The 57,671-nt window shown below is 36.5% G+C and carries 53 protein-coding genes and 1 other annotated feature (1 of these 54 running past the window's edge); of the genes, 3 read left to right on the forward strand and 50 right to left on the reverse strand.

The annotated features are described in order from the left end of the window. Nucleotides 1–332: 332 nt before the first annotated feature. Complete coding sequence (locus D8M05_RS07190; RefSeq protein WP_121130129.1) at nt 333–1,994, reverse strand: DAK2 domain-containing protein; 1,662 nt, start codon at nt 1,992–1,994, stop codon at nt 333–335. A 30-nt stretch (nt 1,995–2,024) separates the two neighbouring features. Then, nucleotides 2,025–2,387, reverse strand: coding sequence for an Asp23/Gls24 family envelope stress response protein (locus D8M05_RS07195; protein ID WP_121130131.1), 363 nt, complete (start codon nt 2,385–2,387; stop codon nt 2,025–2,027). Between the two features lie 465 nt (nt 2,388–2,852). Between D8M05_RS07195 and rpmB the strand changes: the two genes are divergently transcribed. Continuing rightward, nucleotides 2,853–3,041: a 50S ribosomal protein L28 gene (rpmB, locus tag D8M05_RS07200; protein WP_121130133.1), complete on the forward strand. Its 189-nt coding sequence runs from the start codon at nt 2,853–2,855 to the stop codon at nt 3,039–3,041. Between the two features lie 150 nt (nt 3,042–3,191). On the opposite strand, the gene spoVM is transcribed toward rpmB, so the two are convergent. From spoVM to D8M05_RS07270, 14 genes are all read right to left on the reverse strand, one after another. Then, nucleotides 3,192–3,278, reverse strand: a complete 87-nt coding sequence (gene spoVM, locus D8M05_RS07205) for a stage V sporulation protein SpoVM (protein ID WP_121130135.1) — start codon at nt 3,276–3,278, stop codon at nt 3,192–3,194. A gap of 29 nt (nt 3,279–3,307) precedes the next feature. Beyond that, a complete protein-coding gene (locus tag D8M05_RS07210; RefSeq protein ID WP_121130137.1) occupies nt 3,308–3,964 on the reverse strand; it encodes a thiamine diphosphokinase in 657 nt (218 codons plus the stop codon). A 6-nt stretch (nt 3,965–3,970) separates the two neighbouring features. Further along, nucleotides 3,971–4,627, reverse strand: a complete 657-nt coding sequence (gene rpe / locus D8M05_RS07215; RefSeq protein ID WP_121130140.1) for a ribulose-phosphate 3-epimerase — start codon at nt 4,625–4,627, stop codon at nt 3,971–3,973. 2 nt (nt 4,628–4,629) lie between these two features. Then, nucleotides 4,630–5,511, reverse strand: coding sequence for a ribosome small subunit-dependent GTPase A (rsgA, locus tag D8M05_RS07220; protein ID WP_121130142.1), 882 nt, complete (start codon nt 5,509–5,511; stop codon nt 4,630–4,632). Beyond that, nucleotides 5,512–7,587, reverse strand: a complete 2,076-nt coding sequence (gene pknB, locus D8M05_RS07225) for a Stk1 family PASTA domain-containing Ser/Thr kinase (RefSeq protein WP_425454162.1) — start codon at nt 7,585–7,587, stop codon at nt 5,512–5,514. 14 nt (nt 7,588–7,601) lie between these two features. Then, complete coding sequence (locus D8M05_RS07230) at nt 7,602–8,360, reverse strand: Stp1/IreP family PP2C-type Ser/Thr phosphatase (protein WP_121130146.1); 759 nt, start codon at nt 8,358–8,360, stop codon at nt 7,602–7,604. A 79-nt stretch (nt 8,361–8,439) separates the two neighbouring features. Then, entirely contained in the window at nt 8,440–9,789 is a 1,350-nt protein-coding gene (gene rsmB / locus D8M05_RS07235) for a 16S rRNA (cytosine(967)-C(5))-methyltransferase RsmB (RefSeq protein ID WP_121130148.1), read from the reverse strand. A 1-nt stretch (nt 9,790) separates the two neighbouring features. Further along, a complete protein-coding gene (gene fmt / locus D8M05_RS07240; RefSeq protein WP_121130150.1) occupies nt 9,791–10,729 on the reverse strand; it encodes a methionyl-tRNA formyltransferase in 939 nt (312 codons plus the stop codon). A 75-nt stretch (nt 10,730–10,804) separates the two neighbouring features. Continuing rightward, nucleotides 10,805–13,213 carry a primosomal protein N' gene (gene priA, locus D8M05_RS07245; protein WP_121130152.1) on the reverse strand — a complete coding sequence of 803 codons (2,409 nt, stop codon included), beginning with the start codon at nt 13,211–13,213 and terminating at the stop codon, nt 10,805–10,807. Further along, the gene (gene coaBC, locus D8M05_RS07250) at nt 13,210–14,418 is read right to left on the reverse strand and encodes a bifunctional phosphopantothenoylcysteine decarboxylase/phosphopantothenate--cysteine ligase CoaBC (RefSeq protein WP_121130154.1); all 1,209 of its coding nucleotides are present in this window, start codon (nt 14,416–14,418) and stop codon (nt 13,210–13,212) included. The genes priA and coaBC overlap by 4 nt, the downstream gene beginning before the upstream one ends. A gap of 99 nt (nt 14,419–14,517) precedes the next feature. Then, nucleotides 14,518–14,712, reverse strand: coding sequence for a DNA-directed RNA polymerase subunit omega (gene rpoZ, locus D8M05_RS07255; protein ID WP_121130157.1), 195 nt, complete (start codon nt 14,710–14,712; stop codon nt 14,518–14,520). 2 nt (nt 14,713–14,714) lie between these two features. Then, entirely contained in the window at nt 14,715–15,329 is a 615-nt protein-coding gene (gene gmk / locus D8M05_RS07260) for a guanylate kinase (protein ID WP_121130159.1), read from the reverse strand. Nucleotides 15,330–15,367: 38 nt separating this feature from the next. Beyond that, the gene (gene remA / locus D8M05_RS07265) at nt 15,368–15,631 is read right to left on the reverse strand and encodes an extracellular matrix/biofilm regulator RemA (protein WP_121130161.1); all 264 of its coding nucleotides are present in this window, start codon (nt 15,629–15,631) and stop codon (nt 15,368–15,370) included. Between the two features lie 456 nt (nt 15,632–16,087). Further along, on the reverse strand, nt 16,088–18,739 hold the full coding sequence (locus tag D8M05_RS07270; protein ID WP_121130164.1) for a calcium-translocating P-type ATPase, SERCA-type: 2,652 nt from the start codon (nt 18,737–18,739) through the stop codon (nt 16,088–16,090). Between the two features lie 111 nt (nt 18,740–18,850). Between D8M05_RS07270 and D8M05_RS07275 the strand changes: the two genes are divergently transcribed. After that, complete coding sequence (locus D8M05_RS07275; RefSeq protein ID WP_121130166.1) at nt 18,851–20,560, forward strand: Rqc2 family fibronectin-binding protein; 1,710 nt, start codon at nt 18,851–18,853, stop codon at nt 20,558–20,560. A gap of 893 nt (nt 20,561–21,453) precedes the next feature. Here the strand turns inward: D8M05_RS07275 and D8M05_RS20835 are convergent. The 4 genes from D8M05_RS20835 to D8M05_RS07300 form a co-directional block, all read right to left on the reverse strand. Beyond that, a complete protein-coding gene (locus tag D8M05_RS20835; RefSeq protein WP_379606656.1) occupies nt 21,454–22,095 on the reverse strand; it encodes a DUF2399 domain-containing protein in 642 nt (213 codons plus the stop codon). A 351-nt stretch (nt 22,096–22,446) separates the two neighbouring features. Next, nucleotides 22,447–22,758 (reverse strand): type II toxin-antitoxin system RelE/ParE family toxin, encoded by a 312-nt coding sequence (locus D8M05_RS07290; RefSeq protein ID WP_121130168.1) that lies wholly within the window; start codon nt 22,756–22,758, stop codon nt 22,447–22,449. Beyond that, nucleotides 22,739–23,014, reverse strand: a complete 276-nt coding sequence (locus D8M05_RS07295; RefSeq protein ID WP_121130170.1) for a type II toxin-antitoxin system Phd/YefM family antitoxin — start codon at nt 23,012–23,014, stop codon at nt 22,739–22,741. The genes D8M05_RS07290 and D8M05_RS07295 overlap by 20 nt, the downstream gene beginning before the upstream one ends. 156 nt (nt 23,015–23,170) lie before the next feature. Further along, nucleotides 23,171–24,031, reverse strand: a complete 861-nt coding sequence (locus D8M05_RS07300; protein ID WP_121130171.1) for a LysR family transcriptional regulator — start codon at nt 24,029–24,031, stop codon at nt 23,171–23,173. Between the two features lie 115 nt (nt 24,032–24,146). On the opposite strand from D8M05_RS07300, the gene D8M05_RS07305 reads away from it, so the two are divergent. Continuing rightward, entirely contained in the window at nt 24,147–24,917 is a 771-nt protein-coding gene (locus D8M05_RS07305; RefSeq protein ID WP_121130173.1) for a class I SAM-dependent methyltransferase, read from the forward strand. A 253-nt stretch (nt 24,918–25,170) separates the two neighbouring features. On the opposite strand, the gene pyrE is transcribed toward D8M05_RS07305, so the two are convergent. The 30 genes from pyrE to D8M05_RS07455 all read right to left on the reverse strand — a co-directional run. Continuing rightward, a complete protein-coding gene (gene pyrE / locus D8M05_RS07310) occupies nt 25,171–25,785 on the reverse strand; it encodes an orotate phosphoribosyltransferase (protein ID WP_121130175.1) in 615 nt (204 codons plus the stop codon). Further along, a complete protein-coding gene (gene pyrF, locus D8M05_RS07315) occupies nt 25,782–26,480 on the reverse strand; it encodes an orotidine-5'-phosphate decarboxylase (RefSeq protein ID WP_121130401.1) in 699 nt (232 codons plus the stop codon). The genes pyrE and pyrF overlap by 4 nt, the downstream gene beginning before the upstream one ends. After that, nucleotides 26,480–27,394 carry a dihydroorotate dehydrogenase gene (locus D8M05_RS07320; RefSeq protein WP_121130178.1) on the reverse strand — a complete coding sequence of 305 codons (915 nt, stop codon included), beginning with the start codon at nt 27,392–27,394 and terminating at the stop codon, nt 26,480–26,482. The genes pyrF and D8M05_RS07320 overlap by 1 nt, the downstream gene beginning before the upstream one ends. After that, a complete protein-coding gene (locus D8M05_RS07325; RefSeq protein ID WP_121130180.1) occupies nt 27,391–28,143 on the reverse strand; it encodes a dihydroorotate dehydrogenase electron transfer subunit in 753 nt (250 codons plus the stop codon). Before D8M05_RS07325 ends, D8M05_RS07320 begins: the two co-directional genes overlap by 4 nt. Further along, on the reverse strand, nt 28,140–31,340 hold the full coding sequence (gene carB, locus D8M05_RS07330; RefSeq protein ID WP_121130182.1) for a carbamoyl-phosphate synthase large subunit: 3,201 nt from the start codon (nt 31,338–31,340) through the stop codon (nt 28,140–28,142). The genes D8M05_RS07325 and carB overlap by 4 nt, the downstream gene beginning before the upstream one ends. Beyond that, on the reverse strand, nt 31,333–32,433 hold the full coding sequence (locus tag D8M05_RS07335; protein WP_121130184.1) for a carbamoyl phosphate synthase small subunit: 1,101 nt from the start codon (nt 32,431–32,433) through the stop codon (nt 31,333–31,335). The genes carB and D8M05_RS07335 overlap by 8 nt, the downstream gene beginning before the upstream one ends. Next, nucleotides 32,408–33,715 (reverse strand): dihydroorotase, encoded by a 1,308-nt coding sequence (locus D8M05_RS07340; protein WP_121130186.1) that lies wholly within the window; start codon nt 33,713–33,715, stop codon nt 32,408–32,410. Before D8M05_RS07340 ends, D8M05_RS07335 begins: the two co-directional genes overlap by 26 nt. Then, nucleotides 33,669–34,598 (reverse strand): aspartate carbamoyltransferase catalytic subunit, encoded by a 930-nt coding sequence (locus D8M05_RS07345; protein ID WP_121130188.1) that lies wholly within the window; start codon nt 34,596–34,598, stop codon nt 33,669–33,671. The genes D8M05_RS07340 and D8M05_RS07345 overlap by 47 nt, the downstream gene beginning before the upstream one ends. Nucleotides 34,599–34,758: 160 nt before the next feature. Beyond that, on the reverse strand, nt 34,759–35,301 hold the full coding sequence (gene pyrR / locus D8M05_RS07350; protein WP_121130190.1) for a bifunctional pyr operon transcriptional regulator/uracil phosphoribosyltransferase PyrR: 543 nt from the start codon (nt 35,299–35,301) through the stop codon (nt 34,759–34,761). A 173-nt stretch (nt 35,302–35,474) separates the two neighbouring features. Beyond that, the gene (locus D8M05_RS07355) at nt 35,475–36,386 is read right to left on the reverse strand and encodes an RluA family pseudouridine synthase (RefSeq protein WP_121130192.1); all 912 of its coding nucleotides are present in this window, start codon (nt 36,384–36,386) and stop codon (nt 35,475–35,477) included. Between the two features lie 4 nt (nt 36,387–36,390). After that, the gene (gene lspA, locus D8M05_RS07360; RefSeq protein ID WP_121130194.1) at nt 36,391–36,849 is read right to left on the reverse strand and encodes a signal peptidase II; all 459 of its coding nucleotides are present in this window, start codon (nt 36,847–36,849) and stop codon (nt 36,391–36,393) included. Between the two features lie 290 nt (nt 36,850–37,139). Next, entirely contained in the window at nt 37,140–39,896 is a 2,757-nt protein-coding gene (ileS, locus tag D8M05_RS07365; protein WP_121130195.1) for an isoleucine--tRNA ligase, read from the reverse strand. Between the two features lie 107 nt (nt 39,897–40,003). After that, nucleotides 40,004–40,235 (reverse strand) — a binding site (T-box leader). 58 nt (nt 40,236–40,293) lie between these two features. Continuing rightward, nucleotides 40,294–40,797 carry a DivIVA domain-containing protein gene (locus tag D8M05_RS07370; RefSeq protein ID WP_121130197.1) on the reverse strand — a complete coding sequence of 168 codons (504 nt, stop codon included), beginning with the start codon at nt 40,795–40,797 and terminating at the stop codon, nt 40,294–40,296. A gap of 107 nt (nt 40,798–40,904) precedes the next feature. Next, nucleotides 40,905–41,681: a YlmH family RNA-binding protein gene (locus tag D8M05_RS07375; RefSeq protein WP_121130199.1), complete on the reverse strand. Its 777-nt coding sequence runs from the start codon at nt 41,679–41,681 to the stop codon at nt 40,905–40,907. Between the two features lie 28 nt (nt 41,682–41,709). Next, nucleotides 41,710–41,976: a YggT family protein gene (locus D8M05_RS07380; RefSeq protein ID WP_121130201.1), complete on the reverse strand. Its 267-nt coding sequence runs from the start codon at nt 41,974–41,976 to the stop codon at nt 41,710–41,712. Between the two features lie 6 nt (nt 41,977–41,982). Beyond that, nucleotides 41,983–42,414, reverse strand: coding sequence for a cell division protein SepF (locus D8M05_RS07385; protein WP_121130203.1), 432 nt, complete (start codon nt 42,412–42,414; stop codon nt 41,983–41,985). A 22-nt stretch (nt 42,415–42,436) separates the two neighbouring features. After that, nucleotides 42,437–43,117, reverse strand: coding sequence for a YggS family pyridoxal phosphate-dependent enzyme (locus tag D8M05_RS07390; protein WP_121130205.1), 681 nt, complete (start codon nt 43,115–43,117; stop codon nt 42,437–42,439). Nucleotides 43,118–43,165: 48 nt separating this feature from the next. After that, nucleotides 43,166–43,975 (reverse strand): peptidoglycan editing factor PgeF, encoded by an 810-nt coding sequence (gene pgeF, locus D8M05_RS07395; RefSeq protein ID WP_121130206.1) that lies wholly within the window; start codon nt 43,973–43,975, stop codon nt 43,166–43,168. A 76-nt stretch (nt 43,976–44,051) separates the two neighbouring features. Next, nucleotides 44,052–44,312: a YlmC/YmxH family sporulation protein gene (locus tag D8M05_RS07400; protein WP_121130208.1), complete on the reverse strand. Its 261-nt coding sequence runs from the start codon at nt 44,310–44,312 to the stop codon at nt 44,052–44,054. Nucleotides 44,313–44,443: 131 nt separating this feature from the next. After that, nucleotides 44,444–45,229: an RNA polymerase sporulation sigma factor SigG gene (gene sigG, locus D8M05_RS07405; RefSeq protein WP_121130210.1), complete on the reverse strand. Its 786-nt coding sequence runs from the start codon at nt 45,227–45,229 to the stop codon at nt 44,444–44,446. 122 nt (nt 45,230–45,351) lie between these two features. Beyond that, nucleotides 45,352–46,077 (reverse strand): RNA polymerase sporulation sigma factor SigE, encoded by a 726-nt coding sequence (gene sigE, locus D8M05_RS07410; RefSeq protein WP_121130212.1) that lies wholly within the window; start codon nt 46,075–46,077, stop codon nt 45,352–45,354. Between the two features lie 15 nt (nt 46,078–46,092). Beyond that, nucleotides 46,093–47,013: a sigma-E processing peptidase SpoIIGA gene (gene spoIIGA, locus D8M05_RS07415; RefSeq protein ID WP_121130214.1), complete on the reverse strand. Its 921-nt coding sequence runs from the start codon at nt 47,011–47,013 to the stop codon at nt 46,093–46,095. Between the two features lie 886 nt (nt 47,014–47,899). Beyond that, on the reverse strand, nt 47,900–49,036 hold the full coding sequence (gene ftsZ, locus D8M05_RS07420; RefSeq protein WP_121130216.1) for a cell division protein FtsZ: 1,137 nt from the start codon (nt 49,034–49,036) through the stop codon (nt 47,900–47,902). A gap of 73 nt (nt 49,037–49,109) precedes the next feature. Beyond that, on the reverse strand, nt 49,110–50,399 hold the full coding sequence (gene ftsA, locus D8M05_RS07425) for a cell division protein FtsA (RefSeq protein WP_121130218.1): 1,290 nt from the start codon (nt 50,397–50,399) through the stop codon (nt 49,110–49,112). Between the two features lie 179 nt (nt 50,400–50,578). Continuing rightward, complete coding sequence (locus D8M05_RS07430) at nt 50,579–51,385, reverse strand: cell division protein FtsQ/DivIB (RefSeq protein ID WP_121130220.1); 807 nt, start codon at nt 51,383–51,385, stop codon at nt 50,579–50,581. Between the two features lie 186 nt (nt 51,386–51,571). Further along, nucleotides 51,572–52,684, reverse strand: a complete 1,113-nt coding sequence (gene spoVE, locus D8M05_RS07435; protein WP_121130222.1) for a stage V sporulation protein E — start codon at nt 52,682–52,684, stop codon at nt 51,572–51,574. A gap of 340 nt (nt 52,685–53,024) precedes the next feature. Further along, a complete protein-coding gene (gene murD / locus D8M05_RS07440; RefSeq protein ID WP_121130224.1) occupies nt 53,025–54,374 on the reverse strand; it encodes a UDP-N-acetylmuramoyl-L-alanine--D-glutamate ligase in 1,350 nt (449 codons plus the stop codon). Next, on the reverse strand, nt 54,371–55,357 hold the full coding sequence (gene mraY, locus D8M05_RS07445; RefSeq protein ID WP_121130226.1) for a phospho-N-acetylmuramoyl-pentapeptide-transferase: 987 nt from the start codon (nt 55,355–55,357) through the stop codon (nt 54,371–54,373). Before mraY ends, murD begins: the two co-directional genes overlap by 4 nt. Before the next feature lie 31 nt (nt 55,358–55,388). Further along, entirely contained in the window at nt 55,389–56,741 is a 1,353-nt protein-coding gene (locus D8M05_RS07450) for a UDP-N-acetylmuramoyl-tripeptide--D-alanyl-D-alanine ligase (protein ID WP_121130228.1), read from the reverse strand. Between the two features lie 2 nt (nt 56,742–56,743). Next, on the reverse strand, nt 56,744–57,671 hold the 3' portion of the coding sequence (locus D8M05_RS07455; RefSeq protein WP_121130230.1) for a UDP-N-acetylmuramoyl-L-alanyl-D-glutamate--2,6-diaminopimelate ligase. Its footprint extends 545 nt past the window's final position; 928 of the gene's 1,473 nt are visible here — the last part of the coding sequence; the start codon falls outside the window, past its right edge — the gene reads right to left on this strand; its stop codon occupies nt 56,744–56,746.

The following is a 57,671-nucleotide window of genomic DNA, read 5'->3' on the forward strand; positions in this document are numbered from 1 at the left end:
GGCAGAATGCGTAGACTCCTGCGGGAACAGCACGTGTCTGAAGACCCCACAGGAAGTGGTCTTCTTCCGAGGAGGGCTGAGGCCGTGCCCGCGGAAAGCGAAGCATTCTGCCGCAGCGAATTGCAGCACATAGCATTAATAAGTGAAAGCGAGAGCTAAACTATACTGAATTAAAGAAATCAACAGTCTATATATTTTCCGTTGTAGCTTAGAACAATTACAACAATAAAAGCAACCGAATAAATAAGAAAATCCTATAATCAGAAACATTCCTTCTCAAAGTCAAAATAAAAATTCGCCTTGTGATTCTAGGCGAATTTTTATTTTGAAGCTTATTCTACAGATAGAATATAGGAATATATCGGTTGGTCTCCGCGATGGACTTCAATTTCGATATCTTCATATGATTCTTCAATATAACTAACTAATTCATCAACTTCTTCAGATGTAACATCTTCACCATATAAAATAGTTAAGATTTCATCATCTTCTGTTATCATCTCTTTTAATAATAATTTTACAGCTTCTTGTTTCTCTGGATGTGTAGCTTTTATCTTCCCATCCTCAATACCCATAAAATTACCATTCTTAATGGTGATACCATCAATTTGTGTATCTCTTACAGCATATGTAACTTGTCCCGTTTTCACTTGCTTACGAGCCTCATCCATTGCTTGACTGTTGGTTTTAATATCTAGATCAGGGTGGAACGCGAGCATTGCACTTATTCCTTGGGGAATAGTTGTTGTCGGTACTACAGCAACATTTTCTTCCGCCAACTCCGCAGCTTGGTCAGCTGCCATTCGAATATTTTTATTATTCGGTAGCACCAAGATATTTTTTGCATTTGCTTTTTTAATAGCGTCCGTTATGTCCTGTGTACTTGGATTCATTGTCTGTCCACCTTCGATTACGACAGATGCACCAAGACTTTCTAGTAACGCTTTAATACCTTTACCCATTGCTACTGTAACAATTGCATATTCCTTCATTTCTACTGGTGTAACGTTTTTTGCTTTTTCACCAACAATTGCAGTATGTTGCTCACGCATGTTCTCTACTTTAACCTTGATTAAGCTACCATAACGATGACCTAGGTTAATACAAGTTCCAGGTGTTTCTGAATGAACATGTACTTTGACGATTTCTTCATCGGAAACAACAAGTAATGAATCACCAAGTTCGCTTAATTCATTACGAAACTCATCTTCATTATATGGTGTTTTGGCTAACTTTTCTTCATCAAAACGAACCATAAATTCCGTGCAATATCCAAACACGATTTCAGATGTATCCATAAAGTCTTGGGCTTTATGGTGCTCTGCGTTTACCATTTCTTCCATTTCAGCTTCAGTCGTTTCTGACTCAGGAAGTTCTTCACCTTTTAGAGCTGCTAGAAACCCTTCATAAATAGTTACTAATCCTTGCCCACCTGAATCAACTACACCAACTTCTTTTAAAACAGGTAATAAATCAGGCGTGCGTTTTAGTGAGGCTTTCGCTTCAGCTAATACTTTCTCCATCATGACAATAATATCTTTTTCATCTTTAGCTATTAACACCGCTTCTTTTGCAGCATCTTTCGCAACCGTCAAAATGGTCCCCTCAACAGGTTTCATTACTGCCTTATATGCAGTTTTAACCCCAGCATCAATGGCTACAGCCAAATCATCTGTTGTTACACTATCTTTCTTTTCCATTCCCTTAGCAAATCCACGGAATATTTGCGATAAAATAACACCAGAATTCCCTCTAGCGCCCATAAGTAACCCTTTAGAAAAGGCATTTGCAACATCTGAAGCATGGTTACTATTTAGTTTCTTTACTTCACTAGCACCTGAAGTCATTGATAAATTCATATTTGTTCCAGTATCTCCATCAGGAACTGGGAAAACATTTAAAGCATCTATTTTTTTGGCGTTATTTGTTAAATGATGTGCACCTGTTAAGATCATTTGCGTTAAAACAACACCATCAATTTTCTTGACCGTCACTATATTTCCTCCTCAATAACGTTAGAACGACTAATCCTTTAGAACACGTACTCCTTGAATATAAATATTTACAGAGTCGATAGATAATCCTAATGATTGACTCAATGCATATTTCACTTGTGATTGTACATTATTTGCTACTTCTGAGATCTTTGTCCCATAACTAACGATAATATACATATCGATATGTAATTTGTCTTCATCTTGTCGTACTATAATTCCACGTGAATAATTTTCTTTTTTTAGCATTTCTGCAATACCATCTCTAATTTGGCTTTTAGAGGCCATACCTACGATTCCATAACATTCAACTGCAGTTCCTCCAGCAATTGTCGCAATTACATCATTTGTAATGGTTACTTGACCGTCATTTGTATTTAACTCAATGGACATAATAATCCTCCTTGAATACCTACTGTTAATATAAGCAAATTATACTACATACTAATCATTTTTAAAAGTAACTACTTAAGAAAAGCGCAAGCCCCTTCTAACAACGTACGGACTGCCCCACATAACGTGTGGGTGGTTCGATTGTAATCAATCATTCCTACGAAAGTGAGAAAGCTTTGCCAGTCGCTCGGAAACCAGAGCTAGACAACAACTAATTAAGGGAAAATATCCCTTATTACAATGGACGATTTGCTCTAATCTGTCAAGTGATTTCGCTTTATCTAATACTTATTATGCTCAGAAAAAGCTTGCCAACACTTTCTTCATGCATACTGAACTATATGAAATTTATTCCAGAAAACTAGATTCATTAAAATAATCAATTGCTTTCTGTGCTTAATTATGGTAAATTATATAAGTATTATTGAAATATTAATGAACTTGTTAGAGTTGGGAGGGAATAACATGGCTAGAAAATGTGTTATAACTGGTCGCAAAACTCGCAGTGGTAACCAACGCTCTCATGCTATGAATTACAATAAGCGTAAATGGAAAGCTAATGTACAAAAAGTACGTATTATGGTTGACGGAAAACCTAAAAAAGTTTATGTCTCTGCACGTGCACTTAAATCAGGTAAAGTAGAGCGCGTATAAATATACCTAAGTACAGCTTACATTAGTAATGATGAAAAGCACCCATGTCATTGGGTGCTTTTTTCTTTTACTTTGGCTATTTTCTAAATACACAATAAAATACTTTTGCCAACATGGTTGACAAAAGTATACTAAATGTTTGGGTCCATTCTATTTTTCCTTTTTGTGAAATATCCCTATTACGACTTTCACCATACCACCTATAAATTTCGGGAGTTTAATAGTATAAAATTTCATAAGTGCCCCTCCTATTTATGTGATTCTAATTAAGGTAAAATCACATTACGACTCTTTACAAATAATAATATGCCTTTACTGAATGAAAAAGTACCATTATTTGAAAGAAGCTTATTTGAAATACATCGAGTGGACCCCCAAGAAATTGTTTTATTTTCCAAAGGATAGTAAAAGTTTGTAAGCGTAATTCCTTCTACCTCGCTTGAAAATGGGATAAATGAAATGTTTTCATACGATTCATCCTGTGTAAGATGGTAAGTACCAGGAAAAGTAAGTTCGATATAATTTTGTTTATCGATAATAATCCCCTGAACACCTTTTTTTCGAATCTGATATAGAAGTTGAATATTAGCAATCTCATGATCTAGTCTTCCACCAGTTACACCGAAGAAATAAATCTTAGTCGGTTCTAATTCTAACGCCTGTCGAACAGCCAATTCCAAATCTGTTTCGTTTTTTTCAGCCGGAAATTCCCGATACGAATTCGTATGTTCTTTAAGGCTTTCCTTCTCCTGCTCATCAATAGAATCAAAGTCTCCTATGGCATATTCCATCGATATTCCCTGCTCAGCAAGAACGAAAGCCCCTCGATCTGCTCCAATCCAGCAATCTATATCTTTCTGGTAAATCCTAAGATCAGGGATAGATTCAATAGGTCCATTTGCAACAATCGCAACTGAAATCACGCTTCGTCACCCCTCGGCGCCATGCCTAATTGCTTCAATTGCAGCTTTTCTATTTGCTTGATTAAAAATTGCACTACCTGCAACTAAGACATCAGCTCCTGCTCGAGCACACAACTGAGCAGTCTCTGGGTTCACACCACCATCGACCTCTATTTCAAAATCTAACCCTAATTCGCTACGCCATTTTGCAATTTTTTCGATTTTTGTTAAGGTACTTTCAATGAAAGTTTGTCCCCCAAAACCAGGATTCACAGTCATTACTAAAACTAAATCAACATCACCTAATACTGGTTGTAACATTTCTGCAGGTGTTGCTGGATTAATTACTACCCCTGCCTTTACTCCATTATCTTTAATTAGTTGGATCGTTCGATGTAAATGAACACATGCTTCCTGATGTACAGTAATGATATCTGCTCCACTTTTTGCAAAAGCCTGGATATAGTCATCTGGATTTTTAATCATTAAGTGAACATCTAATGGAAGGGATGTTACTGGTTTAATTGCATCTACAATAAGTGGCCCAATTGTTATATTCGGAACAAAGTGGCCGTCCATTACATCAACATGAATATAGTCGGCCCCACCTTGTTCTACATCTTTTATTTCTTCACCTAATTTAGCAAAATCGGCTGATAGGATTGATGGTGCTATTTTTGTCATAATTAATACCTCGGCTTTCTTGATTGTATTTCCTCTAAAAAATTAACATAATGCTCATACCGAAAGTGTTCAATCTCCTCGTTCGCTACTGCGTCCTTCACAGCACATTTAGGTTCTTTATGATGCAGGCATCCTCGGAATTTACAAGAAGATTTTCTTTCTCTCATTTCAGGGAAACAGTCAGCTAAATCCTCTGCTTCAATCTCACTAAAATCCAATGAACTAAATCCAGGAGTATCAGCGACTAGGCCCCCATTTAGCTCAACTAATTCAACATGCCTTGTTGTGTGTTTTCCCCTTCCAAGACTTTTAGATATTTCAGCAGTATCTAAAAGGAGCGAAGGATCTAAAGCATTGATCAGTGAAGATTTACCCACTCCAGATTGTCCCGCTATAACTGTTACATTACCAGTGAAATATTCCTTTATATCTGGAAAATAATTCGGATCCTTCGTTGAAAGTAATTCGACACGATACCCAATTGTCTCATAAACTTTTTTATAGTTTTCAATTTCAAGTCTTTCGGAATCATTTAATTTATCTACTTTCGTAATAAAAATTACAGGATCAACATGTTTTGCTTCGATCAGCACCAGAAAACGGTCCAATAAGTTAGGACTAAAGGAAGGCGAATGAGCAGAACTTACAAGGATTGCTTGATTTATATTTGCAATCGGTGGGCGAACGAGTTCATTTGTTCTGGATTTTATTTTCATAATATACCCTTCACCTTGCCCACTCTTATCAAACTCTACATAGTCACCAACAAGGGGGGTGATGTTCTGATTTCTAAAAACCCCCCGACCTCTACACTGGTACACTTTATCTTCCGACTTTACATAATAAAAACCACTTAAAGCTTTAATGATCATACCTTCTGCCATTTATTCACCTTCTTGCTCCTCATAATTTACTTCCTCACGTACAATTTCCTCATCGTCTCTTACTATCCGATATTCTGCACTACTACCAGGATTAATAACGACTGTGAATGTAAAGGTTGTATTTTCTGTTATCACTTCATCAATGTGTGGAACAGAAAAGTCCTTATTCGCATCTTTAATATAAATCTTCACATTCTGTTCAGCAGGTTCTTGTGGCTCCGTATCCTGATCGTCACCAGGCTCCCCGTCATCGGTTTCTTGTTCTTTTGGTTCATAAGGGACAGTATATTTAATTATTTGAGACTGTGGCCCAGGCTCTATTTCCTCTGGTCCCAATGAAATAACAATCTCAACCGTTTCCCCATCTCCTATGTTTGATCCAGTTGATGGGGACTGCCTTATCACAAGCCCTTCTGCTACTGTATCAGAATGTTCACTACTTACTTTTGGATTCAGATTTTCATCTTTTAAGTAGGCAATTGCATCTTCTTCTGTCATACCAGTTAGATCCGTTAAGCTTACAGGTTCAGGACCATTACTAATTTCAAAGATTACTTCGGTTTCCCCTGGAATAACTTCATCATCTGGATTTGGAGAAATTTGTCTAATAATTTCACCAACAGGTCGATCCGAATACTTTTCATACGTAATGATGTCATTAAAACCTTCTCTGTCAAGCAATGTTTCTACTTGACTAAAATCACGACCAACATAATCATCAAAAACGACACGTTCTTTCCCTTCACTTACGAATAAAGTAACAACCGTCTCTTCTTTAACGGTTCTACCTGGATTGGGATTCGTTCTGACAACCAACCCTTCATCAATATCCTCTGAAAAAACACTTTCTTCTTCTACTACCAAGTTAAGCTCTTCTAACATATCTGTTGCCTCATCTGATTCCATCTCGATAATATCAGGAATCGTTACATCACTTGGTTGCAAGAATCCTGGAAATATAAATAAAGCAGTTATGCCAGAAGCTAGTATGATAAAAAGAACGCTAAATATAATTAACCATTTCTTTTTGCCCTTTTTCTCTTTTTTCGGCTTCTTCTTACTCGTTTTTTTCTTACTTGTTGTATTCTTAGTTACTTTTTTTACTTTTTGTTTGTTATTTTCTTCAGGATAATTGACAGTTGTTTCATTCGGACGGAGAACCAATGTTTCTTGATCATAATTGCTTTCCAATTGCTGATCAGTAATAATCGGAATTGCCTTCGTTTCTTCGCCAACTTCAACTGGTGGCGTATATGCTTTCTCATTGATTTTATTCGGATGTAAAGCAGTCTCAATTGCATCTTCTAATTCATAAATTGATTCATAACGATGAAATGGATTTTTTGCTGTTGCTTTCAGTACAATATTTTCTACACTTTGAGGTATCTCAGGATTAAACTTCCTTACAGAAGGTGTATCACTTTGTAAATGCTTTAAAGCAATAGATACTGGTGATTGTCCTGAAAATGGCAAGCGTCCCGTTAACATTTCAAATAGCACAATTCCAAGTGAGTAAATGTCAGATTTTTTAGTAGCCATTCCACCCCTTGCCTGCTCTGGTGATAGATAATGAACAGAACCAAGAATGGAATTTGTTTGTGTTAAGGAAGTGGCGCTAAGTGCCATCGCTATACCAAAATCTGTTACCTTTGCTTGTCCTAAATTATTAATAAGTATATTTTGCGGTTTTATATCCCGGTGAACAATATCGTTAGCATGGGCATGTGTAATTGCTGATGAGATTTGCTTCATTATATCTAGTGCTTCCCCAACATCAATTGGCCCAAATCGTTGTATGTATTCTTTTAATGTCATCCCATCAACATATTCCATAACCATGTATAGCAAGTGATCTTCTTCGCCTACATCGTATATACTAACGACATTCGGATGAGATAAACTAGTTGCTGACTGGGCCTCCCGATCAAAACGGGCAATAAATTCCTGATCATTTGCATATTCCATACGTAAGGATTTAATTGCAACATCACGCTCTAGAATGATGTCCCTTGCTAAGTAAACATCAGCCATTCCTCCGGCACCAATTTTATGCTTAATCTTGTATCGTTCGTTCAAAAGGTGACCGTCCCTCATGTATCGCCACCTGCTTTCAAAGTAGAACCTTTAGATAAAATAATAAGAGAAATATTATCTTCTCCGCCCCGATCGTTAGCCATATCAATTAATCGCTGGCCAATTTCAGGTAATTCACTTCCTGAACGGATCACTTCATATAATTCATCGTCTACTATTTTGTCTGTAAGTCCATCTGTGCATAGCAATATCTTATCCCCTGTTTCAACATTAATTGTTCTAATATCTACTTCTACATTATTTTCTGAACCTAATGCACGAAGTACGACATTCTTTCTAGGATGGTATAAAGCATCATCCTTTGTGATTTGTCCAGATTGTACAAGGGCATTTACTAATGAATGGTCTTCCGTTATTTGCTTAAATCCATCCTCATTTAACATGTAACACCTACTATCACCGATATGCGCAATCGTAAGAAAATCATGAATATGAATGGTAATGACAATCGTAGTACCCATTCCTTCACATTCTTTATTTTCCGTAGCATGCAGGTAAATAGCTTCATTTATATCCTTGATCGAATCGGTTAGCCATTTTTCAATTTCATCAGGTGTTTTAAATGTATTCGTATTTTCCCACTTTTCCCGAATAAGTGAAATTGCCATTTGACTAGCGACATCCCCAGCTTGATGTCCTCCCATTCCGTCAGCAATAACTGCTAAAAACTGGTTAGATTGATTATAAAAAATCCCACCTGCGTCTTCATTATGGCTTCTAACTTTCCCCCGGTCTGTTAAGAATGTTCCTATCATTTTATCCCCCCTCGTCTATAAATGCATTACTATATTCTTTATTCCAGTATTACACAATTTTATTTATAAAAGAACAAAATTATCCATTTTTTTCAAAACGAGCAAGAAAAAATCCATCTGTCCCGAAATCCTGTGGGAATAATTGAAATCCGTACGTAGTAATTCCAGAGGCACTCTTAGCTTCATCAGGGAGCTGTTCAAAAAATTTCTCATCCAATTGATAATCTGGATGGTCTTTCAAAAATTCCTGAACTACTTTTTCATTTTCTGCTATATCTACTGTACACGTACTATATATTAATAAGCCACCTTTTTTCAGGAGAGGTGAAACACTGTGTAAGATTTCTAACTGAATCTCTGAAAGTCTCTGGATATCCGCTTCTTTTTTATGATATTTAATTTCTGGCTTACCTCTGATTACTCCAAGCCCTGAGCATGGGGCATCAACTAGAATTCGATCAAAGCTTTCGATGTCATGGAGTTCTGATAAATTCCTTGCATCACCTTGATTTGCATCAATAATCGTTAAGTCCAAGTCAGAAGCTTTCTTCTTGATTAAATTCACTTTCTTCTGATGAAGATCATAAGCGTATAGTTTACCTTTATCTTCCATTTTCTCAGCGATATGTGTTGCCTTCCCTCCTGGGGCACTACAGGCATCAAGAACACGCATATTCGGTTCTGCATGAAGCATTTCGCCAACAAGCATCGAGCTTTGATCTTGAATCGTTACATAACCATCCCGAAATAAGTCTGTAGTAAGAATGTTACCTTTTTCAATAATAATTCCTTGTGGTGAAAGATAAGAAGGCTTTACTTCAAATCCAAGTGATTTCAGTTTTATCATGACCTCTTCTCTTGTTGTTTTGAGAGGCTGTATTCTTATCGATTGCTGTTTCTTCACTAAGTTAGCATTACACATTGCTTTCGTTTTTTCAAAACCATATTCATTGATCCATCTTTTAACTAACCATTCTGGGTGACTCGTTTCAATAGAAAGTCTTTTTGCTTGGTCTTTTATGATCCCCGTATCTGGCACACCATCACGCTGTACGCTTCGCAGTATTCCATTAACAAATCCAGAAATCCCTTTGTGACCCCTTAATTTTGCTATTTCTACGGATTCATGTATCACCGCATGGTCAGGAACTTTGTCCAAATAAACCATTTGATAAATAGACATTCTAAGGAGCATTTTCACCCATGCATCCATTTTTTTCTTTGTTGATACAAAAGCTTCGATATAAAAATCTAAGGTCATTTTTCTTTGCATTGTTCCATATACGATTTCTGTTAGTAAATTTATATCTTTCGCGGAGATCCGATTAGATTTAATCTCGTTATCAATTAGCAAATGACTAAATCCTTGGTCTTTCTCAATTCGGATAAGGATGTCTAAAATTGTGTTTCTGAGTTGGTTTGGTTTCATATTATTCTCCTAGAATGGTTCCTTGTTTTATTCGATCATTGGCTCCTCTGAGATAATCCCCAACTTTCATTCTTTTTTTACCAGCTGGTTGAATCTCAGTAATCTTAATTCCCCTTTTATCCCCACAAATAACGATAAATCCATCATTCTGAACAAGCGTAATTTCTCCAGGTGTTCCTTGATACACACCTTGTTCGATTTCAGCCCACCAAATTTTCATTATTTTACCTTCGTACGTTGTAAATGCAACAGGCCATGGATGGAGGCCACGCACATGATTATATATTTCAACATTCCCTTTCGACCAATCAATCTTCTCCTGCTCACGTTTAATATTTGCAGCAAAAGTCGCCTTCGCTTCATCCTGTTTCATTGGCGTTAATTCTTCTGCAAATAATTTCGGTAATGTTTCCATTAGTAGGGTAGCACCAGCACGAGAAAGTTTGTCGTGCATCTTCCCAACATGATCATTTAAATCAATTGGAACCGTAACTTGTGTAAGGATATCACCAGCGTCTAATTTTTCGACCATATACATAATGGTAATTCCTGTTTCCTTTTTCCCTTGCAAGATTGCAGCATGGATTGGTGCCCCACCCCGCAGTTCAGGTAAGAGGGATGCATGTACATTCACACAACCATATTCAGGGAATGCCAATAGCTCATTTGGCAATAATTGACCATAAGCAGCAGTTACAATCAAATCTGGATCATAAGATAATATTTTCTTATATTCTGCACGCAACTTTTCTGGTTGGAAGACGGGAATTTGATGTTTTTCTGCTTCAACCTTCACTGGCGGAGGTGTTAGGACTCTTTTCCTGCCTTTTGGACGATCTGGCTGTGTAACAACCAATACTACTTCATAATCTGAAGCTACTAATTCTTGTAAAATAGGCACAGAAAAATCTGGTGTACCCATAAAAACAACACGTTTCATTATAAAACCTTCTTTCTAGCTACTTTTTATGTATGGAAAAGAACCGTCAAATTGTCGGTCCCTATACCTTTTACTTCACATTAAATGATATGGCTGCATATCGATAGAAATCAATAGATTTTCCTTTCGCATTTCATCAGCAAATTGTTCCTTGATTTTATTTAAATACATACGCAGTTGGGGTTCATTTCTGTATTTTATCATGCATTGATATCGATATCTATCTTTTATACGTGGGATTGGTGAAGGCGTAGGACCTAAAACGACGGTAGTTTGACTTATTTTATTCATTAATAAACCTACAATTTTCTGCGACGTTTGAATAACTTTGACCTTATTCTCATGAGAAATGGTAATTAGCGCTAAAAAATAATATGGCGGATATCGGAATTTTCTCCGCATGGCCATTTCTGTTTTGTAAAAATCACTAAAATTGTAAACACTAGCAAGTTGTATACTATAATGTTCTGGAGTATACGTCTGTACAATTACTTCTCCAGTTAGTTTATGTCTACCGGCCCTGCCACTCACCTGTGTTAATAATTGAAATGTCTTTTCACTTGACCGGAAATCTGGTAAATGTAACATCGAATCTGCTGTTAGTACACCAACTAATGTAACATTCCCAAAGTCTAGACCTTTTGCAATCATTTGTGTTCCTAATAAAATATCTGCCTTCTTTTCAGCAAACTGTTTTAGAATTTTTTCATGTGAACCTTTTTTTCTTGTTGTATCAACATCCATACGTATAACCGTAGCCTCTGGAATTATTTCGGTTAAGGCTTCTTCTACTTTTTGCGTTCCTGTTCCAAAGTAACGTATCAAGTCACTACTACATTCTGGGCAATTCACTGGTACATTTTCTTCATATGAACAATAATGGCATTTTAACCGATTGCTGTTTTTATGATATGTCAATGCAATGTCACAATGCGGACATTCATTCACATGCCCACAATCACGGCACATCACGAAGGTAGAATAACCTCGTCGATTTAATAAGAGCACGATCTGTTCATTCTTTTTCAATCGCTCTTTCATGCCTTCTACTAACTTTCTGGAAAACATCGTACGATTCCCTACATGCAATTCATTACGCATATCCACAATTTCTACATGTGGCATTGGCATATCGTTTGTTCGTTTACTTAGAGTAGCTAGTGTATACACATTTTTCGTGGCGCGAGCATAGGATTCCAATGTCGGTGTCGCACTACCTAATATGACTGGACAATTATAATTTTCCGCGCGGTGAATCGCAACGTCCCTTGCATGATATTTCGGTTGGTCTTCTTGCTTATACGTTGTTTCATGTTCTTCATCAATAATAATTATTCCAAGATTCTCAAAGGGGGCAAACACTGCCGACCTTGCTCCAACGACTACTTTCACTTCTTTCTGATGAATACGACGCCATTCATCGTACTTCTCCCCAGCAGAAAGTGCACTATGCATGACCGCAACATTGGAACCAAACCTACCTTTGAACCTTCTTACCATCATCGGTGTTAGGGATATCTCGGGTACAAGAACAATGGCTTCTTTTCCTTTATTTATTACTTCTTGTATTGCTTGAAGGTATACTTCTGTTTTCCCACTACCTGTTACACCATGCAGAAGAAATACCTCATGTTTTTCTTTTTCTATACTTTCCTTAATTGGGTTTAAAGCTCCTCGTTGTTCATCGGTTAATTCTAACGGATACGTTCGTTCAAATCTGTCATCATTATACGGATTTCTAAAAACCTCTTGCTTATACGTTTCTATTAGCCCTTTTTCTTCTAATGTCTTAAGCGTACTTGTTGTTGTTTGGAGTATTGTTAGTAACCGCTTCTGCTCAATCGGCTCTTCCTTTTGTATAAAAAAGTCTACTAATTGTTTTTGTTTCTTCGCAGCTTTTGAAAGATCAACAAGTGCTTCTTCTAATAAATGGGAATCCTTGGCAGGCTTGACCATTGTTATTTGCTTCTTCGTAATTTTCGATTTTACAAGATAGTCAATGGTAACATCTCCAGCCTGAATCACTTTCTGCAGCTTGTTATAGCTAATGTTCGATTGTTCGAACGCCTCAAATGGCACAATATCTCTACCTGCAAATAAATACTCTAACTCCACTGGTAAATCTAAATCCGTCTTTTTCACCAATTCCTTTTTGTAAGTTGATTTTAAGACTTGTGGTAGCATTGCTTGAAGTGCAATAATCGACAAACTAAGTGTTTCATTTGCCACCCACTTACCAAGTTCTAGCAACTCCTTAGTCAAAACAGGAGTTATATCTAAAACATCCACAATTTCTTTCAATTTGTCAAAAGTTGATTCTGATACGAAACCAACTACAAAACCCATGATTTTCCTTGGACCAAAAGGAACAATAACGCGCATTCCTGGTTCTAATATATCAATAAATTTATCAGGAATATAATAATCAAATGTCTGGTTTATCGAACTTGCGGGTACATCAACAATGACTTTTGCTATATTCACTGAGAACCAGCCTTCATATCTTGATCTATCATCTTAAGGATTTTTTCGGCAATCTTGTATTTTGATGCTAATGGAAGTTCTTCTTTCTCTTCTCTTTTATTCATGTATGTAACGATATTCGTGTCTCCTCCAAATCCCGCTCCTTTGGTAGAAACATCATTTATCACAATAGCATCTAAGTTTTTCTCTCGTAATTTTTTCATTCCGTATTCGATCGGATTTGTCGTTTCAGCAGCAAAGCCAACGAGAAACTGATGCTCTTTTATTGCACCCAAGGACTTAAGAATATCTTTGGTTCTTTCCATCATAATAGATAAATCACCTGCTTGTTTTTTAACCTTTTGGTCGTAAACAATTTTAGGACGATAGTCTGCAACTGCCGCGGCTTTTATAACAATATCATTAGATGAAAAATGCTGATGCATTGCCTCGTACATGTCACCGGCAGTTACAACATCAAATCGATTGATTCTTCCATTTGATAATTGTTGGTTAGAAGGACCTGCAACAAGTGTTACATCTGCACCAAAATCTGCCGCAGCTTCTGCTAGAGCAAACCCCATCTTACCTGTAGAACGGTTCGTGAAAAAGCGAATTGGATCCACACTTTCTCTTGTAGGTCCAGCAGAAATAAGTACCTTCTTACCAGAAAGGAAATGATTGATTTGCTGATGTTCCTCAATCACTTGAATAATGGTTTCTGGCTCTTCTAATCTCCCTTTCCCAACATAACCACATGCTAGATAACCTGCACCTGGTTCAATAAACCGATAACCCCATTGTTCTAATTGCTTCATATTTTTAATTACTGCTGGATGAGCATACATATGTACATTCATTGCAGGAGCGATGTATACTTCTGCTTCTGTAGCAAGAATTGTCGTCGTCATCATATCATCAGCGATTCCATTTGCGATTTTCCCAATCGTATTTGCAGTCGCTGGAGCAAGAAGGACAATATCTGCCCAGTCTGCAATATCGATGTGAGCAATTTTCTCAGGGTCTTTCTCATCAAAAGTATCGATATATACTGGGTTTCTAGATAAAGCTTGAAAGGTTAATGGTGAAACAAATTCCGTCGCACTTTTAGTCATCATTACTTTAACATTCGCACCTTTTTGCGTTAGTTTACTCGTTAATGCACATGCTTTATAGGCTGCGATTCCTCCAGTTACTCCTAGTAAAATTTTCTTTTGATATACCATTTGTATTCCCCCCTAGGTTCTACTTTATTTATATCATACATAGAGCAATTATTCTTGTTACAACAATGCCCTCGCAAATATGCGAGGGCATTTATCTGATTATTCTTCTATATACAACTTACCAGCAGTTACTTCCTCAAGTGCCATACCAACATACTTTTTAGACTTTGGTTTGTCAATTTGTAAATCTTTATTCTCCGTTAAATTTCTTGCACGTCTTGACGACAAAATAACAAGTTTATATTTTGATTCTATTTTCTCTTGTAGTTTGTCGATGGAAGGTTCTAACATCATAATTATTCAGCCTCCAATATTTTTTTATATTGTTTTGCAATTCGTTCACGTTTTAAATGTTCACTTTGAATGATTGCCTCGACTTTAGCAACTGCATGATCAACTTGATCGTTTACAACAACATAATCATAAGCATCCATCATTTCAATTTCTTTTCTTGCTTCTTTTAAACGATTTAGAACTAAATCTTCCGTTTCCGTTCCTCGGTTAACAATACGGTTTTTTAATTCATCCAAACTTGGTGGGAAAAGAAAGATAAAAACACCTTCTGGAAAATTATCTTTAACCTGCATTGCACCTTGTACTTCTATTTCCAAAAAGACATCTAAACCTTTCGCTAAGGTTTCTTCAACATACTTACGTGGTGTCCCATAATAATTATCAACATATTTGGCGTATTCTAACAGTTCATTTTGCTCAATAAGATTTTCAAATTCTTCTTTTGATTTATAAAAATAATCTACGCCATCCGTTTCACCTGGCCTCATTGCTCTCGTAGTCATTGAGATGGAATATTGTAAGTCCGTCGCTTTCTCGAAAAGTCTTTTCCTAACGGTACCTTTCCCAACTCCTGATGGTCCAGAAAGAATAAATAAAATCCCTTTCTCATCAATCAAATTACTTCCTCCTAATAATTGTAATAACCGTGAAATGATTACTCGTCGCCGATTTCCTCATTACTAATCACGCGTTGCCCAACCGTCTCAGGTTGAACAGCAGATAAGACAACATGGTCACTGTCTGTAATGATAACAGCTCTTGTTCTTCTACCATATGTAGCATCGATTAATTTATTATTATCTCTAGCCACAGTAATAATTCGCTTTATTGGAGCTGATTCTGGTGACACAATTGAAATGATTCTATTTGCAGAAACTACATTCCCAAAACCAATATTAATCAATCGTAATGTCGTCAACTTGCTTCCCCCCCAAGCTCTTAAACTTTATGTACGAACAATCTATTCCATCCTTTATTATACAATCTATAATATATACCAATTTATTATTATACAATAAATTATAAATGAATGAATAGCATTTTTTCAAATATGTGCAATTCCTAAATCACACAAACTTAGTTCATTATAACGCTAAATAGGAAAAATAGAAACTAACAGCAGAAAAAAATAAACCCAAGTAGGACGTCAAAAGCCGTCACACTTAGGTTTCTCAATTTATTTTTTTGCTGTTTCCTAATAGATTGTTGTTAATTAAGTATGGACTAATTAAATCAAAGTCATTTAGTAAAGCTCTCGCTCACCCTAATGTTCGTTATGTGCTAGAATCGCTCCGGCAGAATACTCTGCATTAAATAAGTCCACGATTTGTATCAACTACAAAGAATAAAAAGCAACAAGCATTACGAAAACATCTTATTTTTTAAATCCAAATAGGACAGTTGGTATGGCACTTAATGCTCCGATAAACAACCAATCTCTAAACGCTAATGCTGTTGTATGGAAAATTGGTTGTAGTGGTGGCCAATAAATAACGACAAGTAATAAAAGAAGAGATGATATAACAGCCAACACAAGATACATATTTTCAAATGGATTTCGATCAAACACAGAGTTTTCCGTCCGACAATCAAATACATGGATTAACTGAGCCATTACTAATGTTGTAAATGCTACTGTTTGTCCATATACAAGATTATCAGGATTATTTTGATAGGTTACCATAAACGCTATTAATGTAACCAAGCCAATTAAGATACCTCGACTTATAATCTTGTATCCTAGTCCTCTACCAAAAACGCCTTCTCTTGGATTTCTTGGTGGACGCTTCATTACATTATCTTCGGGCTTATCTAACCCCAGCGCCATTGCTGGGAGACCATCCGTAACAAGATTAACCCATAAAATCTGAACTGGTACGAGTGGTAACGGTAAGGCAAGGAGCATGGCAAATAACATCACTAAGATTTCCCCTACATTGGATGCTAGCAAGTAACGAATAAATTTCCTTATATTTTCATATATATTCCGTCCCTCTTTAATGGCGGATTTGATTGTCGCAAAATTATCATCCATTAAAACGAGGGAAGATGCTTCTTTCGTTACATCTGTACCACTAATTCCCATGCTGATACCAATATCACTTGCTTTAATTGCTGGTGCATCATTTACACCATCTCCTGTCATTGCAACAATATGGCCTTTTTCTTGAAAGGCTTTAACAATTTTTAGTTTATGTTCAGGTGTTACTCGAGCAAAAACATACGTATCATCTATAACATCTATTAATTCGTCCTGAGACATCTGACTTATCTTTGAACCTTCTAATACCAACCCATTTTCTGGTAAAAGGTTCAAATTTCTTGCGATTGCACGTGCGGTATTTACATGGTCTCCCGTAATCATAACTGTCTTAATCCCTGCTTCTCTACATTCTGCTATTGCAGATTTCACTTCTTTTCTCGGTGGGTCAATCAATCCAAATAAACCAATAAAAGTAAGATCTTTTTCTAAAAACGCTTCATCAAGAGACTCATTTTTCTTTAGGGGTCTCATTCCTATTGCAATCGTTCGTAGTGCTTTGTTTGCCATGTCATTTATTTTATTTACAATATTGTTTCTATCTTCCGTTCGTAACATCGATCTACCTTCATTACCTAGTAAATATGATGTTCGAGGTAATAGTACATCAGGTGCACCCTTTGTAATCAAATAGCGTAAACCATTTTCATCCTCAATCACAACACTCATTCTCTTCCTATCAGAATCAAACGGAATCTCTTTTATTATATTAAATCTTTCTCCATCCATTTCCTTTAATCCTAATTTCCTAGCAGCTACCAACAATGCACCGTCCGTTGGGTCACCATCAATCATATGTTTTCCTTTTTTAACAAGTAATGATGCGTTATTGCAAATCATTCCATATAAGAGCATTGTTTCTAAATTTTGATAGTCACGGTCAACTTTGTTTTTTTCTAAAAAGAAGTCACCACGTATATCATACCCATCACCAGTAACGTATAAGTTCCTCCCATTTAGATACATTTCTTTTACTGTCATTTGGTTTTCAGTCATTGTACCTGTTTTATCCGAACAAATAACAGATGCTGTACCTAGTGTTTCAACCGCAGAAAGCTTTCTTACAATTGCTTTCTTCTTGATCATACGTTGTACACCGAGTGATAATGCCACTGTTACAATTGCTGGTAAGCCTTCCGGAATAGCCGCTACCGCTAATGAAACCCCTGCTAGGAACATTTCGTATGTTGGATTTCCTTGCAGTACACCAAGTACAACTACTAATGCTGTCAAAAGTAAGGCAACAACAATTAGTATCTTTCCTAGTTCTGCTAACCTTCTTTCTAACGGGGTCATTATTTTCTTCGTATTAGCCATTAAAGAGGCGATTTGACCCATTACGGTATTCATCCCTGTACCGACAACAATACCAATTCCAGAACCTCTCGTAACTAGCGTTCCCATAAAACCCATATTAACTTGATCTTGTGCTTCTAAGTGCTCCTTTTGAATCGCGGCCTGATGCTTCATGACAGGTAAGGATTCTCCCGTAAGTGCCGACTCTTCTGTCTCCATACTGTTCGATTTTAAAATACGAATGTCTGCAGGAATCCTATCTCCACCATTAACTCTTACGATATCACCAACGACGACATCTCTCGATGAGACTTTCTCCCATTTTCCATCCCTTAGTACATTTGCTAATGGTGCGGATAGTTCTTTCAGTTTGTCTAATGACTTCTCCGCTTTTTGTTCTTGAAAATAACCAATAAATCCATTGACTAGTACAATGACCATAATTGCAATTGCGTCGATATATTCTCCGAGTAACCCTGCAATTAATGTTGCTGCAAGTAAGACAATTACCATAAAATCTTGAAACTGCGCGAGAAATATTAGCCATCTAGGTGTATGTTTTCCCGACTCCAACTCGTTTTGACCGTATTGTTTTCTACGTTCGTTAACTTGTTTGTCTGACAATCCTCTTGTTGAAGTTACATGTAACTTTTGTTCTACTTTTTCTACATCTAATTGATACCACTTCATCTGCATTCCTCCGGGATATAGATAATACAAAGCCTTAAATGTGTTCCTTTATTTGATATCTATGCATACTTGTCCTAAAAAATGCTATAATTACTCTCGAGAGGTGATTACATGCCATTTGACGGTATAGTTACTAGAGCAGTAACAGAAGATTTAAAACAAAAACTTATCCCTGGAAAAATAACTAAAATATATCAGCCAACAACAACAGAATTAGTTTTAACAGTCCGTAGTCAAGGGAAAAATCATATATTACTATTGTCCATACATCCAACATATGCACGCTTTCATTTAACAAATGATATATATAAAAATCCTGAGGTCGCTCCAATGTTTTGCATGGTTCTTAGAAAACATCTGTCTGGAGCATTTATTGAGGAAATCGACCAATATGACATGGAACGGATTGTTACCTTTAAAGTAAAGACACGAAATGAAATTGGCGACATTAGTGAAAAACTTCTTGTATTAGAATTAATGGGGAAACACAGTAATATCATGCTTGTCGATAAGGAAAATGGTCATATTATCGAAAGTATTAAGCATGTTTCAATGGCACAAAATCGCCACCGAACAATATTACCAGGTAGAGTTTATGTCCTACCACCTTCTCAAAATAAACTAAACCCGCTAGAAGCAAGTGGTGAGGATTTGATGAAGAGACTGGATTTCAATTCTGGTAAATTGGATAGACAAATCGTGGATAATTTTACTGGGTTTTCATCCTTTATCGCTAGCGAAATCGTTAGCCGTGCCAAATTAGGTTCTCTTGATACGTATGCTATGAATTTTATCGAAGTAAAAACATTACTTCTTGCTAATGATTACAAACCTGCGATTTATCGTGGTAATAAAGAAGATTTTCACGTCATCCCAATATTGTCCTTTAAAGGAGAAACCATTTATTTTCAAGATATACATGTGATGCTTGATACTTTTTATTCTGGAAAAGCAGAGCGTGATCGTGTTAAGCAACAGGCAAAAGATTTGCACCGATTTATTAAAAATGAGAAGGGTAAAAATGAGCGTAAATTAAAAAAACACATACAGACATTAAAAAAAGCAGAGGGTGCTGAAAACTACCAGCGTTTAGGAGAATTGTTAACCGCACATCTTCATCTCATTTCTAAAGGTGACAAAGAAGTAAACGTGATGGATTATTATGATCCAGAGCAAAGTGAATTGACGATTGAACTAAATCCAAATAAAACACCGAGTGAAAATGCACAAAGTTATTACAAAACCTACCAAAAGCTAAAAACTTCCAAGCAAGTAGTCAAACAAGAAATGGAAAAAACAGAAGAAGAAATTAATTACTTTGATCAATTATTACAGCAAATTGATGTTGCAGGTGTTGAAGATATTGAGGAAATCCGTGAAGAATTGCGTGAAGAAGGTTATTTGAAGAAACAGAAAAAGCAAAAAAGGAATAAGAATAAACCAACCAAGCCAATGCCAGAACATTATAGCGCAACAGATGGTACAGAGATTCTAGTTGGCAAAAACAATAAACAAAATGAATACCTCACGATGAAACTGGCTCGACGTGATGAGATTTGGCTTCATACGAAAGATATCCCTGGTTCTCATGTCATCATTCGTTCGCTGGATCCAACTGAGGAGACGTTAATGGAAGCAGCTACACTTGCTGCCTACTTTAGTAAGTCACAGGGTTCATCTTCAGTTCCAGTAGATTTCACAAAAGTCCGCCATGTAAAAAAACCAAATGGGGCAAAACCAGGATTTGTCATCTATGATAACCAGAAGACGTTATTCGTTACACCTTCGAAGGAAATCGTTGATAAACTACGGGGAAAATAGTCAGTAAAAATGGGGCTGGGACAAAACGAAAACCTTCCAATCAAAAGACGAATATTATAGCATAGGAATCTCGGAATGTTAACTTTCTACAATTGAATGTTAATTCATAGTTGATGTAAATAGTGGACTTATTTAATTCAGTATTGTGTGAAGCACGTCGTTCCGGAAACACACTTCGCTTTCCACGGGCGGCTGGTGAGCCTACTACGTGCTATCGCACTCCATAGTCTCACCTAGGCCTGTCCTCCCGTAGGAGTCTTCGTGTGTTTCCTCCACTGAGTTTAAGTTACTAACCATTATCTCCTTTGATACGGAAAGTCAAAAAGCATAGTACTACTTCACTAGTCTGGGTGAGTGTAGGGCGGTGACTCCTCGAAAATAAAGAGCCATTTTCTTCGTGCGATGTAACGCTGACGAAGCTTTCCTTGTCCTGCGGGAATAGCACGTGTCCGAAGACCCCGGAAGAAGCGTTCTGTGCTTCTGAGGAGGCTGAGGCCGTGCCCTAAGGTCCGCATCCGCCCGGAGCGATCCCAGACGGCGAGATGTGCTCCGATTTAAGATAATCTCAATTAAGTTAGTTCGAAGTTTATACAAAGTCCTCCATTAATTTGAATTTAATGGAGGACTTAAACTTATCGTTCGGTTTTTCTTTACTAAATTTCTTTTGTCCCATCCTCATTTCATAAAATAGCTTGGTTTTAAATATGAACTGGGCTAATTTTGTTATGCATTTTTACTTACAATTATTTTGCAGGTCTTCCATACCTTTTACAATGTTTCTAATTCAGCCACCATTTCATCCACAAGGGCTTCTTGATATCCTGGCTTTTTTCTCTTTCTTAATACATCTACAACTGGAGCTAATTCTGGGGATTTAATCAAATTTAATTTTTTTAGTCTTTCGGTTGTTTTTCGATATCTGCTTCCGCTTTTTGATAATGAGCAACATCCATTTTCCATGGATGAATATTGTTCGGATGTCTTTGGAGTAATTTCTCCGCCATGCTTAGCCCCTCTGGATCAAAGTCCCCTGCATAATAAAGGGTACAATCTTCTTTCACCAACAAATCAATTAATAGTAGTCCCACCAATTTAAACTGACCGTGAGTGCAGATTAAGGGTACATGTGGTAACTTATCTAAAATACTTGAATAAACACCAGAGTTCTCTACAATCCAGACGGTCTTTTTTCGTGATGCTGGATAAACGGTTGTTAATGCAATTAGCTCCCTAAGGGGAATGTTCATAACGCTATGTACGCTTGCTGCTTCCCACATCGGATGTACGCCATCCTTTGTTTCTGCTAACAAATTAGCACATGTTACATAATTAGTAATATCATCACGAAATATTTTATAATGTAGCAGTAAATCATTTATTCCTTGACTATCAGCTGGTACAGCAACTGATTCACTATTATAATAATCTACCGCTAAAAGATGAACGAGCTCGCTTATCGATAATTCACTAATGGTGTCATAGTCTCCCCAAAGCACTTGTGAGTTCATTTCTTCTGGGAAAAGAAATTCTCTCATGTTGGATATAAAAATAGCGTAAAATAGCACGATAACACCATGCCTTCTCAGTTGTTAAATATGTAGCTTCTTTCACACTTTTAAACATAAACTCACCTTTCTTAATCACTCATGAGTAGCTTTTTGTGTATTTAATATTTAGTTGGGAACAACTAGCCCAATACGGTTACTGCATTTTTATGTATAGTACTATTGTATCATTAGTGAAGGCAGAATGAGAATGGGTTATGCTTTCCAAGTTTTTACTGAGGAGAGGTTCTAAGAGGGACGTATGGGACGTGATTTGTATGGTGAATTATTATAAATAAGCCATAATGATTAAGATTCAGGTAGACAAAAAGATCCATCTACCTAAAATAATTCACGGAGATAATCTCTCCGCCCATGAAGTATCCGGTGAATGATAACTGTATCATTTGTAATTCTATAAAATATCAGATATGGATGCACAACAATAAATCTATATCCTTGCTTAACAATCGTATATTCTTCATCAGATAATACTGTTCCCATTTGTGGAAATTCTGCTAATGTGGCTATTCGATCATTTAATTTATTTAGCAACGTTTCTGCAGCTAATATTTTATCATGAGAAATATATGAAAAAATCTCATCCATATCATCCACTGCAACAGGGGCGTATTTAATCTTCTTTTGAAGCATCTATTTTCCTCCGTATATTGTCAATAACTTGTTTATGATCCGTTAATTCTAACCCTTCAGCTATTTGCTTTTCTGCAACAAGAAGCTTAGATTGTAATTTTATTCGTGCTTCCCTGCGACGAAATGTCTCGTGGCTCATAACAACCAAATCAGCTTCACCATTACGTGTTAGCACAACTGGCTCATCTATTTCATGACAATACTTTGAAAATCCGTTATAATCCTGCCGAATTGTTGTTGATGGTTTTATATCCAAATAAAACAACTCCCTCCAGATACCTTTATTCTTACTATATTATATCTTTATTATAATATGTTTACAATTAAAATATGGCTGTTCTCACATACAAGTGGAAACGTTCCTCACCCGGAACAAACGTTCATTCCTCGGCGTCCTTAAAAACAGCCTTTTTCAAAGAAATTTAGTATGTGTTAATGCTTCTATAAACTGATTTACTTGAGGTAATTCCCTTACCCCTTCTTGATAGCAAACCCAAGTATCCCGTGTAACAGCCTTTCCATTTAAATGTAATGGTACATATGAGTACTCCTCTTTCATTGAGTCTGATACACTCTCAGGAAGTACTGCCATCCCAATGCCCTGTTTCATGAATTGTTTGCACGTTTCTATTTGGTCAACGGTCATCATTTTTAACGGTTTAATTTCATTCTGATGATGGTATAACCAATTATCGACAAGCTCGTGCATACTATCATCACTCTTAAACGAAATTAAAGGGCGTTCTTTTACCTTATCTTTTGGAAACGGCTCAATATCGAAAATATAAAGTGGATCATCAAATAAGCGAATGCAAGTACTTTCCTTTAATTTCTCACCCCGAATAATACACACATTGTAATTTTTATGGTCTCTACGAATATCTTCACTTATTCCTGTAACTAGATCAATCGTTACTTTAGGAAATTTCGTTGTAAATTCACCCAATATTGCTGGTAGAAACCGTTGACTAATAAGAGATGAGCAAGCAATCGATAGCGTCCCTTGTACTTCTGCACTGCTTTGCGCTAACGTATTCCTTAGTTCTTTCTCAGATTCTACTATCTTTCTTGCGTATCCAATAATAATTTCGCCACTCGGAGTGGGTATTAGTTTCTTTGATGTACGTATAAATATCTTTTGTCCGTAATACTCTTCAATGTATTTCAACCGTTGCGTTACTGCAGGCTGTGAGATTAGGATAATCTTTGCAGTACCACGAATTGTACCAACTTCATTTAATTTTAGAAGAAGTTCATAATCTTCCATTTTCATTATAATCTACTCTTTTCGATAAGTTTATGTTATTACTTTTGATTATAAACGAATATTTTACTTATTGCACAGGGGATTATATACTATCTTTAGAACGAAGAGATGAGGGATAACTTTGAATAATAAGAATAACGTTAAAGATGTTTTTTCAAAAAACAAAGAAGCCTATGTAACGAGTAAGACCCACGCAAAAGGAAGTGACTTGACACTTCTTGTAAACTGGCTTGAAGCCCAACCAGAGATGCAAGTCCTTGACATTGCAACAGGTGGTGGTCATGTAGCAAAACACCTTTCCCCATATGTAAAAACTGTCTTTGCAACAGACTTAACAAAAGAAATGCTAGAAAATACAGCAACACATTTAACCAATCTGAATAATATTCATTATATTATTGCAGATGCAGAAGAATTACCTTTTCTAGACAATAGCTTCGATATTATAACATGCCGAATTGCAGCCCACCATTTCCCCAATCCCGAAAAGTTTATTAAGGAGGTAGAACGTGTCCTAAAAATAAAAGGTAAATTTTTATTTATTGATAACATCGCAGCTGAAGATAACATTCACGATCAATTTGTCAATACTTTAGAAAAAATGCGTGATTATAGTCATGTTAAATCTAGGAAAATAACTGAATGGCAAACGTTTTTTCATAAATATAATCTAAGCATTCTCCATCAAAAGAAAAACAAAAAACAACTCCCATATGAGGAGTGGGTAACCCGTACAATGGATGATGAAGCGGAAATTGAGAAAGTAAATAAATTTATTCGAAATGCACCTGAACACCTTAAAAACTATTTCCAAATTGCCATGAGCGGAGAAAGGATTATTTCCTTTACTATTGATGAATGGATGGTTTTATTAGAAAAGGATGGATTCTAAAACAATCAATTCTTTCTTCAAAATATTAAAATTTCACTTCGTAGTAGATCTAAAATCCGAACTAACTCAATTCAGATTATCTTAAATCAGAGCTAATCTCGCCGTCCGGGATCGCTAAGGCGGATACATTCTGGAACGGTCGATTTAGGACAATACTAAATTAAACAAGTGTACAGTTTACACAAATCGTAATAAACCATAATAAAGCCTTTGAAAATACACAATCATAGGGAATAATTCCCTATGATTGCTATTAAAGCTGATTTCTCCATTCAATTAATTTCAATCTCTCTTCCTCCGTTAATTTTCTGTCTTGCGTAAGAGCTTCCACCAACTCATCAAAGTTTGTGATTGTATCAAAAGATAGTTTCGCTTCAGCAAATTGTTTCCTGGACTTATTTAGTCCATATGTAAAGATTGCAAAGACACTGAGCACCTCTGCCCCTTCATCGATTAATGCTTTAGCTGACTCAATCGATGAACCTCCTGTTGATATTAAGTCTTCAATAACAATTACTTTTTGACCTTTTTTTAATTCACCTTCAATTTGATTCCCTTTTCCATGTCCTTTCGGTTTGGAACGCACATAAACCATTGGTAGATTTAATCGATCAGCTAACCAGGCAGCGTGAGGAATTCCAGCAGTAGCGCATCCTGCAATCACATCAGGCTTTACATCCATTTCTTCTATTTTCTGAGAAAATATCTCTACTATTTTTTTTCGAATCTCAGGATAGCCAATCGTTAATCTGTTATCACAATATATTGGAGATTTAATCCCCGAAGTCCATGTAAAATAATTTGTTGCATTAATTTGTACTGCCTTTATCATAAGTAAGTCACGTACCAATTCTTTGTTTAAACTCATTTAACGCCACACTCCTTCAATGCTCTTTCATATGCTTCACGTGGATGCTTTGCTTTCGTTACACTTCTACCAATCACTAAGAAATCTGCCCCATTTTCTACTGCGTATGAAGGGCTTGCAATTCTTTTTTGGTCATCCCTGCTAGAATCTTCTAAACGAATACCAGGGGTTACAGTTAGAAAATCCATTCCGCATTTTTCTTTGATCTGCATTGACTCATGAACAGAGCACACGACACCATCTGCTCCATTTCTCTTAGCAAAATCTGCAAAGTGTACAGCAACATCTTCCGTATTCCCCGGTATCATTAATTCAACATTCAAAGTCTCCGTATCCATGGATGTGAGAACAGTAACAGCAATGAGTTTAGTATCGAATTGCCCCCCAGACAAACCTTCTTTCGCTCTTTTGATCATTTCACTGCCACCAAGCGCATGAACATTGACAATATCGACTCCAAGTGAGGAAAGGTTTCTCATCGCGCGCATGACGGTTGTAGGAATATCATGTAATTTTAAATCCAAGAAAATTGGATGATTGTTCGCTTTTAAGCTTTCAATTACTTTTGGTCCTTCCCTATAAAAGAGTTCCATCCCAACTTTCACAGGAACACCATATAATTCATGAAAATTTAAAAAATCCTTCGTTTCTTGCCATGTTGGGAAATCAAGTGCTAAGAAAATTGACTTTTCCATCATTCCATTACCGCCTTTCCAACTGCATCTAGAGCAGTATCAAACCCATACTTCTTCAATGTCTCTGGTAATTCATCTATTATTTCCGAACAAACAAATGGATTTGCAAAATTCGCCGTACCTACTGCAACTGCACTTGCCCCAGCTAACAAAAACTCTAGCACATCTTCAGCCGTATTTACTCCTCCCATTCCGATAATCGGAATGGATACGTGTTGTTTCACCTCGTAAATCATTCGAATCGCAACTGGTTTAATTGCCGGACCCGATAAACCACCAGTCTTATTTGCTAAAAGTGGGCGTTTAGACCTGAGATCAATTTGCATGCCAGTAAGTGTGTTAATCATTGATAGCCCATCTGCACCAGCTTCTTCCACTGCTTTTGCCATTCGGGTAATGTCAGGTACATTTGGTGATAGCTTCACATATACTGGAAGATTGCTAGCTTCCTTTACCACTGATGTTACTTTAGCAGCCATCTTCGGGTCTGTTCCGAACTGGATACCCCCTTCTTTAACATTAGGGCAGGATATATTAAGTTCAAGTGCATGAACATCATTGGTTTCGTTAAACATTTTCGCAACCATTTCATACTCTTCTATTGTACTACCAGCAATATTGGCAATAATGTTCGTATCAAAGTTCGCTAAAAAAGGTACCTCGTTTTCAATAATTTCTTTGACACCAGGATTTTGAAGGCCAATGGCATTTAACATTCCAGCAGTTGTTTCCGCAACACGTGGTGTACCATTACCGAAGCGCATCTCAGCTGTTGCAGCTTTCATCATAATTGCACCTAATTTACTTAAATCATAAAACTCACTATATTCACGCCCAAAGCCAAAGCATCCTGAGGCAGGCATAATCGGATTTTTTAGATGTAACCCAGGTAAGTTGACTGCTAATTTGTTCATAGCGATACCTCCCGAGCATCAAAAACTGGTCCATCACTGCAAATTTTCTTATATCCTTTATCATCCTTCGAGGGGATAACACAGGCAAAGCATGCACCAACACCACAGCCCATACGCTCTTCTAAAGATATGAAGCCTGGTTTCCCATTCAGCTCATTTGTCACAGTTTTTAACATTGGGAGAGGCCCACAAGAATAATAGCGATCAAAGTCCCCAACTTTATGAAAAACATCCGTAACAAATCCTTTCTCACCATAAGACCCATCATTTGTAACGATGAATGTATACCCTAGTTGGTTAAATTTCTCTTCATAAAATACATTTGCTTTTGTTTGAAATCCTAAAATAGAAATGACCTTTTTATTTTGCTTTGCTAAAGTCTTCCCTAAGTAATACATCGGAGGGACACCAATCCCCCCACCAATTAATAAAACAGTAGAATCCTCCTCAGTTATTTGGAAGCCATTACCACTTGGGCCTAATACGTCAATTTCTCGGCCAGGCTCATAACTTGCTAACTGTTTCGTTCCAGAACCGACGACTTTAAACAAAATTGTTACTGTCCCCATTTCCTTATCAATGTCTGCAATAGAAATTGGTCTTCTAAGTGTTTTACCCTCCAGGAAAATATGAAGAAATTGTCCCGGTAAAGCCGTTTGACTAATATATTTGTTTTCTAATACCATTTCTATCGTATCGAGTGCAATCATACTTTTCGCTAGGATTCTCATATTTTCTTTCGTAATCATAAGACATGCGCCTCTTTATTTGACATGGGTTTCGCACTGAACGTTGTTGAGTCGATCACATTCAAAATGGCATTCGCTGTATCTAAGTTTGTTAAACAAGCAATTCCATGCTCAACTGCTTGTCTCCTAATCAAGAATCCATCAGAACGTGGTTTCTTCCCAGAGTTTAGTGTATTGATTACGAACTGCACTTCCCCATTTTCGATGATGGATAGAACGTTAGGCTCTGTCCTTCCAACCTTTTCCACTTCCACTACTGGAATATTTGCTTGTCTAACAAAGGCTGCAGTTCCCCATGTCGCATAAAGCCTAAAACCAAGTTCATAAAAACGACTAGCAATTTCTAGCATCTCTTCTTTATCTTTATCCGCTACCGTTAAAAGAACGCCACCCTCCCCAGGAATATTCACTCCAGAAGCGAGTAATCCTTTGTAGAGTGCTTTTTCCAATGTTTTATCATAGCCGATTGCTTCGCCTGTGGATTTCATCTCAGGCCCTAGTATCGTATCAACACTGCGTAATTTTGCAAAAGAAAATACAGGGATCTTTACGGATACGTGTTCTTGCTCAGGTAATATACCTGTTTCATACCCAAGTTCAGTAAGTTTTGTTCCTAGAATACATTTGGTTGCGATATTTGCCATCGTAACACCAGTAATTTTACTCAAGAACGGAATCGTTCTACTTGCACGGGGATTTACTTCCAAGATATAAACTTTTCCGTCTCTAATAATGAATTGAATATTGATTAGCCCTTTTACTTGTAAGGCAACTGCTATCTTCGTTGTTGCATCCAACAGATCTTCTTTTACTGTTTCGCTAAGTCGTTGTGGTGGATACACTGCCATGGAATCTCCTGAATGGACTCCAGACCGTTCAATATGCTCCATTATCCCTGGAACAATCGTCGTTTCTCCATCACTAATTGCATCAACTTCGACTTCAATCCCCGTTATATATTTATCAATTAATATCGGATGTTCTGGATTAATATTATCTGATTTTGCTAGATATGTATGGAGCTCATCATCACTATACACAATTTCCATTTTACTTCCACCGATAACATAGGATGGGCGTACTAGAACAGGATAGCTAATAGAATTCGCAATTTCCATTGCATCGTCTAGCTTCTTAACTGCTTTTCCTTTTGGACGTAGTAAATCAAGCTCATCTAATAATCTTTCAAATTTATCACGGTCTTCTGCCTGGTCGATTGATGCTAAACTAGTTCCCAGAATGTTAACTCCTCGTCGTTCTAAACCTGCTGCGAGATTAATTGCCGTTTGACCACCAAATTGGACAATAACGCCTTCTGGTTTTTCTAAACTTACAACGTGCATGACATCTTCCAATGTGAGTGGTTCAAAATATAACTTGTCAGAAATACTGAAATCTGTTGAAACTGTTTCAGGATTATTATTCATAATAATTGCCTCATAACCCATTTCTTTTATCGCAAGTACTGAGTGAACGGTAGCATAGTCAAATTCAATTCCCTGACCGATTCGAATTGGACCTGAACCTAATACGAGAATTTTCTTACGGTCAGAAATAATAGATTCATTTTCTTCGTCGTATGTACTATAAAAATACGGAGTTTCTGATTCAAATTCTGCCGCACAAGTATCAACCATTTTATACACTGGCGTAATATTCTTATCCATCCGTAATTGATATACTTCATCAAGGCTTGTATTCCAAACCCTGGCAATCTGTGTATCTGACACACCCAATCGTTTTGCTTTTTCTAGTAATCGGGTAGATAATGGATTTTCAATGAGTTCTTGTTCAAAATCTACTAAAGCCTTTATTTTCACGAGGAAGAAACGATCAATCTTTGTAAGGTTAAATAGATGCTCCACTGTCATACCTCTTCTAAATACTTCTGCTAGAACAAAAATTCGCTCATCATCAGCCTTTTTTAAACGCTCCTCTAAAGCCTCATCTCGTGCTTCAACCAATGACTCGAGCCATAGTTGTTCAGAACCACTATCTAGTGAGCGTATACCTTTAAGCAATGACTCTTCGAAATTACGGCCAATTGCCATAATCTCACCTGTTGCTTTCATTTGTGTACCGAGTCTTCTGTCACCCATTGTAAATTTATCAAATGGGAAGCGAGGAATTTTCGTAACAATATAATCTAGTGCTGGCTCAAACATCGCATAGGTCTTTCCTGTCACTGGATTAATTATTTCATCCAAAGTAAAACCTACTGCAATTTTGGCGGCTACCTTTGCAATTGGGTAGCCCGTTGCTTTAGAGGCAAGCGCACTTGATCTTGATACCCTCGGATTTACTTCGATGATATAGTAATCAAAGCTATTTGGATCGAGGGCGAGTTGAACATTACAGCCACCTTCAATTTTTAGTGCACGAATAATTTTCAAAGATGCATTCCTGAGCATATGGTATTCTCTATCACTTAATGTTTGCGATGGTGCAACAACAATCGAGTCTCCTGTATGTATGCCAACAGGATCAACATTTTCCATGTTACATACAACAATTGCTTGATCGTTCGCATCACGCATTACTTCATATTCAATTTCTTTGAATCCAGCAATATTTCTTTCTATTAAACATTGATTTACTGGTGATAATGCTAAACCATTTCTAGTAATCTCTTTTAATTCATCACGGGAATAGCACATTCCACCACCAGTACCACCTAATGTATAAGCAGGACGAACAATCAGTGGAAAGCCAATTTCATCTGCAAAAGCTAATGCCTGATCAACAGAATTTACGATACTACTTTCTGGGACAGGTTCATTTAATGCTTGCATGAGGTCTCTAAATTTTTCTCGGTCCTCTGCTTTTTGGATTGCTTCAAGGGATGTGCCTAATAAATTAACTGCATATTTTTCTAAAACACCTGATTGGTCGAGTTCCATTGCCATATTCAAACCTGTTTGTCCACCTAGTGTCGGTAATAACGCATCGGGTCGTTCATTACGAATAATTTTAGTTAGAAATTCTAGGGTTAAAGGCTCCATATACACCTTATCTGCAACTGTATAATCAGTCATAATTGTTGCTGGGTTAGAATTTGCTAAAATAACGGTATATCCCTCTTCTTTTAATGCTTGGCAGGCTTGTGTTCCAGAGTAATCAAATTCAGCTGCTTGCCCAATAACAATTGGTCCTGAACCAATAACGAGTATCTTTTGGATTGCTGTATTTTTAGGCATATACTTCCACCCCTTTTTTCTCTTGATTATTCTTAATCATTTGCAGGAAATCATCAAACAAGTAGTTCGTATCTTCAGGCCCTGGTGATGCTTCTGGATGATATTGTACAGAAAATGCTGGGTACAATATGTGTTTTATTCCTTCAACCGTATTATCGTTTAATGCAACTTGTGTCAATTCTAAGCCCGTATTTTCAAGAGATGTTTTACTTACTGCATAACTGTGATTTTGTGAAGTTAAATAGGTTTTGTTTGTTTGAATATCTTTTACAGGATGATTCGCACCTCTATGTCCGAATTTCATTTTCTCTGTGTCTGCACCATTTGCAAGTGCTAATAGTTGATGACCGAGACAAATTCCAAAGATAGGAATCTTGCCAATTACTTGTTTGATCATTTCTATTGCTTCTGGTACATCTTTCGGATCCCCTGGCCCATTTGTAAGCATGATACCATCGGGTTTTAATCGCAAAATATTCTCTGCACTATAATTATACGGAACAACTGTGATGTGACAGTCACGTTTTGTTAATTCACGAAGGATACCGTGTTTTGCGCCAAAGTCAACCATTACAATTCGCATTCCACGTCCTGGTACAACATAAGGTTTAATAGTCGATGTCATTTTTACTTGATCTGTTGGTAATTCTATCCCTTTTAATTGATTGACAATTTCTTCTAGTGATCGGCTAGTATCAGCAATCATGGCTTTCATTGTTCCTTGTTTACGAATGATCTTTGTTAGTTTTCTGGTATCTATACCAGAAATTCCAGGAATATCATTCGCTTTTAGAAAATGATCCAAGCTTTCATCATTCCTGAAATTAGAAGGATATTCACTTACTTCTTTTACAACAAATCCGTGAATGAATGGTGTTACCGTTTCAAAATCATCACGGTTTATTCCGTAATTTCCAATGAGTGGATAGGTCATCGTTACAATCTGCCCGAAGTAGGATGGATCTGTAATGACTTCTTGGTAACCAGTCATTCCTGTGTTGAACACTACTTCTCCCGCTCTTAAACGCTCACTACCGAAACCTTCACCTATGAAAACCGTTCCGTCCTCAAGAACCAACTGTCGTTTGAACATAAATATCCTCCTCATTTATATATGCTACATTTCCCTCTGAAATGGTTAGAACCGAAGAACCTGTAACCTTCCAACCGTCGAACGGTGTATTTTTCCCTTTTGATAAAAAGTTTTCTTTTTGAATGATTGATTCTTTTTCTATATTTACAACTGTGATATCAGCTACACTATTTTCTTCTAATATGCCATATGGCATGTTAAATACTTTAGCTGGTTTAACTGTTAGCCATTCAACAAGTTGCTTGAACGTAAATTTACCTGTTTTAACGAAATTCGTATATAAAAGGGAGAATGCTGTTTCTAAACCAACAATACCAAATGGGGCATGAAGCATTCCTTTTGCTTTTTCATCTTTAGTATGTGGCGCATGATCTGTCGCTATCATGTCGATTGTTCCATCGAGTAACCCCTCGATTAGTGCCTCTTGATCTACTTTTGATCTAAGGGGTGGATTCATCTTGAAATCTCCATCATCACTCGTAATATCTTCTTCATTTAATAACAAGTGATGTGGACTCACTTCTGCAGTCACATGAATACCTGCTTTTTTTGCATCTCGAATAGTGCGAACAGATTCCTTTGTACTGACATGGCAAACATGATAATGACAACCGCTGGCTTCCGCGAGTAACACATCTCTAGCAATTTGCACCGATTCATTTAAGGAAGGAATACCTGGTAAGTTTAGTTTTTCGCTTACCTTGCCGTCATGAACAACACCACCATACACTAGTGAGTTATCTTCGCAGTGGGCTACAATTGGAACGCCAGCTGCTTTCGCGCGTTTCATTGCTACAAACATCTGATCCGCTGTTTGAATGCCAACCCCGTCATCTGTAAACGCAAAAATTCCTAATTCTGCTAATTCCTCGATATTCGTTAATTCTTCACCTTTGAGTCCTTTTGTTATTGATCCATATGGTAAGACACGAACCTTTGCATCTTTCTTAATCTTTTCAAACAGGGATGCTATAGCTTCAGCGCTGTCTGGTACTGGACTCGTATTTGGCATGGCACAAACGGTTGTAAATCCTCCTCTAGCAGCTGCCTCTGTTCCAGAATGTATTGTTTCTTTATGTTCGCCACCAGGCTCTCTAAGGTGAATATGTACATCAATGAAGCCAGGTAAAATGATATTTCCTTGTAAATCAATGACTTCATCCGCTTCCTCCGTTATTGTAGGCCCTATTTTCTCTATTCTTTGGTTCTTAATTAATACTTCACAGTTTTCTAGCTTATTTGACGGCAACAAACGTTTTGCGTTTTTCAAAATTGTTTTCATGTGTAATCCCCCATTCTTCAAGCAAAAATTGGATAATCGCCATTCTGACATAAACACCATTTGTCATTTGTTTAAAAATTCGTGACCTAGAACATTCAACTAACTCTGTATCAATCTCAATACCACGATTAATTGGCGCTGGATGCATAATAATTGCGTTCTTTCTCATTTTGCTTTCACGTTTTTTTGTTAGACCATAGCTTTCGAGATAATTCGAAGTCACGGCGACGTTCGTATGCCTTTCATGCTGGATACGAAGCAACATCACCACATCACAATTCTCTACAGCCTGGTCGATTGTGAGATAAGGGCAGTCCAATGTTTCGTCTTCAAATCCTGGAGCTGTACTTAAAAAGACATTTGCGCCTAATCTTCGTAATGCATTTACGTTTGATTTCGCAACACGACTGTGCTTGATATCTCCAACGATTACAACATTTAATCCTTTAAAAGAACTGAACTCCTGATAGATTGTTAACAAGTCCAACATGCATTGTGTAGGATGCTCTGCCTTCCCTGCACCAGCATTAATGACTGGTACCTGAAGTTTATTTTTAAGCTCTTTAAACCACTCATCAGAACGATGCCGAATAACTAGCATATTTGCTCCAATTGATTCAAAGGTCTTTGCAGTATCATAAAGTGTTTCCCCTTTTAGCACACTGGAAGATTCAGAATGAAAGTCTAACACTTCTAAACCTAAATTCTTTTCCGCTACTGTAAAACTCATCTTCGTCCTTGTACTTGGTTCAAAGAATAAATTCGCAACGAAAATCCGATTTTGCCTCAATTTTATAGCTTTCTTTGCGTAATATTCCGCTCTCTCTAATACCTGAAAAATATCTGCTTCTGTCAACTGATCAACCGAAATAAAATTTTTCATGGCTCCTCCTTTAAGTAGCTTTTTACTCCATAAAAAAAACCTCTTTGCAAAAAGTTGCAAAGAGGTAAACGTGTAGCGATAACTATCACGTTACATTAACAACTTTTTAAATCTCTCTGGATTTAATTAAAAGTTGTGTATTAAGTTCATCTTATCTTGTTTATTTCTCATAAATAGATACTGAATTTGATTCATCTGTTTCTTCTAATTGAACAACGATAATTTCTTTTTCTGAAGTTGGAATATTTTTCCCAACATAATCAGCCCGTATTGGCAGTTCGCGATGTCCTCTATCAACGAGTACACCTAGTTGTATATGGGATGGTCTTCCAACATCCATTACAGCATCCATTGCCGCACGAACAGTTCTACCTGTAAACAGTACATCATCTATTAAAATTACCTTTTTTCCAGTTAATTCTACTTCGATTGTTGTAGAATTTAATTGTGGGTCATCACTAACGGTAGCTTTCTCTAAATCATCTCGATACAATGTAATATCAATTTCTCCAACTGGTACTTCGATTGATTCGATCTGTTTAATCTTCTCATGGAGTCTATTTGCAATTGGAACGCCTCTTGTTTTGACTCCAATAAGTACAATATCTTCTCCACCTTTATTCTTTTCAAGAATCTCATGTGCCATTCTAGTTAATGCACGATTGATTGCTGCAGAATCTAATATCTCCGTTTTTTTCTTCATTTGTTACTGCACCCCTTCATTCGAGTAAATAAAAAACCTTTTCTCCAGAAGGAAAAAAGGTTTTGGATTGAAATATCACTTCAAATTAATCCGCTTCCTTTACCAGCCTCTCTGGACTATTTTAAAAGGACTTTATTTAACTATGTCTATTATTTCAAACCTAATAGCATAAGTCAATAACTTTTTTTAATATATTCAAGTGTTTCATAAAAATATGCTGGTGCTTCTCGCTCGAATTCCATCCATTCCTTCTTCTTCGGGTGTGTAAATCCAAGCACTTTCGCATGAAGTGATTGACCATTTGTGTCTAGTGTTTTACGAGGACCATATTTCGGATCACCAACCAGTGGATATCCAATATACCGCATATGAACACGAATTTGATGTGTTCTTCCTGTCTCAAGCCTGCACTCAATATGGGTGTAATCTGGGTAATTCTCCAATACCCGAAAATGGGTTACTGCAGGTTTACCGTTATCAACAACGCCCATCTTCTGCCGGTCTTTCGGGTCTCTTCCGATTGGCGCATCGATCATACCTGTTTTATGTGGTATTTCCCCATGAACAATGGCCTCATATTTTCGCATTATCTCTTTAGAGGATAGTTGCTCTGATAAATGTATATGTGTATAGTCATTCTTTGCAACAACTAAGAGACCACTTGTATCTTTGTCAATACGATGAACAATACCAGGCCGCTCCACACCGTTTATTCCTGATAAGTCATTACAATGGTATAGTAAAGCATTTACCAATGTTCCGCTCCTGTGGCCCGCAGATGGATGCACAACCATACCCTTTGGTTTATTGACAACTAATAAATCACTATCCTCATAAACTATTTCGAGTGGTATGTTCTCAGCGATTACTTGTAAAGGTTTAACTTCAGGGATCGTCCATCCTATCTCGTCGCCTACTTGACATTTATAGTTTGCTTTTACAGGCTCGTTATTAACCGTTACATGGTTATCCGTTATCCAAGATTGGATTTGCGAACGTGAAATATCTGGATTAATATCTGAGAGTATTTTATCTACTCTCGTCTTTACCTGTTCTTCTGTTACAATATGTTGATAAGAACTCATGATTTTATTTTTCCTTTCTTTCATCCAAAATGGTAGCAATTATAATAAAAATTACGCCAACCGTTAACGCAGAATCTGCTACATTAAATATAGGAAAGTTATAATTAAAGATATAAAAATTAAAAAAGTCTACTACTTCCTGATGAAACAACCGATCAATGAAATTACCAATTGCGCCGCCTAATACAAAGCTTAACCCAATCGCTAGTAATTTATCGTTTTTTGCGTATTTTTGTAAATAAAAGACAACACCGATAACAACAATTACCGTTACAATATAGAAGAAAAACATTTTCCCTTGTAATATTCCCCATGCAGCTCCTGGATTCCGATGTGAAGTAAGATAGAAAAAGCCATCAATGACGGAAATACTCTCGCCTATTTCCATCGTCCTAACGATTATCCATTTGGTAAGCTGATCAATAGCAATAATGATAATTGCGATAATATAATACCAGTACATTCTACTCCCTCAATTCTAGCTTAAGTCTTTTTAATCTTATACGTTTATCCTACATTTTTCAATTATAATTGCTAAGTTTAATGATTTATCCTAATATCCATTAAAAAATGACTGTTTCTGAATAGTCCTAAAGACGTCGTTCCGGAAAGACACTTCGCGCATCTTAGGGCGGCTGGTGAGCCCCTTCGTGCAGGTGCGCCTGTGTCTCCTAGTAATGCTACGAAGTAAAAATAAACAAAGAAAACAGCCTAAAAAATACTCCCCTTCATACAAAGAGGAGTATTTGCAACTTATTCTGCTACATTATAATTTTCCTTTACAATACTTGCGCAACGGGTACATAATTCTGGATGATCGTGATCATGTCCAACAGTATCCGAGGATACCCAACAACGTTCACATTTTTCACCAGGATGTTTTTCAACAACAACATTTACATACTTATATTCTGTAGCTTCTTTCGCATCTTCCGATATAACTGCTTCAGAAACAATTAAATATTGATGTAAGTGTTCTAATGCCTCCAATACTTCTTTCGTTTCTTTATCTTTCGGTACAAGCGTCACTTTTGCTTCTAATGATTTCCCAATAACTTTTTCGTTTCTTGCTACTTCTAACGCTTTAAGAACATCATCACGAACTTTCATAAAATGCGCCCATTTCGCTTCATCAAGTCCTGAAATTTCCCTTGGCTCAGGCATATCTGTTAATTGTACGCTTTCTGCCTTTTCACCAGGAATAAATTCCCAGACTTCATCAGAAGTGTGGGGAATGATTGGTGTTAAAAGTTGAACCAATGTAGTCAGAATTTCATAATATCCCGTTTGAATACTACGACGTCGTTTATTGTCCTTCGCTTCGATATATAATACATCTTTAGCAAAGTCTAAATAGAACGAACTTAATTCTACAGCACAGAAATTGTGAATTTGATGATAAATTGGTGAAAACTCAAATTTATCATAGCTTTCACGCACACTTGAAACTAATTGTTGCAGGCGATGAAGCATATAACGATCCACTTCTTCTAATTCAGCATCTGATACACGATCTGTTTCTGGATTGAAATCGGCTAGATTTCCAAGCATAAAACGGAATGTATTACGTATTTTACGATATGCTTCAGAAATTTGTTTTAAGATATCATCCGAAATACGAACATCAGACTGATAATCAACTGACGAAACCCATAAACGTAAAATGTCTGCTCCATACTGTTTTACAACTTTAGATGGTAGGATAACATTACCTAATGATTTACTCATTTTACGCCCATTTCCATCTAATACAAAGCCATGGCTTACAATATTCTTATATGGTGCCTTACCAGTTACAGCAACAGCTGTTGAAATAGATGAGTTAAACCAACCACGGTATTGGTCACTGCCTTCTAAATAAACGTCAGCTGGTCGCTTATGTCCCTCACGTTTCAATAATACTGCCTGATGGGAAGAACCTGAATCAAACCATACGTCCATAATGTCCGTTTCTTTCGTAAATGTACCATTTGGACTATGTTCAGATGTAAAACCTTCAGGAAGTAGATCTTTTGCTTCTCTTTCGAACCATACATTTGAACCGTTCTGAGCAAACAAGTTTGATACATGACTAATTGTTTCATCCGTAATAATTGGTGTTCCATCCTCCCCGTAAAATACCGGAATTGGAACGCCCCATGTACGTTGACGTGAAATACACCAATCTTCACGATCACGAACCATGTTGTAAAGCCTTGTTTCTCCCCAACTAGGATACCAATTAATTTGCTTGATTTCTTCTAAGATATCTTCACGGAAATCTTTGATGGATGCAAACCATTGTGCTGTTGCACGGAAGATTGTTGGTTTTTTCGTACGCCAGTCATGTGGGTATGAATGGGTAATGAACGATAGTTTTAATAAGGCTCCTACTTCTTCAAGCTTATCCGTTACTACTTTATTTGCGTCATCATAGAACATTCCTTCAAACCCTGGTGCTTCGGCAGTAAAGCATCCTTTATCATCAACTGGAGACAAAGCTTGTAGTCCATATTGTTTACCAACGAAAAAGTCATCTTCTCCGTGCCCAGGTGCTGTATGAACACAACCCGTACCAGCATCAATTGTTACATGTTTTCCTAGCATAACGATTGATTCACGTTCATAGAATGGATGCATAGCTACCGCTCTATCTAATTCTTTTCCTTTAAAAGTTTTAACTTCTTCTACATTTTCCCAACCAAGTTCTGCGGTAACCGTTTCAAGCAATTCGTGAGCAACAACAAAGTTTTCTTCGCCAACTTTTGCTCTTGTATACTCTAAGTCTGGATGTAAACTAATGCCTAGGTTTGCTGGAAGTGTCCAAGGCGTTGTCGTCCAGATGACAATTTTATCACCCTGCTCTAATACACCTTTTCCATCCTTTACTTCAAATGCAACATATATTGATGCCGAGCGTTTGTCTTGATATTCAATTTCCGCTTCCGCTAATGCAGATTCTGATGAAGGTGACCAATAAACAGGTTTTAATCCTTTATAAATATAGCCTTTCTTCGCCATTTCTCCGAATACTTGGATTTGGGCTGCTTCATAATCCTTTGTTAATGTAATATAAGGGTTATCCCAGTCACCACGTACGCCTAATTGTTTAAATTGCGTACGTTGCCCATCAACCTGTTTTAACGCATACTCAGCACATTTTTGTCTAAACTCAGCAATGCTCATCTTTTTACGATCTACTTTTTTATTCTTCGTTAGAGCAGATTCAATAGGCAAGCCATGCGTATCCCAACCAGGTACATATGGTGCATGATAGCCTGTCATGGATTTTTGACGGACGATTATGTCTTTTAAAATTTTATTAAGCGCATGCCCAATATGCAAATCACCGTTAGCATATGGTGGGCCATCATGTAAATTGAATAAAGGTCTACCCTTTGTTCTTTCTAGTGTTTTTTCATATAAATTATTTTCTTCCCACTGTTCTTGTCTTTTTGGTTCTTTATTCGGTAAATTTCCGCGCATCTTAAAATCTGTCTGTGGCATTAATAAAGTGTCTTTATAATCCATGATGCTTCCTCCTTAAATTTATATATTAAATAAATACAAGTAAATATCCGGTGTATCAAACAGCACAGGCGTTTTTTACTGAACGAAAAAAAGCCCTCAACATCCCAAAAAGGGACGAGAAGACTTACCCGCGGTACCACCCTTATAAATTTAAATTTACATAAAAATTCAAATTCACTTTAAATCCGTAACGGAGATGAACCGTCCATTACTACTTTCGTTCATAATGGATACTCATGGAGTGATATTCTAAAAGCATTGCTGATCAGGCTCCCACCAACCCCGATTCGCTATAAACAGCAAGTTTTGCTTTTATACTGTCTCCTTCTTCGTATATAGCATTATAAGAATGATTGTGTGTAAAAATTATATGTAAATTTCTAGATTTCGTCAAGGTTTATGCTTTATTCTCAACTAATTCTAATTCTTCTTCAAGATCTACATCAAATAAATCATCCCAATCATCCGTTTTTATCATTTCTAGTTGGGCTTCAACTAACATCTTTAATCTTGTACGGAATACTTTTGCTTGTTTTTGCAATTCTTGGACTTCGATTGCAATTTGTCGGGATTTACTCAATGCTTCATTAATAATTCGATCTGCATTTTTTTCCGCTTCCTTAACAATCAACTTAGATTCTTTAGAAGCACTCCCTTTTAATTCTTCAGCTGTTTCCTGAGCAACCAATATTGATTTATTAAGTGTATTTTCGATATCTGTAAAATGACCTAATCTTTCATTTAACTGAGCAACTTGTTCCCCTAGGTCCTTTTTTTCTCTAATTACCATTTCATAATCTTTAATTACTTGATCAAGAAATTCATTTACCTCATCTTCATCATAGCCACGTAATTTTCTTGTGAATTCTTTATTATGAATATCTAACGGTGTTAATGGCACAACGGCCACCTCCTTATATATTTACTATCCATTTCGTTTTATTTACTATTCGACAAAAAAAGTTATATTCCTGCAAAGTATACTATTTTTACCGAAAATTTATTTTATTACTTCATTAGCGCAGTAGTAATCTTCCATTTTTCCTTTTTCGTTTGTCCGTTAATTGTTACTAGCCTACTTCTCCCTTTCCCTCTAAGAGAGATCATATCTCCTTCTTGAAGCTTAAATGTCTTATCCTCAACAATTTTAAAATTCACTTTAACATATTGTTTTTTAATACATTCCTGAGCATCATTTCTAGAAATATGATAAATTTCTTTCATAACAGTATCCAACCTTAATGATGAGACGGTAGAATCCGATTCCAACCACTTTGCCTCTTCTGCCTGAAATAAGGATAAGTTTATCTCTTCAAATTGAATGTTGGCCTTCTTAATTGAAGTAAGGTTTGAAATCACGTATGAGGCGATTTCTTTTGCTATAATAATTTGAATGATTCCATTCCCTACATAGATATCCCCTAATTTTTTTCGTTTCATACCTAATGATAGAAATGCACCCATAACATCTCGATGCTCTAATCTGATAAATTTCTCATGATAGGATGCTTGAAGTAAACTTAATTGAAAAGCATCTTCACTAACTTCTTCATAGTACGGTGAAAGTAGAACGCGTTTTCTTTCACCATATGGGTTTCCACCATACATATGTAGTTTTAACTCATCATTCGTTGTACCAATTAACGTCTCCATTATATGTTGTTCCCTTGGGTCAAGAAAATCAGTTAATCTCGAAATAAAAGTTTGCTCAACCTGTTCCTTCCATGAAAGGATTTGGTCGATGAATGGTTCTTCTTCTTTTCTAAAATGCTGGTAAATATCCATATAAATCTCCTATTATTACATAACCTAGTTAGAATAAGAACATCCTAAAAAATTCATAAAGCCCCGTTTTAGCTAACTGTAATACGAAGATAGCTATAATCGGTGAAAAATCAATCATTCCGAGTGGTGGAATAAACTTTCGAAACATGTCTAAATATGGTTCACAAATTTTCCCAAGCATCTCCCCAAATGATGATTCACGTGCCCCTGGAAACCATGACATAAAAATATAAACAATTATTCCCCAACTATATATCGTGAGGGCTAAACTAAGTATTTGATATAATTGAAACATTGTTAACTACCATCCTTTTTCAAAATCATCTTCTGTAATATGCGTACTTGTAATTGTACCTGAGACATTAATATTATCAGGTGTACAAAGAAATGTCTCTGTTCCAAGCTTCTGGATGTCACCATTTAAGGCGTATACGGTACCACTAAGAAAGTCGATAATTCTTACTGCTTGATGGCGATCCACCCGTTGTAGATTCACTACCACTGCTCTTCTATTTACTATATTATCGGCTATTTCCTGAGCTTCATTATACGTCCTTGGTTCACATAAGACAACTTTTGAATTTGGTTGTTGAACAGCTGCTAAACTAACGACATTTTTTTTACTTTTCTCACTCTGTTTTACATTATTCTCCTGTACTTGTTCTTCTTCTACGTACTCATACTCATATTCCTCATCAACAAAAAAATTCTTAATTTTATTCTTGATACTCATTTACTTCACCTCACAATTTATCCTAATCCGAATCATTTCCTACTAAACTAGTGCCAATTCTTATATGTGTTGCGCCTTCCTCAATCGCAATCTCATAATCATTACTCATCCCCATAGACAAAAATTCACAAGGAGCATGATGTAAGCATTTCTCTTTGACTAAATCTCTAAGCTCAGCTAATTGTTTGAAATTCTCTCGAAGTTTTTCTTTATTATCGATGTGAGGTGCCATGGTCATTAAACCAACAATATGAATATTAGGGTACTCTGATAATTCTTCTATAAATGGGATTACCTTCTCAGGAGCTAGTCCATGCTTTGATGCTTCTCCACTTACGTTAACTTGGACAAAGCAGTCTACAGGGCTACTTGCTCGCTTATTGATCTCTTTCGCTAGTGAAATCCGATCAAGTGAATGCATATAATCAATTTTGTCAATTATATCCTTCACTTTCCTTGATTGTAGGCTCCCAATAAAATGCCAATTTACTTGTTTTCCAAACTCATTATATTTTTCTAAGAAGCCTTCATTACGATTTTCGCCAAGATTCTTAATCCCAGCGGCAATTGTCTCTTCTGCTCGTTCTATTGTAACATATTTCGTCACACCAATTATCGTTATTTCTTCAAATTTACGATTACTTTTTTCACATGCTTGTCTAATATTATTTGTTATTTGTTTTAGATTTGTTTGAACATCCATTGCTACAACTTCTCCTCCCTGATGTGTACTCGCAATATGTGCAATGATTCATTTTTTGAATCCAAGGAATCCTAACATTCTCCCGGTACGGCCCTTATCTCTGCGATGTGAGAAAAATAGTTCTTCATCATTATATGTACAATAGTTTGTTACTTCTATATTATGACGTAATACGCCTGATTGTAAAAGGATTTCTACATTTAATTGCTTTAAGTCTAATAAATAGCGATTATTCTTCTGTTGAATGGTTACCCTTTGTCTCATTTCATCATCGTTATGTCCTACTACATTATGATCCACCTCGTAAACAGATTGTGATATGCATGGACCAATTACAATAAATAGATTCTCTGGCATTACTCCAACATTTTGGAATGCTTGGACCATCTTTTCTGCTATCCGGCTAACCGTTCCCTTCCAGCCTGCATGGGCGATTCCGATGTACCCAGATACTGGATCAAAGAAAAATAAAGGAACACAATCGGCATAGAATGCAGTAAGAAGAACATCCTTTTTATTCGTAATCAGCCCATCTGTTCCTTTTATTGAACCATTATAATCAACCGAACCTTTGCCTTTATCCTTATCTTTAATAATTGCGATATTCGCTTGATGAACCTGTTCTCCTGAAACCCAGTTCCTGAGGGAAACATCTAATTTATTTGCTAATGTTTCTCTATTTTCTATTACAAGGTCTTTTTCATCTGCTACATGCAGTCCAAGGTTTAACGTTTGAAATGGAGAATTACTAACTCCCCCATTCCTTGTAGTAAATCCTGCTATTAGATTTGGATTTAATGTTTGCCAATTTTCTATATGTAAAAAGGATTCATCACTTTGTTTGAATGGTTCGTTCATTACTGCTGCTCCCCCTGTCATTGTTTGTACCATTTTAACATATTTTGTTGTGCATTATCTTAATTACCTTACACACTTAAGTTTGCGTTAGAAGTAGTGGTCCCTTCGCCTCTCGAACAAGAATGACATCTGAACCTATTCTGACAATTTGATTCCACCCAACGATAAGTTCATCTGCTTTACTAAATAAACTACCTTTTTTATCTTTTACCATAATAATAATCGCTTCAATCTTCCCAGTATCCGGATTAATATCTAAATCCGTAATATTCCCAAGCCTTCTTCCATCTTCAATCAATATTACCTCTTTTAGTTGTAGTTCAGATAACGTTACCACTATAATCACCCACCTTGTTCTAAATATATGCATGAAAACGTAATAATTTCATACATATACAAAATAATTAAAACAGAAAAAGGGAAAAGGTTGTCAGTCACCTTTTCCCTTTTTTAAAATATTAACGTTTTTTAGCCTTCAAACATTTGCTTATTCATCTGACTAATCGCAGCTTTTTCCAACCTTGATACTTGTGCCTGAGATATTCCAATTTCATCTGCAACTTCCATCTGTGTCTTTCCTTGATAAAAACGTTTATTCAGTATCATTTTTTCACGTTCATTAAGCTTGTACATTCCCTCTTTTAAGGAAATTTTATCGACCCATGTTGAATCCTTGTCTTTATCATCACTAATTTGATCCAAAACGAAGATTGGATCTCCGCCATCGTTATAAATTGGTTCAAATAAAGAGACAGGGTCTTGGATGGCGTCCATAGCAAATACAATATCTTGATGAGGTATTCCCATTTCTTCTGCTATCTCAGCAGGAGTGGGCTCTTTTGATGACTTGGCTATCAAACTTTCCCTTACTTGTAATGCCTTATAAGCAATGTCTCTTAATGACCTTGATACCCTTATCGGGTTATTGTCTCGGAGATATCTTCTAATTTCTCCAATAATCATTGGAACAGCATACGTGGAAAACCTTACATTATGTCCTAAATCAAAATTATCAATTGATTTCATTAAACCGATGCAACCCACTTGAAAAAGATCATCGACATATTCTCCACGATTATTAAATCGTTGGATCACGCTTAATACTAACCGAAGATTCCCGTTTACTAGTTCTTCCCTTGCTGATAAATTGTCTTCCTGTTGCACCTTGATGAACAACGCTCGCATTTCTTCATTGGTGAGTACTGGCAACTTTGATGTATCAACCCCACAGATTTCAACCTTATGTCTAATCATTATGTTTACCCTCCCAGATGGTAATGCTGTTCAAGGACAGTATCTCCCCTGGAAGGTGTTTTTATGCAAAAGCATCAATTTGAAAAAATTGCCATATCAAGTAGAATCTTTGTTAAATAAGGCTAGACCATCTTATTAAATTCCTTTTTTAGCCTCCTAATAATCTTTTTCTCTAGTCTTGAAATATACGATTGTGAAATACCTAACATATCCGCAACATCCTTTTGCGTCATTTCATCCTGACCAATTAGACCAAATCTAAGTTCCATAATTTGCTTTTCCCTATCATTCAACTTGGATAATGCTGATTTTAGTAAGGATTTGTCAACATCTGATTCTAGAGCCTTTGTTATAATATCATCATCCGTTCCAAGTACATCAGATAGTAAAAGTTCATTTCCATCCCAATCAATGTTTAATGGCTCATCAAAGGATACTTCTGACTTCAATTTATTATTTCTTCTTAAGTACATTAATATTTCATTTTCAATACATCTGGACGCATAGGTTGCTAATTTTATTTTTTTCTCTGGATTAAACGTATTAACAGCTTTAATTAGTCCAATAGTACCAATACTTATTAAATCCTCTATATTGATCCCTGTATTCTCAAACTTACGGGCGATGTAAACGACTAACCTTAAGTTTCGTTCAATTAAAACCGCTCTAGCTGTTTTATCTCCTTTAGGTAATAATATTAATAATTCCTGTTCTTCTTGTTTAGATAGTGGTGGCGGCAGGGCCTCACTACCACCAATATAGTAAATCTCATCAGATTTAATTCCAAATTTAATTAATAATTTATACCATTGTAATTTAAATTGTAAGCGAACCTTCCACCATTTCACCTATTATCTCTCCTCTTATGCTGAATGAATTGCAGCTAATTGAATAATTTGTGGATGCAGTAAGCAATGATAGCTCCTATCTTTCGTTAGCTCTGCAAACTGAATCCCAATTAATACCTTCCCTGTTACAATTTTCTGATCGCCATAATAAATGATTATTTTTTCAGGTCGAATAGCTAATAAAAACATACTACTACCTTGAACACCTTGAAATGGAATAATTTGTACCAAGTGCTCCCATTCTTTTGGTATTAACTCCAAATCAAAGCTTTCACTTGCTCTTTGTAATAATTGCAAATCCTCCTCGGAAAACCAATTCTTTAAAAATAGTTCATCACAGATTACTACCGGCTTCTTAGTGAGCGGATCATTTAATTGGTTGCCGCTGTCAATATAACCATTCGTGGAAAAACTTTTTTCTTTAATTTGAATAGTTACTGAATAGAGGCTGTTGTAACGAATTTTTTCTATTACATGCTTGTCCATACGGGCCTTAGTAAATAACCAAACGAGAGGAAAACCAATGATAACAAACAACCAACTAACAGGATCCCCATAACCATGATTAACTGTAGAGAAAACACCAGATGATAATGTAACTGGATTTGAAAAAAGAAAATGCAGTCCTAAGAGTCCACCTCCTATTGCAAATGTCGTGAAGTAAAATAATAAAAGTAGTTTAAAGAATCGATAAATCGTTATAAAACCAAAAGAACATAATATAATAAAAAGAGAAAATAGTAGTTTACCTATTACACTTGTAAAAAACGAATCTGGAAAATATAAGGTAACAGGTACGATCAAGGAAGCAACCAATGCACCAAATACAACTCTAATTTTTCTCGTGCTATCTCGTGCCAAAGCTTGTGTGAGCATTAGAAGCATAAGATCTAGGCAAAAATTTAATGCCCATACAGCATCAAGATATATCGTCAAGTTCCTTCTTCCTCTCTTAACTATGAGGACTCATGTATAAGATTTTATAGAAAGTATACCCAATACACAGGGCAAAGTCTGTCACTTCTTGTATGCAGAATTAGGCTAATTTTAACTAGTTATCGACAAGATTGTCGGGAGATTTTTTTGGATAAAATGGGAGACGATAGAGGAACAAGTTAGCATATTCTAACAGATTGATATTTAAAGCTCTTATTGTATTTATTGCATTATTAATCTAAAGTGCGGACTTATTTAATTCAGTATTGTGTGAAGCACGTCGTTCCGGAAACACACTTCGCTTTTGACGGGCGGCTGGTGAGCCTACTACGTGCTATCGCACTCCATAGTCTCACCTAGGCCTGTCCTCCCGTAGGACAGGGAAGGCTACGTCAGCTTTTGCTTCGCACGCAGAAAAAGTGAACTTCTTTTTCAAGGAGTCTTCGTGTGTTTCCTCCACTAAGATTCTGCTCTACTTTTCTTAACTAGTAAAAAGATGATTATGTGAAATCAGCTAACCAAAACGTGTTTTATGGTATATAGTCTAAAAATTATCTAGAGCAGCTATCTAAGCGGAGGCAGAATACGAAGACTCCTGCGGGAAAAGCACGTGTCCGAAGACCCCGCAGCGGTGGTCTTTCCGCGAGGAGGCTGAGGCCGTGCCCTAAGGTCCGCGAAGTATTCTGCCGGAGCGAAAGACAGCGCAAATCATTATAAGTGTAAGCGAGAGCTAAACTATATTGAAAATTAAAGAAATCAACAATCTATATACATTACGTCTCAGTCTATATCTTTTTAAAAAGCAACATTCTCATAAAATATAGCAACAAAAAAAGCAAACGAGATATGCTCCCGTTTGCTTTAAAGTAGAAATATTAAAAACTACTTATCTTCTATTTCGGTTTCTATTTCTAAGGAATGTTGGGATATCAAGTTCGTCGTCTTCTTGTCTTGGACGTTGTACTTGCTCCCTTTGAACAGGCTCTTCTTTCGTTGCCGCATGTTGATTATGAACAACTTGACGTTGTTGTTGTTGCTGAGGTCTTTGCTTAGGCTCAGGTTTTTTAATCACATCATCAAAACCAGTGGCAATAACCGTTACAACAATTTCATCTGTTAAGTTTTCATTTATAACCGAACCGAAGATTACATTCACTTCTTTATCAGCTGCAGATGTAACTAAATCTGCAGCTTCTTGAACTTCATATAAGCTAAGGTTCGTTCCACCTGTAATATTCATTAAAATACCGTGTGCTCCATCAATAGATGTTTCTAGTAATGGAGACGATATAGCTTTTTTCGCAGCTTCTGTTGCTCGAGTTTCACCGGTAGCAATACCGATACCCATTAACGCAGAACCTTTATCAAACATAATCGTCTTCACATCAGCAAAGTCAACGTTAATAAGACCTGGCTTAGCAATTAAATCAGATATACCTTGTACACCTTGTCTTAATACATTGTCTGCTTCACGGAATGCTTCAAGCATAGGTGTGTTTTTATCCACAATTTCAAGCAAACGATCATTCGGGATAACGATTAGTGTATCAACACTTTCTTTTAATGCTTCAATTCCAGATACAGCTTGAGTTGATCGTCTTCTTCCTTCAAAAGAAAACGGTCTTGTCACAACACCCACCGTTAATGCACCTAAATCTTTTGCAACTTGTGCTATTACAGGAGCAGCACCCGTTCCAGTACCACCGCCCATTCCAGCAGTTACAAAGACCATGTCAGCACCTTGGAGAACTTCTTCAATTTGTTCTTTGCTTTCTTCTGCTGCTTTTTTACCAACTTCCGGATTTGCACCTGCACCTAATCCTCTAGTTAACTTACCACCTATTTGTATTTTTAGCTCGGCTTTAGATAAATTTAATGCTTGTGCATCCGTATTTACTGCAATAAATTCTACACCCTCTACACCGTGTTCAATCATCCGGTTGACAGCATTATTACCACCGCCGCCTACACCGATTACTTTAATCGTTGCTAGTTCCTCCATATTTGTATCAAACTCTAACATAATTCGTTCCTCCTAATTATAATGCGAAAATCACAAGCGTTTTATCATTCAAGTTGTTGGGAGTTAGTTTTGTTTAATCAAAGAAATATTTAAATAGATTTGCTACTTTGCCTGTTTCTTTTTTCTTTTTCTCTTTTGGTTCACTAGATTTCACTTGATTAGGGTTATTACTACGCTTTTGTTTTGTCTCGCTTCCATCCATATGAACGCCTAGGTGTAAATCTTTACCTTGAATTTTGGCATTTCGATAAGCAAATTGTAAAATTCCTACACCAGCAGTAAATTGGGGTTCACGAACTCCAATGTAATCAGGGATAGCAATACGGACATTTGACCTGAATAGGTCTTGTGCCAACTCTAGTACACCTGGCATTGCCATCGTACCGCCTGTTAACACATATCCACCAGGCAGTTCTTGATAACCTGTTTTTCTAATTTCTCTTTCTACATAAGCATAAATTTCTTCGAGTCTTGCTTCAATCATATCAGAAATTTCTAACTGATTGTAGGCATGTTTCTGATTACTTCCTATAATGGAGACTTCAAATGTTTCATCTTCCACTGCATCATCGTAAAAAGCATGTCCATAATTAAGTTTTGCATCTTCTGCCTCTTCTGTTGACGTTTTAAGACCAATTGATAAGTCCTTCGTAATATTATTTCCTCCGAGACTGATTACACTAGTTGCTTGAAGATGATCATTCTCAAAAACTGAAACCGTTGTACAACCACCACCAATATCAATAAGAGCAACGCCAAGATTCTTCTCATCTGACGATAATGCAATCGTACCTGCTGCAAGAGGCTGTAAACATATATCAGCTATTTGTAAGTTAGCACGTTCCACACACTTTAATATATTATGTAAAACTGTTTTTGAACAAGTGATAATTGTTCCTTCCATCTCTAATCGGACACCTATCATTCCTCGAGGATCTGTGATCTCATCCAAACCGTCAACAATGAACTGTTTAGGAATGACATCGATAATTTCTCGCTCAGGAGGAATAGAAATCACTTGTGCTCCATCTATAACCCTTCTTATATCTTCATCACCAATTTCACGATCTTCACTTTGAACGGCAACAACACCGTGACACGGTCTGAGATCAATATGGTTGCCATTAATTCCAACAACTACTCTCTCAATTTGCATGCCAACCATTCGTTCAGCTTGCTCTACTGCACTTCTAATCGATTGGACCGTTTGATCAATGTCGACGATTGCACCTTTCTTCATTCCATTGGATTTGGCAGTTCCTACACCAATTATATTTAGAGAATCATTCAATACTTCTCCGATAATTACTTTAATTTTTGTTGTTCCTATATCAAGACTTACGAGTATTTCGCTGTTATTCAAAAGAAGGCACCTCCAAATTCGACATACACCCTTAAAATTAGATGCATTTAAACTTAATCAATTATTATCAGTCACTAGTTTTATAGATTATGACTTCGCAATATATAGATATTTCCACAAGAAACACGCATATTCCTTTAATTTTCGAAAAAAATGTTTTCTAGTGGCTGTTACACATATTATTCAGAGATTTCTCCCTGTTCTTCTACAGAACTTTCTTCAGCTTCTTCTGGAGACATCTCATCAAATGATTCAAAATAAACGCCTACTCCAATATGAATGATTCCCTGGCTTTCTGGATCCAACTGAGAAACAATCGAAGGATACACTTCCATTTTCTCAGCAAAGTTTCGTATTGTCCCATCAACAATGTATCCATCACTCATATAAAGTAGTATTTTATTTTTGTTATCGTCTGTCTTACTCCAATGAATTTCGGAGATAAGTTTCGATATACTTTCAGGTAACTGATTTAGTTCATCAGCCATTTTATGTAAAATTTCTTCATCTGTAAAACCTAGTAAAATAGGAGCATTTCCAGTAAACTCATCTTTTACTGACTCCGTTAATATTACACCATTTCCTAGAACTGGGAAATAATTTCTATCTACTTTACTATATCCAATTATCTCATTTTCCGTAATATTAATATTTATTGTCCATGGTAAATTCTTGTCTATCTTTACTTGATTAATAATTGGATTATTTTGAATTAGGCTTTCAATCTTTTCGATATCAATCATCCATATATTCGTATCCATCGTTAATTCACTTTGCCGGATGATTTCTTCATCCGTAACATGAGAATTACCACTTAAATTAATTGTTTTAATATGACTTAATGGTGATTGCAAATAGACAATAATTGATATTAAGAAGAAGAAGATTAATAGATAAAAAATTAGTCGACGATTTGCTTTCTTCTTTCGAGCTTGCTTCAATTTAGGAATACGATCTTCAATTGAAACAATATTTTTATTACTCATCCCCATTTCTTCCTTTGTTATAAAATTAAAAGAATAAACGGCAGGTTTTTGCCGTTTATATTCAGTTAACTAAATTATATCATAAAAACAGGTCAAACATATAGTCTACATTGATTAGTTTATCAAGTTTTTTCATGAAAATAACCTTCAAAATTTTTCCATTTCCAAATTCCCATCATTTCTCCCCTATATTTTGGAATAGATGCTAATATTTAGCAATATACCAACAGAACAAAGTGTTAGTGTTAAGGAAGACCCCCCATAACTTAAAAACGGCAATGTAATACCAGTTACCGGAATTAATCCAATTACAACGCTAATATTGATCATTGCTTGAATGGCTAACATTGATACAATTCCTAGAGCAAGTAATCTACCAAATAAGTCAGGAGATTCTAGTGCAATCTTTGTCCCCCGCCATAGTAGCAATAAGAAAAGCAAGATTACAAATGAACCACCAATAAAACCGAGTTCTTCCCCTATAATTGCAAATATGAAGTCATTTTGAGGTTCTGGCAAATAGAAATATTTTTGTAAACTATTCCCAAAACCAAGCCCCATTAAACCTCCTGGTCCAATTGCATATAAAGATTGTATAATTTGAAACCCATCTCCTAATGGGTCTTCCCATGGATTAAGAAATGCAGTTATTCTATCCATTCGATATGGTGCAGAAGCAATTAAACCTACCAAACCAAGCACCCCTAATAAAGCTAGTCCGACAAAATGAGATATCCTTGCACCAGCAACAAAGATCATAACCATACAGGTCAGCACTAAAACCATGCCCGTTCCTAGGTCAGGTTGTAACATGATTAATCCAAACGCTGTAAAGACTAATAACAAACACGGTAGAAATCCTTTCCTGAAGGATGTAATGTATTTTTGCCCTGCTGCTAGTATACTAGCCAGAAAGATAATGAGTCCGAGTTTCATAAATTCAGATGGTTGAATGCTGAAGGCACCAATACCAATCCAACTCTGTGCACCACCACGAATTAAACCAATCCCAGGAATTAATACCAGGATAAGGAGAACAAAACATACAATTAAGATAAATTTAGCATATCTTTGCCATGTATTGTATGGAATGAACATTATAAAGAACATTGCAAAGATACCAGCTCCAGCAAATAGGACTTGCCGCTTAAGGTAGTAGAATTGATCGTCAAACTTATACTCTGACCAAATATGAGAAGAACTGTAGACCATAAGAATTCCCACAGTTAACAAAGAGAGAACAATTAACAACAATACATAATCTGGTTTACTCTGATCGTTTAAACGATTCTTAAACAAAAAAACACCCCTTCATCTAAAAGTTAGATTGGGGCGTTCATTTTTTTATTGTTCAAAAGGAGAATAAAAAGAACCAAGAAGTTCGAGGCGGCCTAGCTCCCTGTATCAGAACGTATGCTTTGGATGCGCAAGCAACAGAAAAGCAAGCCAACGAGCTTCCACAGGATGCGGTGACTTCGGACGTTCAACACAGGACAAGTAATGCTACGTCAGCAATACTTCGCACGCAGAGAAAAAGTGATTTTCTTTTTCAAGGACGTGTCGGTAACTAGTCGAAGTTCCCCTATCTTGATGTGTCATTTTTACCGGACTTTTGAACACTCATCTTGTAAACAAGCCCCTACACTAGTCTATGCACAGCTTGTATAAACATGTCTCCTCTTTCTTCAAATGTTCGGTATTGGTCCCAGCTTGCACAAGCAGGTGACAACAATATAACATCACCTTCTTGTGATAGTGAATAGGCTTCTTGGGCAGCTTTTTCAACATTGTCTACTAATACAATGTTTTTAATTCCTTCATTTTCGGCTAATTCCTTTAATTTATACTTCGTCTCACCAAACAATATCATTGCTTTAACAGATCCGAGATAAGGTGATAACTCCGTAAATTCATTTCCACGATCAAGTCCACCAGCAAGTAAGATGACAGGCTTTTGAAAGGAAGATAGGGCTTTCTGTGTTGCTAAAATATTCGTAGCCTTAGAATCGTTGTAAAATAGTCTTCCACGAACACTATCAACATATTGAAGTCGATGTTTAACACCAGTAAAAGTCTTTAACACACGACGAATACCTTCATTAGAAGCTCCATTTAACTTAGCTGTAGCAACTGCAGCAAGAATATTCTCGATATTATGCTCTCCGACTAAAACGATATCCTCAATAGCAACTATTTCTTCTTCTTTAAAATAAATATAACCCTTCTCTACATAAGCACCATCTAGCACCTTTCTTTTATTTGAAAAAGGTACTAGCGTCGCTTTCGCATGCTTTATTTCTTGAATAAGTGTTTTGTCTTCTGCATTATAAACTAAATAATCATCATTCGTTTGATTTTTAAATATATTACATTTTGCTTTCACATAGTTCTCTAGGCTTTGATGATAGTCTAAGTGTGCTTCAAAGATATTTAATAACACAGCAGTATTCGGTTTGAAATCAATAGTTCCTTGTAATTGAAAAGAGGATAGTTCCAGTACTAATGATTCGTCTTTTGTTACATGTTGTGCTGTATCCGTTGCAACTACACCAATATTCCCCGCTACCGTAACAGGTTGATTACTATTTCGCAACATTTCCGCTATTAACGTTGTTGTCGTTGTCTTTCCATTTGAACCAGTAATTCCAATAATTGGTCCATCTGAAAGATAGTATGCTATCTCAATTTCAGTAATAATTGGAATTTCTCTTTTCAAAGCTTCGGAAATAATCGGATTATCGTAGGGAATACCTGGATTTTTGACAATAAGATCAATACCATCCAGCGCATCTAGTGGATGTGTTCCAATAATTACTTCCGCACCAAGCTCCCTTAATTCTAGAACAACATCATCTGCTTCCTTCGCTTTCATGTCACTGACCCGAACTCTCTTACCGTTTGCTAATAAAGTCTTCGCTGCGGCAGTTCCACTTTTGGCCAAACCTAACACAAGAATAGTTGAGTAGGGAAACTGTATTAATTTATTCAATTTAAGCCCACCTCAATATAGATTCCTAGTACAGCAAAAACGAGTCCAATTAACCAAAATGTTGTTACAACACGCCACTCTGACCATCCAATTAGTTCATAGTGATGATGCAAGGGACTCATTTTAAAAATTCTTTTACCAGTCGTTTTGAATGAAATAACTTGGATAATCACTGATAACGTCTCGATTACAAATATTCCACCAATTATTACGAGGAGAATCTCTGTTTTTGTTAAAATCGCGACTGCAGCAATTGCACCACCTAAGGCGAGTGACCCAGTATCTCCCATAAACACTTTAGCAGGATGTGCATTAAATACAAGGAATCCTAATAATGCGCCAACAACTGCCAAGGAGAAAATTGCCACTTCTGAATGTGTGCCTTGGTACATTGCAATAATCGCATATGCTCCAAAAGCAATTGCTGCTGTTCCCGCAAGTAAACCATCTAAACCGTCAGTAAGGTTAACAGCGTTGGAAGCACCAACCAACATAACGACGATAAGGACTGCATAAAACCATCCAAAATCAAACGATAGTTCTGTTCCTGGAATTTGAATATATGTAGAAAAATCATTCGCACGAAGAATAAAATAAAAGATTAAAGCAATAACAATTTGCCCCAACATCTTCTGCTTCGAGTTTAAACCTAAATTCCGTTTCATTACAACTTTTATATAATCATCTAAAAATCCTAAAAGTCCATATCCAAATAGTACAAAAACTAATAACCAGAATTCGTAGCTGACATTACCACCTAATACTTTGTAAGTCATAATAGTAGCCGTTATGATTATGCTAAGCACAATCATTAACCCTCCCATTGTCGGAGTTCCTGACTTATTGATATGTGATTTCGGTCCTTCTTCCCGAATACTTTGTCCAAATTTCAACCGTCTTAATAATGGAATAAAGATTGGAGATAAAAGGACAGTAATTAAAAATGCGATTCCTAATGTGATTAATATTGTAGTTAAATCCACTTGTTTACCTCCTCTTTCGTACTGCCTTTAATTAAATAAATTCGTTGATTAAGGATTCAAATTTCAAGCCCCTTGATGCCTTAAATAATAATAGGGAATCCTTATTTAAATACATATCAAGCGCATCGAGTAATGCAGCTTTGGTATGGAAATGTTTACTTACAATGTCACCTTTCGTACAAACTGTTTCTGAAATAACTTTCGCATGTTCTCCAAAAGTATATAATACAGTAATCGGAGCTTCAATTACTTCTGCCACAGACTGATGTAATTCTTCAGCTCGTGTACCCAATTCTAATACATCACCTAAGATTAGTACTTTCTCTTTAAATCCTGCCATTTGTTTGACTACTTCAATCGCAGCTTTCATCGAAGTCGGTGATGCATTGTATGCATCGTTTATAATGGAAACACCTTTTTTACCTTGAATTAGCTCAAATCGCATTGCAGTTAAATCTGCAGATAATAACGCTCGTTTCCTTTCCTCAACACCAATGCCTAAACGTTCTCCAATTACAATTGCGTATGCAGCATTCTTAGCATGATGCTTACCTAACAGCGGTATCCTATAATTAACGTCTTCCAGCATAAATGTAGTTTCTGTCAAATCAATATTCACTTTTTCGATCAGCTGATTATTGTCGCGATTAAATCCACAAGTGATAACATTAGGTTCGCCATGTAAGGAGTCAAGAAGAGCTTCGTCACCATCAATAATTACAGTTCCGTTCTCCTTAAGTCCATTCAATATTTCTAATTTCGCCTTTGCAATGCCTTCTCTAGACCCTAAAAATTCAATGTGTGACTCTCCAATATTAGTAATAATTGCATAATTTGGTTTTGCAATTTTAGATAACAAATCTATTTCTAAAAAGCCACTCATCCCCATTTCCAACACCAAAACTTCTGTATCACGTTGCATCGATAAAATGGTTAAAGGAAGTCCAATTTGATTATTAAAATTACCTTTTGTAGAATGGGTCACATATTTTGCTCTTGTAATGGAAGCTACTAAGTCTTTCGTTGTTGTCTTGCCATTTGAGCCGGTTACCCCTATAACAATAGGATTGATTTCATCACGGTAATAAGAAGCCAATTGCTGTAGCGCTTTTGTCGTGTCTTCAACAAAATAAACGACAATATCTTCTTCAATATCTTCAGGTAATTCCTTTGTTTTATCCCATAATAAGGCAATTGCACCACCTGCAATTGCCTGTTTTACGAACTGGTGACCATCAAAGTTATCACCGACAATTGGGATAAATAAAGAATTCTTTATCCCCTTACGGCTGTCAGTATTCACTTCAAGTATCTTTGTATTACGATTTATGTCACCTTTATATTGTTTGAAAAATGTTGATAAACTTTTTGTAGTAAATAGCATTTTCATTGCTCCTTAGCTTTAATCGCAAGTTTTGCAACGTTACGATCGTCGAAATCATATTTAATAGTTCCAATTTGTTGATACGTTTCATGCCCTTTCCCTGCTATAAGGACGACATCATTTTCTTTAGCGTATGCGATTGCCTTTGTAATAGCTGCTTTTCTATCCACAATCACCTCGAAGGGATCATCCGCTTTTAGCCCATCCGTCATATCCTGTAACACCTGTTCTGGATCCTCCGTCCTTGGATTATCAGATGTAAAGATAGCATAGTCCGCATACTCTAAAGCAATGGCTGCCATTAATGGTCTTTTACTGCGGTCACGGTCACCACCACATCCAACTACAACATAAATATTATTTGCTTTAAAATCCTTTATGGTTCGTAATACATTTTCTAGAGAATCGGGTGTATGTGCATAATCGACAATTACCGTATAGGCTAATGTTTCATCAACAACCTCAAAACGACCATCTACCCCTGTTATTGATTCTAATGCCTCTTTTATAATGAATAAAGGTACTTGTTGTACCATTGCTGCAGTTGCCGCTGCCAGCATATTATAAACATTAAACATTCCAATTAGGTTGCTATTCACATACGTTTGACCGATTGGTGTCTTTAACAAGAATGAAGTCCCAGAAGTAGTTATCCTTATATCTGTTGCTTCTACATCTGCATTCTGCTTACAAGCATAGGTGAGAACTTGTTGAGCAGTACTCTTCTTCAGGAGTTCACTCGAAGAATCATCTTCGTTTATAATTGCAAATCTTTGCTTCTTCCTATTATAACTATTCCCTAATTGACTAAACAACAGACTTTTTGCTCGTAAATATTCCTCTAATGTATGATGATAATCCAAGTGATCCTGTGATAAGTTCGTAAAAACCGCGGTATCAAATTCCGTTCCATTCACTCTTCCTAAATCC

The sequence above is a fragment of the Oceanobacillus bengalensis genome (assembly GCF_003628445.1).
In the GTDB taxonomy this organism is placed as follows: domain Bacteria; phylum Bacillota; class Bacilli; order Bacillales; family Amphibacillaceae; genus Oceanobacillus; species Oceanobacillus bengalensis.

Coding starts and splice junctions, on each gene's coding strand:
- D8M05_RS07195 (WP_121130131.1), bottom strand. CDS start 2,387: ATGTCCATTGAGTTAAATACAAATGACGGTCAAGTAACCATTACAAAT.
- rpmB (WP_121130133.1), top strand. CDS start 2,853: ATGGCTAGAAAATGTGTTATAACTGGTCGCAAAACTCGCAGTGGTAAC.
- spoVM (WP_121130135.1), bottom strand. CDS start 3,278: ATGAAATTTTATACTATTAAACTCCCGAAATTTATAGGTGGTATGGTG.
- rpe (WP_121130140.1), bottom strand. CDS start 4,627: ATGACAAAAATAGCACCATCAATCCTATCAGCCGATTTTGCTAAATTA.
- rsgA (WP_121130142.1), bottom strand. CDS start 5,511: ATGGCAGAAGGTATGATCATTAAAGCTTTAAGTGGTTTTTATTATGTA.
- D8M05_RS07230 (WP_121130146.1), bottom strand. CDS start 8,360: ATGATAGGAACATTCTTAACAGACCGGGGGAAAGTTAGAAGCCATAAT.
- rsmB (WP_121130148.1), bottom strand. CDS start 9,789: ATGAAACCAAACCAACTCAGAAACACAATTTTAGACATCCTTATCCGA.
- fmt (WP_121130150.1), bottom strand. CDS start 10,729: ATGAAACGTGTTGTTTTTATGGGTACACCAGATTTTTCTGTGCCTATT.
- coaBC (WP_121130154.1), bottom strand. CDS start 14,418: ATGGTATATCAAAAGAAAATTTTACTAGGAGTAACTGGAGGAATCGCA.
- rpoZ (WP_121130157.1), bottom strand. CDS start 14,712: ATGATGTTAGAACCTTCCATCGACAAACTACAAGAGAAAATAGAATCA.
- D8M05_RS07270 (WP_121130164.1), bottom strand. CDS start 18,739: ATGAAGTGGTATCAATTAGATGTAGAAAAAGTAGAACAAAAGTTACAT.
- D8M05_RS07275 (WP_121130166.1), top strand. CDS start 18,851: ATGCCATTTGACGGTATAGTTACTAGAGCAGTAACAGAAGATTTAAAA.
- D8M05_RS20835 (WP_379606656.1), bottom strand. CDS start 22,095: ATGAGAGAATTTCTTTTCCCAGAAGAAATGAACTCACAAGTGCTTTGG.
- D8M05_RS07290 (WP_121130168.1), bottom strand. CDS start 22,758: ATGCTTCAAAAGAAGATTAAATACGCCCCTGTTGCAGTGGATGATATG.
- D8M05_RS07300 (WP_121130171.1), bottom strand. CDS start 24,031: ATGAAAATGGAAGATTATGAACTTCTTCTAAAATTAAATGAAGTTGGT.
- pyrE (WP_121130175.1), bottom strand. CDS start 25,785: ATGAGTTTAAACAAAGAATTGGTACGTGACTTACTTATGATAAAGGCA.
- pyrF (WP_121130401.1), bottom strand. CDS start 26,480: ATGGAAAAGTCAATTTTCTTAGCACTTGATTTCCCAACATGGCAAGAA.
- D8M05_RS07320 (WP_121130178.1), bottom strand. CDS start 27,394: ATGAACAAATTAGCAGTCAACTTACCTGGGTTACATCTAAAAAATCCG.
- D8M05_RS07325 (WP_121130180.1), bottom strand. CDS start 28,143: ATGATTACGAAAGAAAATATGAGAATCCTAGCGAAAAGTATGATTGCA.
- carB (WP_121130182.1), bottom strand. CDS start 31,340: ATGCCTAAAAATACAGCAATCCAAAAGATACTCGTTATTGGTTCAGGA.
- D8M05_RS07335 (WP_121130184.1), bottom strand. CDS start 32,433: ATGTTCAAACGACAGTTGGTTCTTGAGGACGGAACGGTTTTCATAGGT.
- D8M05_RS07340 (WP_121130186.1), bottom strand. CDS start 33,715: ATGAAAACAATTTTGAAAAACGCAAAACGTTTGTTGCCGTCAAATAAG.
- D8M05_RS07345 (WP_121130188.1), bottom strand. CDS start 34,598: ATGAAAAATTTTATTTCGGTTGATCAGTTGACAGAAGCAGATATTTTT.
- pyrR (WP_121130190.1), bottom strand. CDS start 35,301: ATGAAGAAAAAAACGGAGATATTAGATTCTGCAGCAATCAATCGTGCA.
- D8M05_RS07355 (WP_121130192.1), bottom strand. CDS start 36,386: ATGAGTTCTTATCAACATATTGTAACAGAAGAACAGGTAAAGACGAGA.
- lspA (WP_121130194.1), bottom strand. CDS start 36,849: ATGTACTGGTATTATATTATCGCAATTATCATTATTGCTATTGATCAG.
- ileS (WP_121130195.1), bottom strand. CDS start 39,896: ATGGATTATAAAGACACTTTATTAATGCCACAGACAGATTTTAAGATG.
- D8M05_RS07375 (WP_121130199.1), bottom strand. CDS start 41,681: ATGGATATTTACCAGCATTTTAGAAAAGAAGAAGAACCATTCATCGAC.
- D8M05_RS07380 (WP_121130201.1), bottom strand. CDS start 41,976: ATGTTTCAATTATATCAAATACTTAGTTTAGCCCTCACGATATATAGT.
- D8M05_RS07385 (WP_121130203.1), bottom strand. CDS start 42,414: ATGAGTATCAAGAATAAAATTAAGAATTTTTTTGTTGATGAGGAATAT.
- D8M05_RS07390 (WP_121130205.1), bottom strand. CDS start 43,117: ATGGATGTTCAAACAAATCTAAAACAAATAACAAATAATATTAGACAA.
- pgeF (WP_121130206.1), bottom strand. CDS start 43,975: ATGAACGAACCATTCAAACAAAGTGATGAATCCTTTTTACATATAGAA.
- sigG (WP_121130210.1), bottom strand. CDS start 45,229: ATGATTAGACATAAGGTTGAAATCTGTGGGGTTGATACATCAAAGTTG.
- ftsZ (WP_121130216.1), bottom strand. CDS start 49,036: ATGTTAGAGTTTGATACAAATATGGAGGAACTAGCAACGATTAAAGTA.
- D8M05_RS07430 (WP_121130220.1), bottom strand. CDS start 51,385: ATGAGTAATAAAAATATTGTTTCAATTGAAGATCGTATTCCTAAATTG.
- D8M05_RS07450 (WP_121130228.1), bottom strand. CDS start 56,741: ATGCTATTTACTACAAAAAGTTTATCAACATTTTTCAAACAATATAAA.